The sequence below is a fragment of the Oceanidesulfovibrio marinus genome (assembly GCF_013085545.1).
Taxonomy (GTDB): Bacteria; Desulfobacterota; Desulfovibrionia; order Desulfovibrionales; family Desulfovibrionaceae; genus Oceanidesulfovibrio; species Oceanidesulfovibrio marinus.
This window is the reverse complement of record NZ_CP039543.1, coordinates 3,435,791-3,492,397: the sequence shown is the minus strand read 5'-3', so window position 1 is coordinate 3,492,397 and position 56,607 is coordinate 3,435,791. Positions and strand designations below refer to the sequence as shown.

General features: G+C 61.2%; 54 protein-coding genes and 1 tRNA gene (1 of these 55 running past the window's edge). 38 read left to right on the top strand and 17 right to left on the bottom strand.

Features of this window, described 5'->3' with window-relative positions; all coding sequences use genetic code 11:
* The first annotated feature begins 151 nt into the window (after positions 1-151).
* From E8L03_RS15495 to E8L03_RS15415, 17 genes are all read left to right on the top strand, one after another.
* Entirely contained in the window at positions 152-454 is a 303-nt protein-coding gene (locus E8L03_RS15495; protein ID WP_171267831.1) for a hypothetical protein, read from the top strand.
* Positions 454-1,065, top strand: a complete 612-nt coding sequence (locus E8L03_RS15490) for a phage tail protein (protein WP_171267830.1) — start codon at positions 454-456, stop codon at positions 1,063-1,065. Before E8L03_RS15495 ends, E8L03_RS15490 begins: the two co-directional genes overlap by 1 nt.
* Complete coding sequence (locus E8L03_RS15485) at positions 1,062-1,526, top strand: hypothetical protein (protein ID WP_171267829.1); 465 nt, start codon at positions 1,062-1,064, stop codon at positions 1,524-1,526. The genes E8L03_RS15490 and E8L03_RS15485 overlap by 4 nt, the downstream gene beginning before the upstream one ends.
* Positions 1,523-2,758: a phage tail sheath family protein gene (locus tag E8L03_RS15480; protein ID WP_171267828.1), complete on the top strand. Its 1,236-nt coding sequence runs from the start codon at positions 1,523-1,525 to the stop codon at positions 2,756-2,758. The genes E8L03_RS15485 and E8L03_RS15480 overlap by 4 nt, the downstream gene beginning before the upstream one ends.
* Positions 2,759-2,768: 10 nt before the next feature.
* Positions 2,769-3,302 carry a phage major tail tube protein gene (locus E8L03_RS15475; RefSeq protein ID WP_171267827.1) on the top strand — a complete coding sequence of 178 codons (534 nt, stop codon included), beginning with the start codon at positions 2,769-2,771 and terminating at the stop codon, positions 3,300-3,302.
* Between the two features lie 3 nt (positions 3,303-3,305).
* A complete protein-coding gene (locus E8L03_RS15470; RefSeq protein WP_171267826.1) occupies positions 3,306-3,614 on the top strand; it encodes a phage tail assembly protein in 309 nt (102 codons plus the stop codon).
* A gap of 152 nt (positions 3,615-3,766) precedes the next feature.
* Entirely contained in the window at positions 3,767-5,902 is a 2,136-nt protein-coding gene (locus E8L03_RS15465; protein ID WP_171267825.1) for a phage tail tape measure protein, read from the top strand.
* Positions 5,895-6,110 carry a tail protein X gene (locus E8L03_RS15460; RefSeq protein WP_171267824.1) on the top strand — a complete coding sequence of 72 codons (216 nt, stop codon included), beginning with the start codon at positions 5,895-5,897 and terminating at the stop codon, positions 6,108-6,110. Before E8L03_RS15465 ends, E8L03_RS15460 begins: the two co-directional genes overlap by 8 nt.
* The gene (locus tag E8L03_RS15455; protein ID WP_171267823.1) at positions 6,100-7,125 is read left to right on the top strand and encodes a phage late control D family protein; all 1,026 of its coding nucleotides are present in this window, start codon (positions 6,100-6,102) and stop codon (positions 7,123-7,125) included. Before E8L03_RS15460 ends, E8L03_RS15455 begins: the two co-directional genes overlap by 11 nt.
* Positions 7,119-7,880 carry a phage baseplate assembly protein V gene (locus tag E8L03_RS15450; RefSeq protein ID WP_171267822.1) on the top strand — a complete coding sequence of 254 codons (762 nt, stop codon included), beginning with the start codon at positions 7,119-7,121 and terminating at the stop codon, positions 7,878-7,880. The genes E8L03_RS15455 and E8L03_RS15450 overlap by 7 nt, the downstream gene beginning before the upstream one ends.
* On the top strand, positions 7,880-8,260 hold the full coding sequence (locus E8L03_RS15445) for a phage tail protein (protein ID WP_244963734.1): 381 nt from the start codon (positions 7,880-7,882) through the stop codon (positions 8,258-8,260). Before E8L03_RS15450 ends, E8L03_RS15445 begins: the two co-directional genes overlap by 1 nt.
* On the top strand, positions 8,261-8,590 hold the full coding sequence (locus E8L03_RS15440) for a GPW/gp25 family protein (protein WP_171267820.1): 330 nt from the start codon (positions 8,261-8,263) through the stop codon (positions 8,588-8,590).
* The gene (locus E8L03_RS15435) at positions 8,583-9,707 is read left to right on the top strand and encodes a baseplate assembly protein (protein WP_171267819.1); all 1,125 of its coding nucleotides are present in this window, start codon (positions 8,583-8,585) and stop codon (positions 9,705-9,707) included. Before E8L03_RS15440 ends, E8L03_RS15435 begins: the two co-directional genes overlap by 8 nt.
* Positions 9,704-11,029, top strand: a complete 1,326-nt coding sequence (locus tag E8L03_RS15430; protein ID WP_171267818.1) for a phage tail protein — start codon at positions 9,704-9,706, stop codon at positions 11,027-11,029. Before E8L03_RS15435 ends, E8L03_RS15430 begins: the two co-directional genes overlap by 4 nt.
* A complete protein-coding gene (locus E8L03_RS15425) occupies positions 11,029-13,314 on the top strand; it encodes a hypothetical protein (RefSeq protein ID WP_171267817.1) in 2,286 nt (761 codons plus the stop codon). Before E8L03_RS15430 ends, E8L03_RS15425 begins: the two co-directional genes overlap by 1 nt.
* Before the next feature lie 9 nt (positions 13,315-13,323).
* Positions 13,324-14,370 (top strand): phage tail protein, encoded by a 1,047-nt coding sequence (locus E8L03_RS15420; protein WP_171267816.1) that lies wholly within the window; start codon positions 13,324-13,326, stop codon positions 14,368-14,370.
* A 9-nt stretch (positions 14,371-14,379) separates the two neighbouring features.
* Complete coding sequence (locus E8L03_RS15415; protein WP_171267815.1) at positions 14,380-14,937, top strand: hypothetical protein; 558 nt, start codon at positions 14,380-14,382, stop codon at positions 14,935-14,937.
* 58 nt (positions 14,938-14,995) lie between these two features.
* On the opposite strand, the gene E8L03_RS15410 is transcribed toward E8L03_RS15415, so the two are convergent.
* Positions 14,996-15,643 carry a hypothetical protein gene (locus E8L03_RS15410; RefSeq protein WP_171267814.1) on the bottom strand — a complete coding sequence of 216 codons (648 nt, stop codon included), beginning with the start codon at positions 15,641-15,643 and terminating at the stop codon, positions 14,996-14,998.
* 175 nt (positions 15,644-15,818) lie between these two features.
* On the opposite strand from E8L03_RS15410, the gene E8L03_RS15405 reads away from it, so the two are divergent.
* From E8L03_RS15405 to E8L03_RS15380, 6 genes are all read left to right on the top strand, one after another.
* Complete coding sequence (locus E8L03_RS15405; RefSeq protein WP_216367909.1) at positions 15,819-16,610, top strand: DNA adenine methylase; 792 nt, start codon at positions 15,819-15,821, stop codon at positions 16,608-16,610.
* A 298-nt stretch (positions 16,611-16,908) separates the two neighbouring features.
* The gene (locus E8L03_RS15400) at positions 16,909-17,379 is read left to right on the top strand and encodes a nucleoside deaminase (RefSeq protein ID WP_244963540.1); all 471 of its coding nucleotides are present in this window, start codon (positions 16,909-16,911) and stop codon (positions 17,377-17,379) included.
* An 8-nt stretch (positions 17,380-17,387) separates the two neighbouring features.
* A complete protein-coding gene (locus tag E8L03_RS15395; protein ID WP_171267813.1) occupies positions 17,388-18,899 on the top strand; it encodes a hypothetical protein in 1,512 nt (503 codons plus the stop codon).
* 305 nt (positions 18,900-19,204) lie between these two features.
* The gene (locus E8L03_RS15390) at positions 19,205-19,465 is read left to right on the top strand and encodes a hypothetical protein (protein ID WP_171267812.1); all 261 of its coding nucleotides are present in this window, start codon (positions 19,205-19,207) and stop codon (positions 19,463-19,465) included.
* A complete protein-coding gene (locus E8L03_RS15385; RefSeq protein WP_171267811.1) occupies positions 19,458-20,252 on the top strand; it encodes a BRO-N domain-containing protein in 795 nt (264 codons plus the stop codon). Before E8L03_RS15390 ends, E8L03_RS15385 begins: the two co-directional genes overlap by 8 nt.
* A 366-nt stretch (positions 20,253-20,618) precedes the next feature.
* Complete coding sequence (locus E8L03_RS15380) at positions 20,619-21,479, top strand: DNA adenine methylase (RefSeq protein WP_171267810.1); 861 nt, start codon at positions 20,619-20,621, stop codon at positions 21,477-21,479.
* On the opposite strand, the gene E8L03_RS15375 is transcribed toward E8L03_RS15380, so the two are convergent.
* The 3 genes from E8L03_RS15375 to E8L03_RS15365 all read right to left on the bottom strand — a co-directional run bounded on the left by E8L03_RS15375 (position 21,465) and on the right by E8L03_RS15365 (position 24,397).
* Positions 21,465-22,532 carry a hypothetical protein gene (locus E8L03_RS15375; RefSeq protein ID WP_171267809.1) on the bottom strand — a complete coding sequence of 356 codons (1,068 nt, stop codon included), beginning with the start codon at positions 22,530-22,532 and terminating at the stop codon, positions 21,465-21,467. The genes E8L03_RS15380 and E8L03_RS15375 overlap by 15 nt on opposite strands.
* Before the next feature lie 3 nt (positions 22,533-22,535).
* Positions 22,536-23,663, bottom strand: a complete 1,128-nt coding sequence (locus tag E8L03_RS15370; RefSeq protein WP_171267808.1) for a ParB N-terminal domain-containing protein — start codon at positions 23,661-23,663, stop codon at positions 22,536-22,538.
* 221 nt (positions 23,664-23,884) lie between these two features.
* Positions 23,885-24,397, bottom strand: coding sequence for a helix-turn-helix domain-containing protein (locus E8L03_RS15365; protein ID WP_171267807.1), 513 nt, complete (start codon positions 24,395-24,397; stop codon positions 23,885-23,887).
* A 139-nt stretch (positions 24,398-24,536) separates the two neighbouring features.
* Here E8L03_RS15365 and E8L03_RS15360 point away from each other — a divergent pair, with 139 nt between their 5' ends.
* Positions 24,537-24,791, top strand: coding sequence for a hypothetical protein (locus E8L03_RS15360; protein ID WP_171267806.1), 255 nt, complete (start codon positions 24,537-24,539; stop codon positions 24,789-24,791).
* Positions 24,792-24,864: 73 nt separating this feature from the next.
* Positions 24,865-25,335 carry a phage regulatory CII family protein gene (locus tag E8L03_RS15355; protein WP_171267805.1) on the top strand — a complete coding sequence of 157 codons (471 nt, stop codon included), beginning with the start codon at positions 24,865-24,867 and terminating at the stop codon, positions 25,333-25,335.
* A 270-nt stretch (positions 25,336-25,605) separates the two neighbouring features.
* Here the strand turns inward: E8L03_RS15355 and E8L03_RS15350 are convergent, their stop codons facing one another.
* Positions 25,606-26,727, bottom strand: coding sequence for a tyrosine-type recombinase/integrase (locus E8L03_RS15350; protein WP_171267804.1), 1,122 nt, complete (start codon positions 26,725-26,727; stop codon positions 25,606-25,608).
* A 426-nt stretch (positions 26,728-27,153) separates the two neighbouring features.
* Here E8L03_RS15350 and E8L03_RS15345 point away from each other — a divergent pair, with 426 nt between their 5' ends.
* The 4 genes from E8L03_RS15345 to E8L03_RS15330 all read left to right on the top strand — a co-directional run bounded on the left by E8L03_RS15345 (position 27,154) and on the right by E8L03_RS15330 (position 32,822).
* Entirely contained in the window at positions 27,154-29,553 is a 2,400-nt protein-coding gene (locus tag E8L03_RS15345; RefSeq protein WP_171267803.1) for a sensor histidine kinase, read from the top strand.
* A 130-nt stretch (positions 29,554-29,683) separates the two neighbouring features.
* Positions 29,684-31,867, top strand: coding sequence for a SpoIIE family protein phosphatase (locus E8L03_RS15340; protein WP_144234007.1), 2,184 nt, complete (start codon positions 29,684-29,686; stop codon positions 31,865-31,867).
* A 109-nt stretch (positions 31,868-31,976) separates the two neighbouring features.
* Complete coding sequence (locus tag E8L03_RS15335; RefSeq protein ID WP_144234008.1) at positions 31,977-32,342, top strand: sulfite exporter TauE/SafE family protein; 366 nt, start codon at positions 31,977-31,979, stop codon at positions 32,340-32,342.
* A 9-nt stretch (positions 32,343-32,351) separates the two neighbouring features.
* A complete protein-coding gene (locus E8L03_RS15330) occupies positions 32,352-32,822 on the top strand; it encodes an acyl-CoA thioesterase (protein WP_144234009.1) in 471 nt (156 codons plus the stop codon).
* 332 nt (positions 32,823-33,154) lie between these two features.
* Here E8L03_RS15330 and E8L03_RS15325 read toward each other — a convergent pair whose 3' ends face one another.
* Positions 33,155-33,373: a hypothetical protein gene (locus tag E8L03_RS15325; protein ID WP_144234010.1), complete on the bottom strand. Its 219-nt coding sequence runs from the start codon at positions 33,371-33,373 to the stop codon at positions 33,155-33,157.
* A gap of 306 nt (positions 33,374-33,679) precedes the next feature.
* Here E8L03_RS15325 and E8L03_RS15320 point away from each other — a divergent pair, with 306 nt between their 5' ends.
* Positions 33,680-36,634: a DUF2339 domain-containing protein gene (locus tag E8L03_RS15320; protein ID WP_171267802.1), complete on the top strand. Its 2,955-nt coding sequence runs from the start codon at positions 33,680-33,682 to the stop codon at positions 36,632-36,634.
* 43 nt (positions 36,635-36,677) lie between these two features.
* Here the strand turns inward: E8L03_RS15320 and E8L03_RS15315 are convergent.
* A tRNA-Leu gene (locus E8L03_RS15315) sits at positions 36,678-36,764 on the bottom strand.
* Between the two features lie 140 nt (positions 36,765-36,904).
* Between E8L03_RS15315 and E8L03_RS15310 the strand changes: the two genes are divergently transcribed.
* Genes E8L03_RS15310 through E8L03_RS15300 form a run of 3 tightly spaced genes read left to right on the top strand, consistent with a single transcriptional unit; the run spans position 36,905 to position 40,058 of the window.
* Positions 36,905-37,846: a bifunctional riboflavin kinase/FAD synthetase gene (locus E8L03_RS15310; protein WP_144234012.1), complete on the top strand. Its 942-nt coding sequence runs from the start codon at positions 36,905-36,907 to the stop codon at positions 37,844-37,846.
* 16 nt (positions 37,847-37,862) lie between these two features.
* A complete protein-coding gene (locus tag E8L03_RS15305) occupies positions 37,863-39,671 on the top strand; it encodes a chloride channel protein (RefSeq protein WP_144234013.1) in 1,809 nt (602 codons plus the stop codon).
* A gap of 42 nt (positions 39,672-39,713) precedes the next feature.
* Positions 39,714-40,058 (top strand): hypothetical protein, encoded by a 345-nt coding sequence (locus E8L03_RS15300; protein WP_171267801.1) that lies wholly within the window; start codon positions 39,714-39,716, stop codon positions 40,056-40,058.
* A 176-nt stretch (positions 40,059-40,234) separates the two neighbouring features.
* Here E8L03_RS15300 and E8L03_RS15295 read toward each other — a convergent pair whose 3' ends face one another.
* Complete coding sequence (locus E8L03_RS15295; protein ID WP_171267800.1) at positions 40,235-40,996, bottom strand: class I fructose-bisphosphate aldolase; 762 nt, start codon at positions 40,994-40,996, stop codon at positions 40,235-40,237.
* Between the two features lie 58 nt (positions 40,997-41,054).
* Complete coding sequence (locus tag E8L03_RS15290) at positions 41,055-42,347, bottom strand: RsmB/NOP family class I SAM-dependent RNA methyltransferase (protein ID WP_171267799.1); 1,293 nt, start codon at positions 42,345-42,347, stop codon at positions 41,055-41,057.
* 196 nt (positions 42,348-42,543) lie between these two features.
* Here E8L03_RS15290 and E8L03_RS15285 point away from each other — a divergent pair, with 196 nt between their 5' ends.
* From E8L03_RS15285 to E8L03_RS15265, 5 genes are all read left to right on the top strand, one after another.
* A complete protein-coding gene (locus E8L03_RS15285; RefSeq protein ID WP_171267798.1) occupies positions 42,544-44,256 on the top strand; it encodes an FG-GAP-like repeat-containing protein in 1,713 nt (570 codons plus the stop codon).
* Between the two features lie 84 nt (positions 44,257-44,340).
* A complete protein-coding gene (locus E8L03_RS15280; RefSeq protein ID WP_144234018.1) occupies positions 44,341-45,213 on the top strand; it encodes a branched-chain amino acid ABC transporter permease in 873 nt (290 codons plus the stop codon).
* Entirely contained in the window at positions 45,206-46,204 is a 999-nt protein-coding gene (locus E8L03_RS15275) for a branched-chain amino acid ABC transporter permease (protein ID WP_244963539.1), read from the top strand. Before E8L03_RS15280 ends, E8L03_RS15275 begins: the two co-directional genes overlap by 8 nt.
* Before the next feature lie 61 nt (positions 46,205-46,265).
* Positions 46,266-47,435, top strand: a complete 1,170-nt coding sequence (locus tag E8L03_RS15270; protein ID WP_171267797.1) for an ABC transporter substrate-binding protein — start codon at positions 46,266-46,268, stop codon at positions 47,433-47,435.
* Between the two features lie 60 nt (positions 47,436-47,495).
* Positions 47,496-48,506, top strand: coding sequence for an RluA family pseudouridine synthase (locus E8L03_RS15265; RefSeq protein WP_171267796.1), 1,011 nt, complete (start codon positions 47,496-47,498; stop codon positions 48,504-48,506).
* Here E8L03_RS15265 and E8L03_RS15260 read toward each other — a convergent pair.
* The 8 genes from E8L03_RS15260 to E8L03_RS15225 form a co-directional block, all read right to left on the bottom strand.
* Positions 48,484-49,425, bottom strand: coding sequence for a sugar phosphate isomerase/epimerase family protein (locus E8L03_RS15260; RefSeq protein WP_171267795.1), 942 nt, complete (start codon positions 49,423-49,425; stop codon positions 48,484-48,486). The genes E8L03_RS15265 and E8L03_RS15260 overlap by 23 nt on opposite strands.
* Before the next feature lie 72 nt (positions 49,426-49,497).
* A complete protein-coding gene (locus E8L03_RS15255) occupies positions 49,498-50,310 on the bottom strand; it encodes a RodZ family helix-turn-helix domain-containing protein (protein WP_171267794.1) in 813 nt (270 codons plus the stop codon).
* A 1-nt stretch (position 50,311) separates the two neighbouring features.
* On the bottom strand, positions 50,312-51,580 hold the full coding sequence (locus E8L03_RS15250; protein ID WP_244963733.1) for a L,D-transpeptidase family protein: 1,269 nt from the start codon (positions 51,578-51,580) through the stop codon (positions 50,312-50,314).
* 471 nt (positions 51,581-52,051) lie between these two features.
* Positions 52,052-52,657 carry an orotate phosphoribosyltransferase gene (gene pyrE, locus E8L03_RS15245; protein WP_144234024.1) on the bottom strand — a complete coding sequence of 202 codons (606 nt, stop codon included), beginning with the start codon at positions 52,655-52,657 and terminating at the stop codon, positions 52,052-52,054.
* Between the two features lie 42 nt (positions 52,658-52,699).
* A complete protein-coding gene (purB, locus tag E8L03_RS15240; protein ID WP_144234025.1) occupies positions 52,700-53,998 on the bottom strand; it encodes an adenylosuccinate lyase in 1,299 nt (432 codons plus the stop codon).
* Positions 53,999-54,082: 84 nt separating this feature from the next.
* On the bottom strand, positions 54,083-54,454 hold the full coding sequence (locus E8L03_RS15235) for an FmdB family zinc ribbon protein (RefSeq protein ID WP_144234026.1): 372 nt from the start codon (positions 54,452-54,454) through the stop codon (positions 54,083-54,085).
* Positions 54,455-54,999: 545 nt separating this feature from the next.
* Positions 55,000-55,809, bottom strand: a complete 810-nt coding sequence (larE, locus tag E8L03_RS15230; protein ID WP_144234027.1) for an ATP-dependent sacrificial sulfur transferase LarE — start codon at positions 55,807-55,809, stop codon at positions 55,000-55,002.
* Positions 55,809-56,607, bottom strand: partial view of a homocysteine biosynthesis protein gene (locus E8L03_RS15225; RefSeq protein WP_144234028.1) — the 3' portion only. 410 nt of this gene lie beyond the right edge of the window; the window shows 799 of its 1,209 coding nt (coding positions 411-1,209); the start codon falls outside the window, past its right edge; it ends in the stop codon at positions 55,809-55,811. Before E8L03_RS15225 ends, larE begins: the two co-directional genes overlap by 1 nt.

The window sequence follows — 56,607 nt, the reverse complement described above, 5'->3', positions numbered from 1 at the left end:
CGAGTGGGTGCGCCGTTTCAAAGGAGACAAGTCCGAAGCCACCCCGTCCGACTCTGGAGAGCCTGGTGGCGACTCCTGACGGCGGCATCTGCATGGGCCGCGAAGACGCAAAAGAGCTGCTCCTCTACATAGACACGCTGGAGAACAGGCCGTGACAACTCTCATGGACGCCATCCAGGGCGGGGATCTGGAGATCTACCTGCAGGACTTCGGGCAGCCGGTGGTCATTGACGGCCGGCCTTTGACGGCCCTGGTCGATGACGAAGGCCAAGGGCCTGACGAAGCCAGGGAGAACGTCAACGTCCAGGTCAGGAAGCTGGTGGTCAAGGAAGCGGAGCTGGCCAGGCCGAAGTCCGGCCGCCCCATGATTTTGGACGGCGTGCCGTGGATCGTCTCCAACACCAAAGGGGCCGGGGGCTTTCTCGAAATCCAGCTCTACAAGGAGGTGTCCTGATGGCGAAAAACGATCTGATCCGGATCGATACCTTCCATGCGGAGAAGGCGCTGGAAGAGCTCAACGACGTGTTGTCGCTGGTTCCGGGCGGAATGCAAAAGGCCACCTGCAGGGCCTTGTCCAAAACGATCAAGGGCATGCGCACCGACGTGGTGCGGAAGATCCGCGAAGACTACAACGTGCCGGCCAAAGACGTGCGCAGCAAGATGACCATCGTCAACCCGAGGCCTGCGGACAAGTACCCCCGCGCCCTGCTCCGGGCGGAAGGACGGATGTCCGTGCCGCTGTTCCGCTACGGCGCCCGGCCCCGCGTTCCTGTGGCCGCTGGCGGCCGTCGCCCCAAGCAAGGCGTGTCCGTCCAGGTGAAGAAGACGTCCGGCCGCAAGGTCGTGGGCGGCTCCTTTGTCCAGGCCTCCGGAAGCGGAGCGCAGGTCTACAAGCGGGTGGGCTCTGACCAGTATCCCTTGCGCGTACTTTTCGGGCCGAGCCACCTGCAGGCCCTCAAAGACGAGGGCAATCAGTTCGAGCTGCAGGAGCTCGCCGAAGAGCGTCTGCAAAAGAACGTCATCCACGAGGCTGAATATGTGCTGCAGCAGGCGGGGCTCCGATGATTGCCCGCCTGATCGAAGCGCTTGGCCGCCGGATCCGGGAGGACCTGGCCGGCTTCCTGTTGGAGCACCCGGAGGCGGAGGTTCTGACCGAGCCCCCGGTGTATGTCGGCGGCCTGCCTGAAGGCCTTGGCGGCGAGGAAGCTTTCCCTTGCGTCGTGGTCTCCTGGGAAGAGGCGGAGGACAGCGAGAAAGAGAGCGTGGTCTCTGTGGAAATCACGCTCTGCATGAGTTCGCACCGCGGGCCGCAAGGGCTGGAGCAATGGACCGCGGCGTTCACCGACCGGCTTCGGACCATTCTGCGCAAAGCCCGGGTGCTCGACGATGAATTTGAACGACAATGGCCGGTCCGCACCAGGCGTCCGGACCCCAGAAGAGAACAGCATCGATACGCGGTCGTAGTCCTGGCCACCACCTGGCGCAGGCCTGCCCCGCGGCAAATTGTGGAGGGTTTTGAAATATGAGCGCGTATCAACACGGCGTCTACGCCCTCGAGGTGCCCACGTCGATACTGCCCCCGCGCAGGATCTCGGCATCGATACCCGTAGTATTCGGCACCGCCCCGATCGAGGACAAGGATCCTGCCGAGCGCAAGATCAACGAGCCAGTGCTTTGTTACACCTACACCGAGTTCGTTGCAGCATTTGGCGAGAGCGACGACTGGCAGAGCTACTCGCTCTGCGAGTTCGCCCGCTCACAGTTCGGGCTGTACGGCGTGGCCCCGGTGGTCTTCGTCAACGTCTACGACCCCGCGAAGCATACTACCGACGAAGAGCCGGATCCCCTGCAGGTGACCTCCGCGGACATCATCGGCGGCATCGACGCGAACACCGGCAAGCTGACGGGCCTGGAACTCATCAACGAAGTGTTCACGCGGTTCCGGGTCGTTCCCGGCCTGATCTGCGCCCCCGGCTGGTCCCATGATCCGGCCGTGGCTATTGCCATGGCCGCGAAGGCCACGGACATCAACGGCTTGTTCAAGGCCGTCGCCCTGGTCGATATCCCTGACGACACCGTGCCGTACTACCCCGACGTCGCCGGGTACAAGAACGACAACAACCTGACCGACCCGAATATGATCGTGTGTTGGCCCAAGGTGAAACTCGGCGATGAGGTTTTCCACATGTCCACCCAGCTGGCCGGGCTGATCGGGGACGTGGACGAACAGAGTGGAGACGTGCCGTACCGCTCGCCTTCCAACAACCGCTTGTATGCGGACTCTGCAGTGGCCGGCGGCGAGGAAGTCTGGCTCGGTCTTGACCAGGCCAACTACCTGAACAGCCAGGGCGTGGTCACCGCGCTGAACTTTGTCGGCGGGTGGAAGCTGTGGGGCAACCGGACTGCATGCTACCCCAGCGTCACCGATCCCAAGGACGCCTTTATTCCGATCCGCCGGTTCTTCAGCTGGCACGCGAACACCTTCATTCTGACCTACTTCCAGAAGGTCGACTGGCCTGTTACCCGCCGCCTGATCCAGACGATCATCGACAGCGAGAACATCCGGCTGAACGGCTTCCGCGCCATGGAGATCATCCTGGGCGGGCGCATCGTGTTTGTGGAAGACGAAAACCCGGTAACCGACCTGATGGACGGCATCATCCGCTTCCACACCTACCTGACCCCGCCTTCGCCGGCGCGGGAGATCGTCAACACCCTGGAGTACGACCCCGAGTATCTCCAAAACCTGTTTTCGTAAGAGGTGAGAGATGGCCAATGTGAACAAGATCCCCGAGAAAACCATCACCTTCAACGTCTACAAGGACGGGGCCGTGCTGATGGGCGTGGCCACGGTCGAGCTGCCACAACTGCAGGCCATGACCGAGCCCCTGTCCGGCGCAGGAATCGCCGGCGAAATAGACAGCCCCACTCTGGGGCAGTTCCAGTCCATGAGCGCGAAGCTGGCCTTCCGGACCAAGACGGCGAACTTCATCCAGCTCCAGGCCCCCGAGTACCACCACCTCGATCTGCGCGCCGCTGTGCAGCACCACGACGGCGGCACCGGTAAAATCGAAGTCATTTCCGAGCGGGTCATCCTGCGCGGCATGCCCAAGAGCGCATCCCTCGGCAAGTTCGAGACGGCCAAGCCGCAGGACTCGGAGCTCGAGCTCGAGATTTCCTACCTGAAGTACGTCCAGGACGGGCAGGAGATCCTCGAACTCGACAAGCTGAACTACATCTTCATGGTCGACGGCACGGACCATCTGGCCGCTGTGCGTGCCGCGGTCGGCGAGGAGGCATAACCCATGGCGAAGAAACAAATCACCAAGACCATCACGCTGTCGGAGCCCATCACCGTGGGCGACAACGAAGTGACTGAGCTGACCATGCGCCGCTGCCTGGTGCGGGACCGTCTCGAAGCACAGCGGGCGGCCGGCCCGGACGCAACCTCCGGAGAAATCGAGGTCACCCTGTTCGGGCTGCTTTGCGACGTGCCTTCCGAGGAAATCATGGACATGCCCGATGGCGATTACGAGCTGCTGATGGAGGCCTACCGTTTTTTGAAAGTGAGCCGCCCCCAGGTTCCCAAGCTGGAGGCGGAATCGGAAATCTGAGGCGGGCAGTGCTTTTGCTGAGTCGCTTATCGGGCTGGCCGCTGTCCGAGATCGAACGACTTGAGCAAACGGAAATGCTGGATTGGCTGGCGGAGGCCGCAGAGGTTGAGAAGCAACTGGGTCCCAGGATCTGACGGTGTGATGGAGCAACAATGGCAGAGCGCAAACTCGGCATAAGCATGGAGATCGGAGCCTCCCTGGGGTCGACGTTCAAGTCGACCTTCGGGGGTGCCGAGTCCCGGATCAAGGAGCTTGGCTCGTCTATCCGGGGGCTGAAATCCGAGCCTACGCACAAGCTCATGAAGGGCTTCTATGAGCTCCGGGACAAGGTCCGTTCCTCCAGGCGCGAGCTTGCCGCTGCTGAAAAGGACCTGGCCGACCTGAAAGGCCAGGCAGAAGCCGCCGGCGGGGCCTCGGGGATGATGGCGCGTCGCATTGAGAACGCCGAAGGCAAGGTGAAGAGCCTGAGGTCCTCTGTAGATTCGGCGTCCAAGCAGTTTATCAGGCACAAGGTCAGGATCGACGAGACCGGGCAGGGGCTGGGCGCGCTCTCCAAGGACTATCGCAAGCTGACATCCCAGATCGACAAGGCGCAGTCCAGAATGGACCGGCTGAACAAGGGGATGGAGGCCGCCGGGAAGATCCGTGGGCAGATCGGCTCCGCCGCCAAGATGGGCGCTGGCGTTGCTGCAGGCGTTGCGGCCGGAGTGGGCGCTGTCGGGGCGGCCATGACCGTGGCCAACAAGGCCACGGGGGAGCAGGTCGCCCTGGCCAGGGCGCTCGGGGTGTCCGCCGGAACCTTCCAGGCCTGGGGCGGTGTGGCCAAGGAGGCCGGGTTCGAGATCGATAACGTCGGGGACCTGATCGAGGAGATGAACAACAAGCTCGGGGAGTCCGCCGGGCTGGAAGAGACAACCCCGGTCAAGGAGTCGTTGCAGATCATCGGCCTTTCTTTTGAAGAGCTGCAGGATCTGAAGCCGGAAGAGCAGTTCCGGCGCATCGCCAAGGCCATCAAGGAAATGCCCGACGGGCAGCAAGCGTCTTCCGCGGCGGACATACTCATGGGCGGCGAGGCCAACAAGTTTTTCGGCTACCTGCGATCCAGAAAGGAAGGCGTTGACGAGATCCTTGCGCAGCAGCGCCAGCTGAACGTTCTGTCCGACGAGGGCCGGGAAGGCGCTCTGGCCTACAACACCGCCTTCGGCCAGCTGACCACGGTCATCGGTTCTGTGACCTCCGAGGTCTTCGGCTTGATCGGCGGCGCGCTTGCTCCCCTGCTGCAGGATATCGCCCCCAGGCTGTCCGATTGGGTCAGGTCCCACCGGGCCGATCTGGTCGGCATCGGCGAGTCCGTCAAAGCGGCTGTTCCGGGGATCATGTCTTTCGGGCGCGGTCTGTACTCGGTCTTTTCCACCACATGGGGCGTGGTCGAAGGCGTGGTCGGGTTGCTTGGCGGCTGGGAAAACGCGGCCATCGCCCTGGGTGTGGTCATGGGCGGGCGCGTGGCCTTCGGCGTCGGGCGTTTCACCATGAACGTGGTCACCATGGGAAGGGCTGTCGGGCCGATGGTGTCCGGCATGTTGCCGGCTTTGGCTTCGGGGCTGCGGGCCGTCGGTCTTTCGTCCGCCTGGTCGGCCGCAAAGGTCGCAGTGCTGGGGGCCGCGCAAAAGGCGTGGGCCATCGGACAGGCCATCGTCACCGGGGCGTGCACCGCCATCGGCACGGCGTTCCGGGTCATGGGCCTGGCTGTCATGGCCAACCCTATCGGCCTGATCGTGGGTGGCATCGCAATAGGCGCAACCCTGCTGATCGCCAACTGGAGCAAGGTCAAGACGTTCTTCGTGGGCGTCTGGAACGCCGTCGTCAAGGCGTTTACCTGGGCCTGGGACAAGATCAAGGGGCTGCCGCTTATCGGGATGATCTCCAAAGGCGCCTCCGTTGTGGGCGGTCTCTTGAAGTCCGTCGGCGGCGCTGTGGGCAGCATCTTCGGCGGCGGTGACGACGCGAAGCAGTCCAACCCTGGAGACGCGGCGCAGGCCGCTCCGGTAGCGGCCGCCAAGCCAAACACACCGTCCCGCGCGCTTCCGGCCGGCGTCAACAGCCTTGTCCAGTCGAGGCAGGCCACCAGCCAGACCATCACCATCAACCAGACGGTGAATGTATCCGGGGGAACGGACAGCGGAACGGTCCGGGCCGCCGTATCTCAGGCCAACGAAGGGCTGGAGGAGCGGATAAAGCGGGTGGTCGCTGAAATGTTCAGAGAGCGGGAGCGAACGGCGTATGCCTAGCACCTACACGACTTCCCAGGGTGAGGCCTGGGACTCCATCGCGCGGGCCGTTCTGGGCAGCGAGCATCTGCTGCACCTCCTGCTCGACGCCAACCCCGCGCACCGGGGCACCCTGGTTTTTTCCGCCGGGGTTGTCCTGCAGATCCCGGACGTCAACTCCGCCAACGTCGAAACCGTAACCCCACCCTGGAGGCGCGATGCAATCTAGAGCCGCCACGATCCAGCTCCGTTATCTCGGCAGGGACATCTCGGGGGACATTGCGCCATTCGTGAAGAGCTTTGCCTACACGGACAACGCCCACGGCCAGGCCGATGACCTGCGCATCGACATGGATGATCGGGACCACCTCTGGAAAGGCGACTGGCTGCCCCGCAAGGGCGATACGGTCTCCGCTTCCATCATCTGCCTGGAGGGCTGGGACGGTCCGGGATCGAGCCCGGTGTCGATACCCTGTGGCTCCTTCCAGGTCGACGAGGTGGAAATCTCGGTGGGGAGCGGCGACACCATTTCTTTGAAAGCGGTCAGCTCCATGACCCAGAACACCATCCGCAAAGAGGTCAAGACCAGGGCGTGGGAGAACGGCAGCCTCCGCCAGGTGTTTCTGGACATCTCGGAGCAGGCTGGATTCGAGCTTTCCTGGCAGGCGGACGACGTGCAGTTCTCCCGGCTCGACCAGCGGGCAGAGACCGACATCGCCTTCATGAAGCGCGTTGCGGATGAATTCGGGCTGAACCTCAAGATCAACGACGCAACGATCATCGTTTTTGCCGGCGAAAGGTACGACGCCAAGCCCGCTTCCTTCTCCATTTCGCGGGGGCAGAGCAATCTCAGGACGTTGAACCTGCGGACCAAGGCCACGGACGTCTACAAGGCCTGCGAGGTCTCCTACCACGATCCCAAAGACAAGCAGCTCAAGACGTACACGTTCACCCCGCCGGACTCCCCAGCGGGGAGCCGTGTTCTGCGGGTGAACCAGATCGCCGAAGACGTGGCCATGGCCGAGAAAAAGGCCAAGGCCGCGCTCCGCAAGAAGAACCAGCAGGAGGTCGAGGGAGACGTCGCGTTGATGGGAGAGCCCAGGCTCCTTGCCGGCATGAATCTCAGCCTGTCCGGGTTCCGGCGGTTCGATGGAATTTACGCAGTGGAGCAGGTGCGCCACGGATTCGACAGAAGCGCGGGCTACACCACGTCCGCAAAAATACGGAAGACCCTCACATGGTAAACGACATAGTACGCCGCCTTGAAGCCCTGGAGGCCGTGGTCATGCGCATGATCCGCGTCGGCGTCGTGACCTCCATACTGCCGGAAAAAGGCACGGTCCGCGTGCAGCTGCCCGACGTGCATGCAGGCGGCACGCCTCTGGTGACTCGCGAGCTGCCCGTCCGCTTCGACAAAACCTGCCAGGACAAACAGTACCAGATGCCCGACGTGGGCGAGCACGTGCTGTGCCTGTTCCTGCCCAACGGCCAGGAGCAGGGCTGCGTCATCGGCGCCATCTACTCGGAAGCGGACACGGTGCCCGTGGCGGATCCGGACAAGCGCCACATCCGCTTCAGGGATGGGACCTGGCTCGAGTACGACCGCAAGCGGCATGAACTGACCGGCCACATCGTGGACGGCAGCGCTGAATTGACCATCGATCGCGATCTGACGGCGGATGTGGGCGGCACGGCTGTGGCCAGGATCGGCGAGGACCTCTTCGTGGACGTCGAGGGCAACGCGATAGTCACGGCCGGGGGCGAGCTGACAGCCGAGTCAGCTACAACCATCCAGGTTGTGGCTCCGCTGATCCGCCTGGTCGGCAACGTGACCACTACCGGAGCCGATGGCGACCTGGTCACGGTGGAACGGCGCGCCGACGAGCTGCACATAGGCGACGTGGAGCAGCGCGGCGACTACCTGCTGAAAGGGAAGCTGCACGTCACCGACCTGATCGTGGACAACCCCATCGACGGAACACTTGGCGGGGGCGCGTGATGCAGGTCGGCAGCTTTGGTCCGCTCGTGTTCCGGGTCAGCGATTCCGAAGTCTTCACGCCGCAGGATTTTCGCCGGCGGCGGACGGCGCAGTTTGCCGAGCACGCCGTGGTCGACGGCCTGGCCAGGCTGCAACACCTCGGGACTTCGCTTGCGGAGATCGGCTTCAAGGTCCAGCTCGACCACACCTTTACCGACGTGCAGGCCCGCCTGGGCGAAGTGGACGCCTTGATTGACGCCGGAGATCACCACGCCCTCGCCATTGCCGGCCGGCGGCTCGGCCGCTTCGTGCTGACGGAAAGCGCGGAGAAGGCCAAGAGCATGGCCCCTGGCAGAGTCCTCTGGGTCGAGCTGGAGCTCAAGTTCAAGGAGTACAACTAGATGGATTTCATTGTGGACACAGGGCAGCCAGCGGCCGTTGTTGTCGGCGCGTCCGGGGTGGAGGAGATCCTGCAGAACGTGCGCACGATCCTGACCACGATCCGCGGCACGGTCCCCCTGGACCGCACGTTCGGCGTGCCCATCACCTTCCTGGACAGGCCGCTGCCCGAGGCCATGGCCGAGTACACCGGGGCCGCCATTGACGAGATCGAAATGCGTGAGCCCCGCTGCACCGTGGTCAGTGTGGACTTCCAGCCGCGCCAGGCTGAGGCCATGGACGGCCGCCTGTATCCGGTGGTGCGGATCGCCATCAGGGGGGACTATGAGTAGTCCCACGCCCTCCACGGCATTGGACAAAATCCAGTTTTGCGAGACCGACGCCAGCGCGGTCGAAGCCGAGATCATCACGGCCTATGAAGCCATCGCAGAGCAGAAGCTCTACCCGGGCGATCCGGTCCGGCTGTTCCTGGAGTCCCTGGCCTACATCATCGTGCAGCAACGCTTTTTGATCGATTGGTCCGCCAAGCAAAATCTGGTTCGTTTCTCCATCGGCCCCTACCTCGACGAGCTGGGCGCGCTCCTGCGGACAACGCGGCTGGGTGATCAGTGCGCCAGGACCACACTGCGCTTCACCTTGGCTGCGCCCCTGGATTGGGCCGTGCCCATTCCGGCCGGCACCCGCGCCACGGCGGACGGGCAACTGATGTGGGCGCTGGACGAAACCGCCGTGATCAATGCGGGCGAGACCAGCATCGATGCCCTGGCCACGTGCTCCGTTGCCGGGACCATCGGCAACGGTCTGGTCGCCGGCCAGATCAACCAGTTGGTGGACCCGGTGGCCTATATCTCCAAGGTGGCCAATGTGGCGGTCTCCCTGGGCGGCACGGACGTGGAAGGCGACGAACGATACCGCCAGCGGGTGCAGCTCGCTCCGGAGCGGTTGGCCGTGTGCGGCCCGGCCGGCGCGTACCGGTATCACGCTCTCACTGCGCACCAGGATGTATCCGACGTGGCTGTGGTCTCTCCGGAGCCCGGCCGCGTGGATGTCTACCCGCTCTGCAACGGCGCGCCGCCGTCAACCGAGATCCTTACGGCGGTGCGCGCCGCCCTGACGCACGAGGAAGTGCGGCCCCTGACCGACGTGGTCCGGGTGCTGCCGCCGGAGCCCGTGGCCTACGATGTGGATTGCACCTGGTGGATCGATCCTGGCGACGCGGCGCAGGTGGCCGTGATTCAGAACCGGGTGGCCACGGCGGCCAAGAATTATGTTGCCTGGCAGGCGTCCCGGTTGGGCCGGGACCTCAATCCGTCGCGCTTGACGGCCATGCTGGTGGAGGCCGGCGCGTCCCAGGTGGACGTGGCCCTGCCCGTGGCCATCGGCCTGGCTGCCCATGAGCTGGCCACGGTGGGCTCTGTGCGGTGCGTCTTTGGAGGGATTAAGGGATGAGCACCCTCCAGGACATCACGCTGCAGGAGCTGCTGCCTTCGTCTATTGCCGGCGATGAGACCATCCAGGACATTGCCGCGGCCGTTGAAGCCGAGATCGCGGCCGTCACCGGAGCCATCGACCAGACCATCATCTATCCGGATCTGGACCGCCACACGGACGCGGTCCTGGACGCCGTTGCCTGGGGCTTTCACGTGGACGGCTATGATCTGGCCACGTCCCGCGCCGAACGGCTGGACTACATCCGCCAGTTCTTCCGCGATCACCAGCTCAAGGGCACGGTGGCCGGATACCGCCGCTTCTTCCGTTCCCGCCTGCATCGCGAGCTGTTGGGCGCAAGCCCGCCGCACAAGAGCTTTGCCGGCGCGGGGTTGACCGAGGCGGAGCGGGTGGCCTGGGAAGCGCCGCACCCAGAGATCCGCATCCGGCCGTATGTCCATACCGGCGCTGGTGGCCGGCGTCTGTTCACCGGCCGATTCACCCACGACAGCGCCGGGCCTGTCGCGTTTCCCGCGCAAGCGGACGCCATTCTGCGCATTGGCGACCAGGTCTCGCTGTACGATCCGCAGCAGGATACGGAAACGCCCCTGCACACCCTGGAGATCACGCGCGCCACGGAGCAGCGGACCGTGTCCGAGACAGTCCAGGTGCGGCTGCCCGGCACGGCGCACGGCCTCTATGCCGGCCGGCCGCTCGCCGGCTGCGCCGTCGCATCCACGGCCGCGTCCCGCGTCTACACGCTGAAGCTGGCCAGGCCGTACGCCAACCCCGTGGAGCGCCGCCAGGCCCTGGCCATCACGCCGTCCCTGAGCCCGATCCGCGCCGGCTACGACGTGCTCAAGCTGCCGGGAACGGCGCGCGGGCTCTTTGCCGGTAACAAGTACACGGATGTCTGGCCGGATCGCGGCGGCAGCTATGTCGGCGTCGGGCAGATTGTTGGATCGACGGCCGGGTTGCGGTTGGGCCGCACGCTCAAGCTCTTTGATCCGGACCGGGCCGTGTGGCCGTCACGCGAGCGCAGCGCCTATGCCGGCGCCATGCGTCTGGGCGCGCTGCCGCCTCATACAGGTGAGCTGGCCGTGGACATGACCAGGCGCGCGAATCGCCTCAAGGCGTTCGTTGGCCAGGCCGCCGGCCGCTACGCCGCTTCGTCCACGGCCGGGGAGTGGATTGCCCTCATGTGCCGGGTGGGCCGCATGGCCTCCCGATTCTCCGACAAAGTCCTTGTGCATACACGCAATCACCGCGTCATACGCGCATCGTCAAGCATACTCGCCGGGACGGCTGTCTGCGGCGAATACACCCTGGAGGTCATTATCTGATGGAACGTCAAGTTATTTACCGGGACCGCCAAGAGCTGCTCACGGTCGATCTCAACAACGTCCAGGCGTTCACCAGCGACTCGCTGGCGCACATGGTCATGGACGCCATCACCAACGAGCGGATGTACGTCGGCTTCAACGCGACCATGCACAGCGCCACCGAGCTGGACATCGCCGCGGGCCGGCTCTGGGACGGCCAGACGGGCAAGGTCTATGCCGGCGGCGCTCAGACGCAGAGCCTGTTCAGCAATCTGCCGGTGCAGGATGAAAAGTGGGTCGCGGTCAGTCTGCGCGGGCAGGAAGAGGAGCTGGACCTGCAGCCGCGCGACTTCCTGATCAACATTGAAAGCGCCCAGACCGAGCCGTCCATGGTGGCCATGGAACGGGCCCGCACCGTGGCCACGCACATCACGGCCGGCCTGGAAAGCCCCGGTCCCCAGAAGCCTGAGATCCCCACGGGCAACACCCTGGTGGCGTATGTGCGCCTGTCCACCGACGGTATCCAGGAGATCGTGGCCAACGAGAATGGCCGCCTGATGCAGCTCTTCGAAGTCTGGCAGGGCAGCCTGGCCAACGCGCGCTGGATCACGTCCATGACGCCGCGGCTCATGACCCTGTTCAGCGACCTGGCGGCCCTGGCCAGCCGGCTGGACAACATCGCCAGCACCGGCCTGATCACCCAGCTCGCTGCCGACGTGGCGCTGTTGCGGGACAAGGTGCAGCTCCCTGACAACACCACGGCCTACGACGCCGACAACTTCCTGAACTCCGACGCTTCGGCCCCGGACGGTACGGGCTACTATGCCCGCGTCCTGGAGGGGGTACGGTTCCCCTACGCGGGCCTGACCGAGCAGCAGCTTGCCCTGTTCAACCCGTACGAGACAGCCGTGGTGCAGCGAGCCTCGGGCATGATCCTTCCCGCGTATACGCCCATCAAGCGGCTCTCCACCGGCTCGGTGCGCGCCGATGGGCTCCAGCTCTCGCAGTACCAGTACACGGAGCGCACCTTCCACGAAGGCGTGCGCACCTACGTCCGCACCATCTACTCGCCCACGGAAACGATCTGCACCAACGGCAGCCACTGGAAGACCGGTCAATACGAGGTGGTGCAGGAGGTCTTTGAAGGCCCGTACACGCCGCCTCCAAAAACGTCCGGCAAGATCGTCGAAGATGTGAGCAACCAGTACTTCCACTGGCCGTGGGATCAACACCGCGTAACCCGTGAACAGTACTGGTGGAAGGACTGGTTCAGCGTTCCCTACACCTGGGTTGAGTCCGTGGAGCACACCATCTCCGGCAGCCAGGTCGCGCAGACGTTCCTGGTGGCTCAGAACGGTTGGCTCACGCACATCAGCCTCAACTTCGAGAAGGTGGCCGCGGACGGCGCGGTGCACATGCTGCTTTGCGAGACCGACCACGGCCTGCCGGACCCCGAGCGCGTTCTCGGCCGGACCACGGTGGAGGCCGCCAACCTTGCGGTCGGCGCGGTGGACTTCGAGTTCCCGGACCCGCTCTATCTGCAGGCCGGCGCGCGGTACGCCATTATCCTGGTCACGGCCGGTGACCACACCGTTTCCCTGGTCGAGGGCACCGAGTACACCCAGGGCACGCTGTTTTACTCCACGGATGGCGACTGGTTCCAGGGCGACCTGGAAAAGGACCTGATGATGTCCACCTGGTTCGCGCAATTCGCGAACCCCCGCACGGTGGTCGAGCTTTCGTCCCTCTCGCTGTCCGAGGGTATTGCCGGGCTGCACACCCTGGCGCAGATCACCACGCCGCCGGCCACCGAGTACTGGATGGAGTATCGCGCCGATGGCCAAGGCGATTGGAAGCGCGTGGATCAGACAAACGAAGCGGGCCTGCTCGGCCTGCCGGCCATGCTCAACCTGCGGGCCGTGTTCGTGGGATCGAGCGACGTCATGCCGGCCGTGGGCCTGGCCGGCTCCAAGCTGCGGGCCTTCCGCTGCGGGGACACGTTCAAGCACATCTCCACAATGCGGGAGCTGGCCGCGCCTTCGGCGCAGATCCAGGTGATCCTGCTTCTGGAAGGCTGGGATGAGACCAAGCACGCCTGCACGGCGTCGCTGCGTTCCGGCGAGACGGTCTACGCCGCAACCGCCGTGACCGACGAGCCCGTTGCCGACGGCTCCATCCGCCGGACCGCGACCTTCGAGCCCAACGCGCCGGACGGTATCTCGGAGTACCAGATCGTCATCGAGGGCACGACCTCGACGGCGCTAAAGTGCTTCCACGTGGCGCAACGCATGGACGTGGCGCTGTAGGGGGTAGCCATGACGCTCGATTACGAGAACTTCAAGATCGAGGACGGCAAGACGCCGTTGAACGCTGAGACGTTCAATGATCGCTTCTACCAACTTGTGCGCCGGCTGCACGCCCTGGAGCAGCTCAAGGTCACGTGGGATAAAGTCGTTGCCGAAACCACGAACTACGGCCTGACGCGCATCAATGAGGCGGTTCAGCCGCTGGTGGATGGCCTGGCCGCGGACATGCAGGCGCTGCTCGACGAAGGGCAGGCCGTGATTGACGCCGTGAGCGTGCACGCGGACCGGCAGGACAACCCGCACCAGGTTATGGCGGGACAGGTCCCGTACGACAACGACGCGTCGGCCCTGGATGCGGCAACCATCCAGGCGGCGGTCGATGCCTTGGCTGACCAGCTGCTGGCGCACGCGGCGCAGCAGGACAACCCGCACGGGGTTTCGGCCGGCCAAGTGCCATATGACAACTCCATGTCGGATCTGCAGGCGGCAACTCTTCAGGCGGCGGTCGATACATTGGCCGCCGCTTCGACATCACTGGCCGCTGCGCTGAATGGCTTGACGCCAGCCGATATCGGCGCGCTGGCGGCAACCGACGCGGTAGGAACGGTCCGCTTTGTTCCGGGGCGCAACGCATTGCCGGGCACGCTCAAGCTCAACGGTGGTGCGTACTCTCGCACGGTGTATGCGGATTTATGGGCCTATGCTCAGGGTTCCGGCAACCTGGCGGCCAGCGAAGGAGCCAAACAGGCCGGCCAGTTCGGGCCAGGCAATGGATCCACAACATTCACTTTGCCGGATGCACGGGGCATGCACATCCGCGTGTGGGACGATGGCCGCGGCGTTGATTCAGGCCGCGCTATTGGATCGTATCAAGCCGACGCGATCTTGACCCACAGACACGTCGTTACGGTTCGGGGATACACCGCGTCCAATGGAAGCAATGCGATGGCTGTCTCGGGCGGGAGTTCGTATGCATCGAGTACAGCCACAACGAACACGGGCGGCTCTGAAAACCGCGTGAAGACTATCGCGTGGCTGGCATGCATCAAATATTAGGAGACCTCTATGCAGATATACCACTATGACCGTGATACTGGCGCATACCTTGGCCCCTCCCTGGCGGACGAAAGCCCGTTGGAGCCGGGTGTGTTCATCCTTCCAGCTCACGCGACCAAGATCGAGCCCCCCGAAACGGATTCAGGCGACACTGCAGTGTGGAACGGCGCGGCATGGGAGCAGGTCGAAGATCACCGCGGCGAGACTGTATACGACACCGCCACGCTTCAGGAGCTGCAGGTTATGGAGCTCGGGCCACTGTCCGATGATGTGACCACGCTGCAACCGGCCACGGTTCGCGACGAGTGGGACGGCGCGCAATGGGTGACGCCGCCGCCCGAGCCTGTGCTGCTCAGCGCGTTCGAGTTCAAAGAACGTTTTACGCCGACTGAGCAGGCGGCAATTATGACTTCGCGGGAGCTCGCGCCCCTGGCGCTCCACGTCCTGACCGCGCCACGCGGCGTGGACGTGACCGACGCCAAGGCGCAGGAAGCCCGCGCGGCCCTGGAGGCCGCAGGCTGGAGTGTCGAACGGCTCAACGAGATCTTCGCCGTGCCGGGAGGATAGACGACTGGTCTCTACACCAAGAGTGGCTAGCACCTGGCCTGTGCTGGATAATCGAAATCTAACACGCAGGCTGGTCGCCATTGACAAGCTGAAGTCGACCTTCAATCAGGGTTTCCCAGATTGGCTCTCGCTCTGGGGGCGGCTCGTTGACTTGGAATCTATGGAAGATATCTCCGAAGCCTGATTGGCCAGACCAGTAGCGATGTGCAGCAGTCTCGAACAACTCGAATGGAGTACCGTAAGGCTGAAAAGCACGCATGATTGTTACAATTTCCATGTCGCAACGTGCATATTTATTCAGAGGCGATGGTACGAGATTGAATATTTTAACTTCGTTCAAGTTCCATCCATATATGGCGGATGCCTTATGGCAAAAGTCCATATCATCGAAAGCAAAGAAACATGTAACGCGAGATGGATATGTCTTAAAATGTCCACTCCGTACATATTCTAGGGCATATTCAACGTAATATTCTGAGAGAACTGAAAGATGAAAGTAGGATGGAATGATATTTTCGCGGCCATGGATTGGACCAAATCCTATGTATGGCATGTCTCCTGAAAGGTATGAAGCTGTAGCTTCGGGGCTAACTGTCGCTGTGGCAATTCCGTTGGAAGTAATACCTCCAGTGTATTGGAGGTTATTCACCATCAGGTGATTTCTTTGGCAAAACATGTAGAAAGTAGAGGGGATGGATGTCGGCATAACATCTCCAGGAGTTTGTAATCGGAGGCGCAGGCGGGGCGGTGCAACGCCCCACCGGCCCGGTGTTCGCGCACCGGACCACGGCCGAAGCCGCTACGCCGTAGGGCTCTCGGGTTGGCCAAGAGCGGAGCCCTACGTAGCAGGCGGCAGGCCCAACCGTAAAGGACAACTGACTGTGAAATCGCCACTCGCTGGCTGGATGGGCGGTAAAAGCCGCCTGTGTAAAGAGATTGTTTCCCGGTTCCCGGACCACACCTGCTACTGCGAACCCTTCTGCGGCGGTGCCTGGACGCTGTTCCGCAAAGGACCCTCGAAAGTCGAGGTGCTGAACGACATCAACGAAGACGTCGTGAACCTGTTTCGCGTGTTGCAGAACCATCTCGAAGAGTTTCTGCGCCACTTCAAATACGTGCTCTGCAGCCGCGCGGAGTTCGAGCGCGAAACCAGGCTGCCCGCCGAACTGCTCACGGACATCCAGAGGGCGGCGCGTTTCTACTACGTGCAGAAGATGTGCTTCGGCGGCCGGATCACAAGCCCGACATTCGGCACGTCGGCAGTGCAGCCGCCGCGGCTCAACCTGCTGCGCATGGAGGAAGAGCTGTCCGCCGCGCACTTGCGGCTCTCCAGAGTGCTGATCGAACGGCTGCCGTTTGACGAAGTGATACGCAAGTACGACCGGCCCACCACGCTGTTCTATGTGGACCCGCCATACGTTGGCACGGAGAACGTCTACGGCAAGGGCCTGTTCTCCAAAGACGACCACGCCAGGCTTGCCGAAACATTGCGCGCCATCGAAGGCCGCTTCATCCTGAGCCAGGCCGATACGCCCCTGATCCGTGAACTGTACGCCGGTATGACGATCGAGCCGGTCACGGTGCGCTACTCCTGCAGCAACGGCACGCGGCCAAAGGCCAAGGAAGTGCTGGTGAGCAACTTCGAGCCGCGCCGGTCCTTGGTTTTCAATTAGCGGAGTGGCGCAAGCCCCACTTGGGGCGCTTCTTCACGGTGGCAATGCGAGCCATGAGTAAGGGCGTTGGTTCGCATTGCCTGGGCTTCCGGCGGGCAGGGAACCTGCCAAAGTTTCGCCAAAAGTAGATTCACGGTGGAAAATATTCATACGGCCACGTTGAAGGAGGGGGAGTCGGCCACAAAGGATATAGCTTGTGGTATGAATAGAGTCCTCATGGCGCATTCAAATGAATAAGTAAAAAGGACAACTTGACGAAAAGCTATATGTAGATAATCCTAACGGAAAGGAGTGGATTGTGGCAAATGAAATAAATTATATGCAGCGGGCTATAGACCTATCAAAAAAAAGCCTCGCTTGTGGGGGGGGGCCCTTCGGAGCTGTAATCGTGAAAAATGATGAGATAGTTGGGGAGGGCATGAATTGTGTCGTGAGCAAAAATGATCCAACAGCACATGCTGAGATAGTTGCAATACGCATGGCCTGTGAACGTCTTGCAACGTTTAATCTTTCAGGAAGTATTATTTTTACAAGCTGTGAACCTTGTCCAATGTGTCTTTCTGCCATTTGGTGGGCAAGGATTGATAAAATATATTATGGAAACACACGGCATGATGCTGCTGGTATCGGATTTGACGATGCAGATATTTATAATGAAATTGCTGTGGAAAATGTTAAACGTAGATTGCCACTCCTACAGCTAATGCATTCTGAATCGATTAAGGTATTCCAAGAGTGGGCTGAAATTGAAAAGAAACATATGTATTAGGTTGTAAAATGAAAGAAAATAATGATTCTGGAGTTGACTTTAGTTTAATGGCCCTCAGCCTGACAATTGTTGTATTTTATGCTCCATTTACAATAGCTGCACTGGTCTCAGGGCCTCTGGGTATCAATTTTGGTGTCATTGTATGTGTATCGTTCGCTTTAATGGCGTTTGGAACCTTCCTTAGTTCTATCTTGACGAAGTCTGGCTTGGTCGTTGCCCCAGGAATAGGTCTAGCTACATTTTTTTCATATGGGTATGCTGGAGGGAAGCTTGGTAATAACCTCCCTATAGCGGCCTTGGCTACGTCTGTAGTGACGCTGTTTCTTTCAATAGTAATTTGTAAAAATGGTAAATCTATACGACAGAATTTGCTTGATTCGTTCAAGGGCCCTCTAAGGATTGGTATTCGTGCGAGTGTGGGGACGCTTCTTGCGAGTGTTGCGTTGGGTGCTGTTATAGGATCAAAAGTTTCATTAGGCACGCGTATTTTTAGTATTAAGTGGGACGGGGACTATAGTGTCCACCTGTATTCACTGTTGTGTTTTATGATAGCTGTAGTCGTGATCATTGGATCAGAAAGAGCTGTTGCGGTATGGTCAAAAAGTAGTTGCAGGTGGAGAGGACAGAGTATCGTTCTATTAGCCTTGAGATCTGTTAATATCGTATCGCCAGCGTTGATTTTTTATTTAGCTGTGTCTAATTCTTATTCGAAAGTATCAGTCGATTTATCATTTAATAACTTTTGGATAAACATAGATTGTATAAGAAATATGTTGTTTTCGCACAGTACTTTTTTTTCCGGCGTTAGTTATCCAAATGGTACTGAAGCCGATCTCGGTAGCTTAATATACTTGAGTATGGTTTTGGTGGTGGTCGTTATCGTTGATATACCCGGAAGTCCATATGAGATGTTCATGTGCTCCAAAAAGTTATCAGATAAAGAGAAGTATAAACGTATTGATACAGCATTCGTAACTACTTCTGTTACTTCTATGGTAAATGCAGCATTTCTAATTTCTCCGTCTGTTTATTATGCCGAGAACAATATAATGACACAAACAGGTGATTTGTCAAAGGAGCCAGAACTTGTAGAGAAATATGTCACAAACCCACGTACGGCCCGTTATTGCTTTTTTTTCTTTGTTATTTGTGCTGTATTTTTTTTATTTGTTAGAACAGATACTGTTTACTTGCGTGATATTGTTAAGTTTGCAATTGCTCCTAATTTGTTTTGTTTAGGACTTCATTTAACAGCAAAATCTTTCTTTTCGGATGAGGTAACAGATGAAGACAGGCAAGAACTTCACACTTTAGCGCCTGCAGCTCTTGCTGTTTTATTAGTACCTACATTTGGTTTTGATTTTGCAATAATGTCAAGCATGTTGTATTACTCGCTGGTAAAGATTAACTATAAAAAATTAAAAACATTGAAATTGATAAATTTCTTAAAAATTGAAATTTTGTTATTTTTTATGTCTATAATTGCTTTTGTGGGACTTTTTATTTCTTCAACTAAATGAGGCTATTGACTCTGCAGACCCCCCCACGCGTTGACATTTCGAAAACAGATGTGGCAATGCTTGGAACACGGAGCGTCAGAACTCCTTCCAGAGGCGGATACCGTCTCCCGTCAGCAGCGGTTTTTTTGCGTCCAGCGCAGCCGTATTTGCCTTTCCGTGGGCGCCATACTACCGACTACATCGCCGGGAGTGGTGAAATGTCCAGGGCGTCAAGCCTAAAATAGCCAGCCCTGCCTCTGGAGGGTCTGAACTCCCGGCTTTTTTCATCAGGGAAGCCAACTTCAGAAAACCAGAGGAGTCCCTTCATGATCACGCCATCCCCTTCCGGCTGGTCGGCGCAGCGATTGCGCCAGCGGCAGGAACAACTGGCATCGGTCAGCGTCCGTTTCACGGCCCTGCATTGGGCCATGTCCGCGTACTTCGAAGAGCACAGCGACGCAGTTCTGGACGGCCTCGCCGCATTCATGGGCGAGCTCGACCGGGATCTGCACCGTCTGAGCGAGGCTGTGGCCGCTGAAGCGTCCGCGGCCGGCTGCGACCCCCAGCAGGGGGGCGGCCATGTCTGACATCATGCCCTTCGACTTTGACGGCAACGCCGTGCGCGTCGTTATGCACGGGGCTGCGCCCTGGTTTGTGGCCAAGGACGTGTGCAATTGCTTAGAGGTTATCTGGAAGGGGTCCGATACTACCGGACCCCTTGATGATGACGAGAAGGGGGTACGTGTTGTGTACACCCCTGGCGGCAGACAGGACATGCTCTGTATCTCCGAGTCCGGCCTGTACGCGCTGATCTTCGCCAGTCGCAAGCCCGAGGCGAAGCGCTTCCGCAAGTGGGTGACGTCGGAGGTGCTGCCGGCGATCCGGACCACCGGGCGGTATGACGCGCCGGGCCTGCGGATTCCGGATGACCAGCGCCCCTCGCTGCGGCTCAAGCCGATTCTGCGCAGCCAGGCCATGCGCGCGGCCGTGCAGACGGCCAAGCTCTCCGGCGGCGCGGAAGAGGACGTGAAGCGGCTGTTCGAGGAGTTCTGCGGCCTGTTCGCGGCCCGGCCCGGCCGCCCCGAGCTGGGGAGCGGGTACCCGCTGCCGGGCAGCTTCGACCTGGTGGAGGAGTTCGCGGCGGAAGAGCTGACCGTGGTGGAGATCGATCCGGACCGGCCCACGCCGCGCGAAGCCAAGACCCAGGCCAAGGACCTCTACGCGATGTTCTGCGCCTGGTGCCAGGACCGTGGCGTCCCGAAACACGACGTCCCAACCCACAACGCCTTCGGCCGGGCGCTCAAGCACATGCCCGGTGTCGAACGGGCCACGCCGAAGAATAAGGTGTTCTACAACCTGGTTGCACGTGCGTAGGGATAGGAGGGGGCGTTTCGGCGTGGGTGCGAGACCGAAGCGCCCCCTCTGGTTCCTGAGCTGCGTGATAGGTGGGATAGCGCTTTACGCGATTATCCCGCGGTAGAGAATGCATCCATAGTGTGGACGTTGGCGACAACCTTCCGCGCAACGCACTGCGCACATATAAGGTGCGTTGACATTGTAAAAACAGTTAGGGCAAAGACGGGAGATACGGAACGTCAGAACTCGCGGACTGGTCCGCTAGTCAGGGCAAGGCGGTAGACCTCTGCTGATGATCAACTTGGCGGATTAAGTATGTTATGGTCATTTAGGAGCTGTGATTTTTTCATGGCCATGGCAATTTATCTGTGGTAAATAATAAATATGGCAACTATCTTTAGTCCGTTACGCTACCCAGGGGGTAAAAGCGCTATCGCTCCATACCTTGCGGCTCTGTTGCGCGCTAACAATTATTCTGGTCGAGTCTTTGCAGAACCATTCGCTGGAGGCGCAGGAGCAGCAGTCAAGCTATTGTATGCAGCTGAGGCAGAGCACTTAGCGCTCAATGATGTAGATCAAGCTATTTGTGATTTGTGGTTGGCAATACTTGGAGAGACAGAAGAGTTTCTTAAGTTATTGCGGGATACACCTGTTACAGTGGAGGAATGGAGCAAGCAACGGGCTATATGGGAAAAGCCAGAGCATCATGAATTAGCAGCCAGAGGTTTTGCTACGTTCTTTCTTAACAGGACAAATCGTTCTGGAATATTGCGTGGCCGACCTATCGGCGGACTTGATCAAAGTGGTGCGTATCCAATCACTGCACGTTACAACAAGGCAAATTTAGAAAAGCGCATATTGCGTCTGGCAAAATGGAAGAGCCGTATTAGTATAAGCTGTTTGGATGCACTTGACTTTATCGAAGCTCTTGCGGCGCTTCCCCGCCCCCCTTTTTTATTCTTAGATCCCCCATATGTGGGCCAAGGCAGGCATTTGTATATGAACGCATTCGGTCATGAGCAACATGAGTCCTTGGCCACATGGCTGCGTGCGCATTCGCGTATACCCTGGGTGTTAACTTACGATGACCACCCAATTATCCACGAACTTTACAGTTGGGCGCACATAACGCAAATTCCGATCCGCTATAGTGCTCAAACTAAACGTAAGGCGACAGAATTGTTGATCTTGCCCCCATGGGTGACTGTGCCAACAGAAGAAGCTAGGCCATTATGTTACAGTTGATGTGTGGTTCAAAGAAGCAAAGAAATCTTCCCACCAGTTTTGTAATTGACTAGCGACCTCATGCTTGGGCAAAGACCGCATTACGGAGACCTCGTCGCCTCGATCGAAGGCCTTTTGAACGCAAAGCGGAATGCGATAGCGATGGAAAATGATACCATATTCTCTGGTATGGTCGAATAGTGCCGCAAGATAGTGGCTGGGATCTTGGTCATATACGTCATCAAACAAGCTAAACGGGACAAACATAGCTCGGATAGGTTTTAGGCAAGGTGCTTCTTTATACCAGCGACCGCGGAAGCGTTCTATTCTATCTGTGCTTAATGGCTTCTCTTCCCAGTCTAGACCACTAGCCACTTGCCCCCATAAAGTAAGCGCACAACCTGGGCCATCATGGTGAGGAATCCAGGCAACTACATCTACTTGGTCATCTTTGGGGCGTGTAGGGGCACCCTTCGGTGCCATATGGCGAACCACTCCCTCACTTCCCATTTCTTTTTCTAAAGCTCGAAGGGCATCAAGTAATCCAGTTTTGTCAGGCCGGGGCCAACCAAAGGCATAGGTTTTTCCCCCTAGATAGCCAGCGGCTGCAAGGTTGGCACAATGTTGAAAGAGATTTCGTTCAAGACTATTTTTAATTGCAGGAACCTGATCTGTATCGAGGACATTAGACATTGCAAGGCTTAGTCGTAAGCAAAGCAAATAAGATAGTTGTCCTGGGATTGTACTATTCAATTCGAATTGGAGTGCACTATCTTCAAGCTTAAATGGATAAGCTGAATGAGTGCTATCTATACGTAATGCTTCTACTCGGCGATCAATTTCTCTTTCAATTCTGCCTAATACTTGTTCTCGTTCCGTATCTTCATTGCATATGGCCGTGACATCATCAGGGTCAAGGTTTTCTAAGGCATCCTGATATGTGTCTTCAGCAATTCCCATTGATTCCCAAAGCTCATCAAGGGCACACTCGTTGTAGTGATGCAAAATTGCTCTAAATTCCATCCAATCAACGAGTCGGGCTGCTGGAGTCTCAACAAAAAGAGGCTGAAACATAAATCAATCTTCCTGAACAGGATCGTCATGTTTAAATTTCATGTTCGTACAAATTGAGGTTGCTATATTTCTTAGATTTAGTGCAGTGTCGTATAATGATTGAGTTCCATCGTATGTATGAACATGGGCACTGGCTTTTTTCGCCTCTGATTCAGCTTTATACAACGCCTTCATAAAAAGAACATCATCAGGGGTTAAAACGCTGATGGCAAGAGATAAATCTCTTTCTGTCTCCAGTAGAGATAGGGCTTTTTTGTCAGCAAGTACATTGGCTAAATTTTTAACATCTGGGTTTTGGGATACTACAAGTGGTTTGAGGTTGTCTTTTTTGCTTCCATAAAGCCAATTACAAAGATTCCCAAGCTCTGTTTTTTTGTCATCAGGGATTGGGTTATCTTTGATTTCTGCTTGGGTAAAACTCGGGGACAAGCCAAGGTATTCTCGGACTTGGCTTCGAGTAAGTGCCACATAAAGGTGAGAGAAATGAAATTTTCTAGTAGGGTGACGGTCCTCCATTTCAAAGACACCCAAAATCTTAGCCTGCTGGAGAACCTTCCAGCCATAAAGCAATTTTCTTACTGTATCGAAAGAGTCACCAATACGATTGGATATTTCTTCCACACTGATATTGCCCTGATCAAACCAATCCGCAGCATACTTGGCTTTGGCTACTGCATCCCATTTGTGTGGACCATTGATATGCTTGAAGCCAATAAAGGCTCTGGCTTCATCTTCCGTGGTTACGCGAAAAACAAGAACCTCGTCTAATCCGAGGTCCTTATGCGCAGGAATTTCTGGAAGTTGAATACGACACTCTTCAGCAAGAGCTGGATTACGGAGAAGTTTGATTGCGGCCAATCGACGATTGCCCTCTAAAACCTTGTAGTTTGGGCCTTTACCCATAACTACCATTGGCTCAATGGCTAAATAACCATTCGCAGCAATTGAAAGAACTAGCTCGCTTGGGTCAGCAGATTTCTTCAAAGCTAAGATAAAATCTTTTTCAGAAGCCCCAGGACTTACCTCATATTGAAGTGACAGTCTGGGGTTATCCAAATCAAATATGAGTTTGTCAGGATCTATGAGGCAAGCTTGGTGAGGAGGAATTGGGTCAACGCATTGGGCGCACATATTTGGTCCCGCCTGAGTTTGTCATAAATTTTGGTTGAAAACAGTTCATCATGTATACTCGCCAAGGCTTTACTGTCAAAGATGCTTGCATTGCCCCGGCTTAGTTAAGATTACGAAAATTTTTCCGTTTAGTCCCACACACAACAGGGTGAGGCTTCCCGCGCACTATGTCCGTGCCCAGAAAAGCCCCCAGTAGTATCCCTCTGCTGTTCTGCCGAGTATCAGGAACCCAAGCCCTTGGCCCGGCGCGGCCCCCGGACATCCTTCCCTGTGCCTGACGACCTGTCAGCCAGGTCGCCAGCCGGATTCTCTTCTTGGGGTGCGGATCTCGACTTGATGGTCTCCAGCATGGCCTGTTGCACCACCTCGGGCGGCGCGGCCACCCGTTCAAACTCCTTGCGCACGTCGTCCAGCTCCCGCCCCAGGTCCGTCTGGGGCTGCTGGCCTTCTGCCTGAGCTCCGGCGCCTGGCGTCGTTCCAGCTCCGTGGGCAGCGTCCTCCTGCGCCCACATTTCGCCCTCGCCTGTCAGCAGCCAATACGAACAAACGCCGATGTTTAGCACCATGGTGGCCACGGTTTCCACGTTGGGCAGCGCGCGGCCTTCCAGGTAGTTGCGCAGGGTCTGGGGCTTTCTGAGGCCGGCTTTGGCCGCCATATCCTTCAGGGACAGGCCTTGATCCTCTTTGATCGCGCGGAGCCGGTGCGCAAACGCTTCCTCGCTAAAAATAGACATTTTAGTTCCGTTTCTGGTTGACCATGGCTAAATTTCGGACTACATGAAGGGCAACACGCTTTTATTAACCGTTAAACCAAGGGAAATCGTTATGGAATCCAGTGTTCCTCGTCAAGGGCGGATTGTCGGCTGGTTGCGAATGCAAGGTGCTGTTCTGAATGATCTGGCGGAGCATCTGGGCGTTTCGCTGGGTCATACGAGCAAATTATGCAACTCGGAAACCGTGCCCACGGCCATCCGCGCCAAGCTGGAGACCTACGAGGCTCCGACAGGCGAGCACATTCCGGACTTTCTGCTGCCTGACGGTGTGGACCGGAAGCGGGGCCCGGAGAAAGGCTGGTTGGACGAATTACGCGCCAAGGCAGCCCAGGCCGAGCGGTTCATAAGCGCCTAGCCGTTTTTTAGCTTCCCTTTTTCGTGCAGCATCATTGCGCACATATCCACGCAAATATTGGAGAAAAATTACCATGCCAATCGATCCGTCCATCTACAGGAGCCTTGTGGAGCTCTTGTACGACATCGCGCACCGCGCACCGTCCGGCAAGTCGTTCGCGCAGATCGCGGAGCTGATGAACAAGCCCTACTCGACCCTGGCCAGCGAGCTGAACAGCGCAGTCGAAACACATAAACTCGGTGCAGGGGACTTGCTGCTGCTGATGGAGCTGGCGGACAGCAACGCCCCGGTGGACTTCCTGGCGCAGAAGCGGGGCGGCGTGTTTGTGAAGCTACCGCGTGTGACGGCCACAGGCCCCATAGACAAGGCCTCCATCAAGGCCGTCAAGGAGTTCGGCGAGCTGATGGGCGTGTACGGCCAGGCACTGGAAGACGGCAAGCTGAGCCTGCGGGAACGCAAAGAGATCCTCAAGGAGGGCTACGAGGCTATCGAGGCGGTTATGGCCTTACTGCGCCACGTTGAGGAAATGGAGATTGCGGCATGAGCACGTGGGTCCAGACTTGTAGCGGCGGGCAGCAACTGAGGGCCGGAAACCTGAAAGAGAGAGAGGAAATGGAAGAACAGGCAATTGCACAGAGCGCCGTCACGGCCGGCATGGTCAAGGAAACGCTGGAAGCGCTGTTTACGGACGCCGCGCAGATCGCGAGGTTGAGACAGAAGGAATTGCTGACCGGTAAGGAGGTCGAGCAGCTGTACAGCTACCCCACGTCGACACAGGAGAAAGACAGGTGGGCCGGCGTGGGGCCTTCGTACGTCAAGCGGGGAAAGCGAGTTCTGTACCGCCGTCGGGATCTGGATTCGTATTTTGGCGCTCTCCGAGTGAAAACCAGAGACCAGGCGTAATGCCATGATGAAGCGCTGTATCAATACAATCAACCGCGTGCCGCTGCATGCCAGGGCAAAGGTGACTGTACCGTTCGGTAATATCCTGATTGGAATGTCCCATCAATTTGGAGATCCAGTACAGCGGGACGCCGGAGATGGCCAACCAGCTACCGAACGTGTGGCGCAGGGTGTGGAAGACAACCTTATGTTTCCGGTCGTCCACACCGTCGTTCAATCCAAGGGCGTTGACGGCCCTTGGAAAGATGCCCGGAACTACTGTATGGACGCCTCCACTGCGCCTGGGGAAGACCAGGTGGCCGGGGTGCAGCGGAATATCCCGAAGCACCTGGTCCAGTTCACCGGTAATGAACACTGTACGGTCCCGGCCCGATTTCGTGTTCTGGGCGCGTATGGTGCCTGCCGCCAGATTCATCTGTTCGCCCTTGAGGTTGGCGATTTCACTGAAGCGCAGGCCGGTATACAGGGCGATCATGCACATGCGCCAAAACATTTTTTGCGGATCCCAGCCGCGTCTGCTGATTTCCTCCAGCAAGGCCCGCGCCTCGTCAGGCGTCAGCCAGCGTTCGCGGGCGTTGTCGTAGCGCGGCCACTCGATGCGGTCTGTCGGGATATTTCCCTGGTAGAGATCCCACCGCGCCACCTTGCGGTAAATGCTGCGGATCAGGGCCAGGGTGAGTTCAATCGTTTTCGGGCTCTTGCCGCGCTCCTGCAGGGTTGCCTTGAAGACTTCCAGGTCCAGGGGGGATATTTCGCTCAGCATCTTGTCGCCCAGTTCGTCTTTGACATGGTTTCTCCAGCGCGACAAAAGCTTTTCAGGCCTCTTGGTGTTGGTGCGGCAGTGGTTCTCGTAGTACACCGTCCACGCCTCCTGCAGCGTCAGGCTCTCTTTAGGACGCACGCGTGGCTGTTCACCCAGGCGGGCCTGGTTCTGGAGCTCTGTGCGTTTCTGCGAGGCGTATGCGGCGTCGATGCCTTCGGATCGCCAGCCGATTTTGTGGCGTTCTTTCTTGCCATTGTTCTTGATCGTCACGTAAAAACAGACGTCCGGACGGCCCTGGTGTCGTTTTGTGGTCGACGTGTATACATAGACCCCTGTATACTTCTTGACGCGCTCCAATTTTTTGCCTCTCTTTTGTCCCCATGCAGCGGATTTGCCCCTGTTTTGCACCCACATGCGGCAACATGTAAAGGCAACAGGAAAAAGAGATGTCCTGTAATATCAGCTAGTGGGGGCGTCAAGAAACCCAGCGCAAGGTATGAAGATGGGCAGACGTTCGAGCTATTCACTCCCGGTGCAAAAAAGGATATCCGTATCAGTGGTCTGTGCTGGACAGCTCGTTGGCGGCCCGCTCTTGAACCTGCGCTACCAGATGACCTATTGCTTCTTCTCTATTTGCACGTTACACCGCGTCATGATTATTAATCTTAGTTGCACTCCGAAAGGATGGCGCGCTGCATGAAGCGCTTCCGCCTGGGAGTGGGGAGAAAGCTGCTGCTGACCAACGCAGCCGCCGGCCTGCTCTTCATCGCCTTTTCCGTGGTGGTGCTGGTCAAGCTCTCCACCATCGAGGGCATCTCGTCCTCGCTCATTTCCGACAGCCTCCACCAGATCATCGACAACAGCAGCACCGCCCGCAAGCTCTCCATGGCCTTTGCCCGGGCCGCCTCGCTGATGGGCAACTTCTACGAGAACGAGCAGCTTCTGGAGGAGGAGTCGCGGCGGCTGCTTACCGACATCGACGTTCTGGCCAGCAATGCGCATGGCCGCAGCCTGCGCACCTCGCTCGAAGACTACCGCCGCAGCCTGGTCATGGTTTTCGAGAGCTGCCGCGTGGTCAACCTGGTCCTCGCCCGGCTGCGACGCCTGGAAAACTCCGGATTGAGGAACATGGACCAGGCCGAGTTCCTCTACACCTCGGACGCCGATGCGTCGGATACGCCACGCCTGCAGGAGCAGCTGTCCCTGCTGAAATCGCTCAAGGAGGACATGCTCCGCGTGGCCGTATTGCGCACCGAGTACTGGCCCAAGCATTTTGCACGCGATGTGAGGGGAGGGGACGTTCTGGCCATGGCCGTGAACGAGCTGCGCATCCAGATGCAGGCGTACACAGCCGTCGGCAACGGCGACGCCGCCACAGTCCGAGCCTTCAAGCTCGCGGCCGGCAAGTACCTCGACGCGCTCGGCGACCTGCACCGCGTCACGCGGAATCTCAAAGTGGCGACGCAACGTGTGAACACCCATCAGGACGCCATCCTCGCGGAGATGGCCAGCCTGGACAAAGAGGCCGCAAACACATCCCTGGCGGCGCGCGGGCAGATCGTCTCCATCACCAACTCCGCCAGGAGTCAGCTGATACTGCTGGCCGTGGGCGTGCTGCTGGGCCTTGTCTCGCTGACCCAGTTCTTCCGGCTGCACAACTTCCAGCTGCCGCTGGAAAACCTGCGCCGGGGCATCGAAAGCCTGCGCGCCGGCAACCTGGAGCGGCGCATCGATCTGAGTCGCGACGACGAGTGGAGCATCATGGAAGAAGCCATCAACCACATGGCTTCGGAGCTGTCACGCTCCTACCAGAGCATCGAGGAGAGCGCCTCGTTCTACCGCAGCCTTTTCGAGCTGGGGCTCATCGGCATGGCGGTGATGGACGAAACCGGCTCCGGCTGGCTGGAGATCAACGACCGCTTCTGCGAGGTCTTGCGCTACTCCCGCGACGAGATCATGACCAGGCAGTGGAGCGACCTCATCCACCAGAAGGACTACGTCACCGAGAGCATCCGGTTCGCTTCCCTGCGCAACGGCGAAATCGACGGCTACGCCCTGGACGTCCGCTTCACCCGCGGCGACGGCTCCATAGCCTACACCATGCTCTCCGTGAAGTGCACGCGCACCGAGAGCGGCCGCATCAAGGCGGTCTACATTCTGCTCAACGACATCTCCAAACGGGTGCAGACACAGCAGCAGCTGGATGCGGTCAACAAGAACCTGGAGCAGCTGGTGGAGGAACGCTCCCAATCGCTGCTGGAGAAGACCCGCGAGCTGGAGGAGGCCAACCGCAGGCTGCGGGAGCTGGATCAGCTCAAGTCGGACTTCCTCTCGTCCATCTCCCACGAGTTGCGCACGCCTCTGACCTCCATCCTGGGGTTCGCCAAGCTCGTGAACCGCGAGCTGACCCGTTTCGGGGCGCAGAACAACCGCGATTCCGAGGACATCACAGCGCGACTGGAGCGCATGCAGGCAAACCTGGACATCATCGCGCGCGAGGGCGAGCGGCTCACCCGGCTCATCAACGAAATCCTCGACCTCTCCAAGATCGAATCCGGCCAGGTGGAGTGGCGCGACATCATCTGCTCCTCCCGCGCCCTTGCCCTGCAGGCCATGGAGGCCGTGGAACCACAGTTCCAGCAGAAACCAGGCGTGGAGCTGCGCCTGGACGTCAGCAAGGCGGACACCCTGGTGCGTGTCGACCCGGACCGCTATCTCCAGGTCTGCATCAACCTGCTCAACAACGCCCTCAAGTTCACACCGTCCGGCAGCATCACCATCACCGCACAGCCCACGGACGAGGGGTACTACCGTTTCAGCGTGCAGGACACGGGCGTGGGCATTGCGCCGGACGACATGGAGCGCATCTTCGACAAGTTCCACCAGGCCCCCACCAACGACACCCTGCGCGACAAGCCCATGGGCACGGGCCTTGGCCTCTCCATCTCCAGCCAGATCGTAGACCACTACGGCGGTCGCATCTGGGTCCAGTCCGCACCCGGCAAGGGCAGCACCTTCACGTTCGAGATCCCCTCGGTCACGGGCCATCTGGCCGACGACCAGCCGGAAAACGGCGCCGCCGCGTCCCCTGAATAAACGCTGGCGCGCACGCCTCAACATTTACAAAGCCCCCTCCTCACGTATACTTGGGATCATGTTTTCAGCCCAAAACACTACTTCCTTTCTCGCTTGCTGCGGCCCCGGCTTGTTCTACCCGAGGTGATGCATGTCCCTGCGCTGGAAAATTCTGATCGTTCTGCTCGTTGTCGGCCTGCTGCCCATGAGCGCCATGCAGTTTTTCAGCCAGCGGATCACCGAGCACATGGGGCAGGACCTGGCCGCCCACGGCAAGACCGCCATGCTCCACACGGTGGCGTTCGAGTTCGAGCGCACCGCCAAGGACCAGGCCCGGGCCATGAACAGGGAGCGCGCCCTGCTCTCCTTTGCTCTGCGGATACAGGCCGCGGAGCTGACCCGGCGGCTGATCAGCGACAATGACGCCGACGACAACCTGCCCCTCTATGCCGAGGGCGTGAGCACCGCGTCCTTTCCGCAGTCGCGTTGCATCATGCGCGGTCCGCGCGAATGCACGCCTCTGCCCGTGGACTTTGATGACCAGACCGTGGTGGTGCTTTCCGGCATGGACGCCTCCGGGGAACTCTTCTCCGAGGATGGCTGGTCCAACGCGACCCTGGCCGACCGCATCCCTTCGTTCCTGCCGGTCTACCGTTCCCTGGCGGTATCGCAGCAGGACGCCATTCTCTGGCAGTGGACCGTGCTCGAATCGGGCGTACTCTCCCTCTACCCCAGGGTGGACAAGCCCAAACGCGCCCTGACCGATCGCTTCATCGCCTGGTTCCGGGGGGTGCGCGACCTCCAGAGCCCCATGTGGAAGCTCTCCGGCCCGGACCCCTTCACCATGGAGCCGGCGTTCACCCTGGCGGCCCCGCTGCGCGATGCAGAGGGCACGCTCCTCGGCGTGACGGCCATTGCCGCGCCGGTCTCGGCCTTCGTGGCCGGTGAAGAGGATCTCAAGGTGCTCTCGCCCAATCTGGCCGCCTTTCTGGTAGAGCCGGAGCCCGAATCGCCCGGGACCTTGCGCGTGCTGGCCGGCAAGGAGACCGACACCCACGGCCAACGCCGCTGGCGCTCCTACCTGGGCCGGCGCGCCCTGTGCGACGAGGCGTCCTGCAGTGTGGACATCGCTCCCCTGGCCAGGGATCTGGCCGCGAACCACTCCGGCGTACGCACCATGCCCTTCCGCGGCGAGCCCTGCATCTGGGCCTACACACCCCTGGACGAGTTCGGCGCCGGCCTGGTGCTCATCGCGCCGGAAAAGGATCTGGCCTCGGAAGCGCACATGATGGAGGAGTACGTCCTGGGCAGCGTGCGGCAGCAGGTCCGCTTCATCGGCTATGTCCTGCTCGGCATGTTCGCCCTGCTCTGCATCGTCGCTTTCCTGCTCTCACGGCCGCTCATCCGCCGCGCCAGGGAGCTGGCCACGGCCTCCCAGCAGCTTGCCGCCGGCGACTTCTCGGTGCGGGTGCCGGAACGCGGCGACGATGAGCTGACCATGGTCGCGCAGAGCTTCAACACGACCGTGCCGGCCCTGGCCGAGAGCATCCGCCTCAAGCAGTCGCTGAGCATTGCCCGCGAGGTGCAGCACACCCTGCTGCCGGACACCCTGCCCAGCCGCGAGAACATCCAGACCGCTGCGATCATCTCCTACAGCGAGGAGACCGGCGGCGACTTTTACGACATCATCGAGCCCTGCGGGCCGGACCGTCAGTGCATCGGCGCTCTGGTGGCCGACGTCTCGGGCCACGGCATGCCGGCCGCGCTGCTCATGGCCTCCACCCGCGCCTTTCTCCGCGCCCGCTTTCTGGACAAAGGCCGCGGCGAGGACATAGCCGAGGCAGTGAGCGACGCCAACCGCCTGCTCCACATGGACGAGGAGGGCAGCGGCCGCTTTGTGACGCTGTTCTACCTGGAGGTGGATCTGGAGACGAGCCAGATGTACTGGGTGCGTGCCGGCCACGAACCGGCCCTGCTCTACGACATCGCCAGCGACACCTTCGAGCAGCTCAAGGGCGTGCCGGGCCTGGCCCTGGGCGTGGACCCCGACACCACCTACACGGCCTTCTCCGCCGGCTGCCTCTGCTCCGGACAGATCGCCCTCCTGTACACGGACGGGCTCATCGAAACCGAAAACCCGGACGGCGAGCTCTATGGCCGCGAACGGCTGCAGCAGAGCCTGCGGCGCGCCGCTGCCCTGCCTGCCCGCAAGATCGCCCGCAAGCTGCTGGACGACGCCGCCCGTTTCCGCGGCGGCGCCACTCAGGAAGACGACATCACCATCGTGGTGCTCAAGATCCTGGCCCTTGCCGAAGAGGACAATGGCGAGAGCTGACCCGTTCTCCCTCTTGGCACCCGCCTCGCAATCGCGCATACTCCTTTTTTTCGAAGCCCCTGGCGCGCCGCCCCACGGCACCGCGTCCGGACACAGGAGAACGACAGCAATGACTTCCGTGACAGCATACCCCGTATATCTCCTCCTGGGCGCGATGGTCGGCGTTGCCGCGTCCTTCACGGGCCTGGGCGGAGGGTTCCTCATGGTGCCCATCCTGCTCTTTATGGGGTACACCGCGCAGAAGACCGTGGGCACGTCCCTGATGGCCACCATCATCATCGCCCTTTCGGCGGTGGTGGCCCACGGCAGGCTGGGCAATGTGGACTACAGGGTGGGCCTTCTCCTCGGCGTGGGCGGCCTTGTCGGCGCCCAGCTGGGAGCGCGCCTCGTGGAGCACGTGGACACCGCCATGTTCCAGAAAATTTTCGCCATGGTCCTCATCGTCCTGGCCATCTACATGTTCTTCAAAAAATAGGAGCCGGCCATGCAAGGAAAGCCGCCCAGCGCAAGCCGCATAACAATGTCCCATTTCATTCTGCCGGAGGACGCCAACCCCCTGGGGCATGGCCACGGCGGTGTGATACTCAAACATATCGACACCGCGGCCGGCATGGTGGCCATGCGCCACATGCGCGGCGTGGCCGTCACAGCCTCCATCGACCGCGTGGACTTCATCCGCCCCGTGTTCGTGGGCGAGCTGGTGCACCTGAAGGCCAACCTCAACGGCGTGGGCAAGACCTCCATGGAGGTGGGCGTGCGCGTGGAGGCGGAGAACCTCTACACCGGGGAGATCCGCTACACCAACTCGGCCTACCTGACCTTTGTGGCGCTCACCAGTGACGGCAAGCCGTGCGACGTGCCGCCGCTCATCCCCGAGACCCCGGATGACGAGCGCCGCCAGCTCGAAGCCATGGAGCGCCGCCAGATGCGCCTGACCCTGCGCAGCAGGGAGTAACGCGTGGAGCGCCGAGCTCAGGCGCGAATGCCTGTGGCCTGATCGTCAGCCCTTTGCATCACGCAGAAAGCCCCCGGTCCTCACGAGGAGGAGCGGGGGCTTTTGATTCGAAAGGAATGCGCTGCGCCGATTCTGATGCGCGTCATGCAAGGAAAGACGCTTTCTCTGGCGCGCGATAGGAAAGAGCCACTTCCGACAGACTGTTCAAAAACCACGGTGGCAAGGCGCAAGAAAAGTTCAAGGCCGACGCGTATGTTGAACTACGCGAGGATTTAAACTTTTTGAAGCAACGCAGCCAGCGTGGGAGTTGGGGCAGCCTGTCAAAACCCGTTCTACGCCTTGCCGGTCAGCCACCGCCACGCCTCGCGCAGCCTGGCCACCAGGCCGAAACGGCGGCCCAGGGAGGTGTAAATGAGCCGGGAGATCTCCAGGTACTCATCCATGCCCGGCACCTGAACCTCGTGTACCGCTACCGGCAGAACCTCCACCCGTACGGCAGGCGGCGCGTAATCGTAACGGCATGCGGGTATGACTTCCTGAAAGCCTTCCATGGCTCTTCCTCCTTGCATCCTGTGCTGACCGCGTCCATGCGCGGCAGGTTTTTCCTGGACGGCTCGCCGTGAGCCGTTGTCGGAACATTAAGCAAGGACGGTGCCAACTGCGAGCGGCACTGATTTCCGGTGCGGTGCATGGAATTGCAAACGAATGCACCGATCCTCCGAGACGGTGCGTTGACACCCGACCGCAGCAGCCGCCAATACCCCTCGCGTTTCAGCGTTATACAGCAGCATGCGATTGTGATAGAGCGTATCCAGGGAGATCATTGACGAAATACAACCTCAATCGTGCGAGGTCTCATGGATATCTGGGCATTCATCGCCACCTGCGTCGCCCTCCTGCTGCTGGCGTGCCTGATCGTCCCCTGGGTGAACTGGTACCGGATCAACAAAATGACCCGGCAACTCCAGAGCTTGACCGAACGCCTGGAGCGCCTGGCCGGGCGGATCGAGCAGGGCGCGGATATTGCGTCGGCAACGCCCGAAGCAGAGGTGACTGCGGTCCATGAAATCTCAGGCCCTGCTGCTAAGACGCCGGAGCCCGAACCGGACGCCATGCCCGATGCCGAGGCAGAGCCATCATTCTTCGAGGAGGCGACCGAACCGACCGCGCCCAGTATCCCTGGCGAGCCCCGCGAAGCAGAGCCCCTGACAGACGCCGAACCGGAGACAGCAGAGCCGGTGACAGCAGAACCGGCACCCTCGGAATCCGCATCCCCCAGTGCCCCCATTACAAAGGACGCGCCGGAGCCGCCCAGCGAGCGCATCTCCCAACCTGCCGCATCCGTGGACGACGTGCTCGACAAGCTCATCGTTTCCAAGTCCACGCCCTCATCCCAGCCTGGATCGCCCGAACACAAACCGCCGCAGGCAACAGCGCCAAAGCCCGAGCGCAAGCGCAAGGACATCGAGCAGCAGTTCGGCTCCCGCCTGTTCGTCTGGCTCGGCGGCATTGCCCTGGCTCTGGCCGGTTTCTTCCTGGTCAAGTACTCCATCGAGCAGGGACTGCTCAGCCCCACGGTGCGCGTCGTGCTCGGCGGTGTCTTCGGCCTCTGCCTGCTCTATGCGGCGGACATGGTACGCGGCAAACCCAACCTCGCTGACGGCGTGCGCATCTCCCAGGCATTGTCCGGCGCGGGCATCGCCGTGCTGTACGTCAGCCTGTTCGCGGCAACCACGCTGTACGACCTGCTGCCGTCCTACGTGGGCCTGGTGGGCATGGCCGCTGTCACGGCCGGCGCTGTGCTGCTCTCGCTGCGCTTCGGCCTGCCAATCGCCCTGCTCGGCCTGGTGGGCGGCTTTGTCACGCCGCTGCTGATCGGCTCCAGGCATCCGCAGGCCTCGGTACTGTTCATCTACCTCTTTCTGGTGGTGCTCGGGATGATGGCCGTGGTCCGCCGGCAGCGCTGGTGGGTGCTCTCCATCCCCACGGTGATCGGCGCGCTCGTCTGGGTCCTTGCCTGGCTGGTGAGCGAATTCACGCCGAGCGACTCCATCTGGCTCGGCCTGTTTCTCATCGCCGTAAGCGCCACCGTAGTCATCTCCTCGCACCGCCAGTACCTGGAGGGGGATACGGACCACCCGAACTGGTTCCGCATCACCTCCATCCTCAACTACCTGACCATGGCCGGAGCCCTGGGGCTGATGAGCCTCGTGGCCGACCAGGCCGACTACGGCCTGATGGAGTGGGGGTTGTACGGGCTCATTGCCATCGGCGGCATTGTCCTGGCCTTCCTCAACCAGCGGCTCTACGGGCTGGTGCCATGGATCGCCATGGCCGTGAACGCGGCAATGCTCGCCAGCTGGGGTGCGGCCGACGGTGTGGCCTTTGCCCAGACCCTGGGCCTGTTCGGCGCGCTCTACGTGGCCAGCGGGTATATATTGCAGTCTCGCAGCGAACGGCCGCTCATCTGGACCGGCCTCGTGGTGGCGTCGAGCATCGGCTACTACCTGCTGGCCTACTTCGAGCTGCGTAACACCTGGCTGTTCACGGATATTCCGCTGTTCTGGGGCGGGCTTGCCCTGGTTCTCTTCTGCCTGGCGGTATACGCGTTGCGGAACATCATTGTGGAGGTGCCGCGGGAGCATCCGCAGAAGCCGCACCTGCTGGCGCTGTACGCGGCCACGTGCACGGCTTTCCTCTCCATTGCGCTGTCCATCGAGCTGCCGCGGGAGTTCCTTTCCGTGGCCTTCTCGGCCGAGCTCTGCGCCATTGCCTGGCTCTACACCAGGCTGGAGATCAAGGCGCTGCGGCCCATCGCTGGCATCCTCGCCGGCGTGTTCGGCTTTTTGCTGCTGCCGCAGATTTTGCTGCTGGTGCAGCTCAGCGCGTACAGCCTGGTGGAGGTCAAGCTGGCCCTGCAGGAGGGTATTCCCATCGTGGACTGGCCGGCCTTCCAGCTCGGCGTGCCGGCCGTGTTCTTTGTGCTGTCCGCGTACCTGCTCCGCCGGCGCAAGGACGGCGTCCTGGTGCGCATCTTCGAGCTCTCCGCCATCGCGCTCATCGGGGTGATGGGCTACTACCTCACCCGCCACGTCTTCCACGTGGCCTCGGACGTGCTCTTTGTCAAAGCCGGATTCTTCGAGCGCGGCGTCATCACCAACATCCTCTTTGCCTACGGCATCGCCTGCCTGTGGATTGCAGAGCGGTACACGCGCCCGGCCGTCACCGTGGGCGGCATCGTGCTCTGCTGCGTGGCCGTGTTCCGGATCTGCTACTTCGACTGCATCACCTACAACCCGCTGTGGGCGTCGCAGAACGTGGGCGCCTACCCCATCGTTAACGCCCTGTTGCTGACGTACGGCCTGCCCATCCTCTGGACTTGGCGGGCCATGCAGTACGTACCGCGTGGCCGGTGGGACACGGCCCTCTACGGCTTCATGCTGCTGCTGGCGTTTCTGCTGATCTCCCTGGAGGTGCGGCAGGCGTACCAGGGCGAGCTCCTGAACGGCGGGCCAACCGGCAACGCCGAGGTCTACGCGTACTCCGTGGCCTGGCTGGTCTTCGGCATAGGGCTCCTGCTCTTCGGCGCGCTGCGCAAGGCGCGGGTGCTGCGTTTCGCTTCGCTGGTGGTGATGATCCTGGCCGTTGCCAAGGTCTTCCTCTACGACGCCTCGGAGCTGGAAGGGCTGTTCCGGGTGTTCTCGTTCTTCGGCCTGGGCCTCAGCCTGCTGGGCCTGAGCTGGTTCTACTCGAAGTACGTGTTTGGTGAGCGGGACTTGCTGGAGGGGCTGCGAAAAAAGGGCGATGAATAAAAAGAAAAGGCCTGCTCGAAATGAGCAGGCCTTCTCGGAAATTTGGTGCCGAAGGGGAGAGTCGAACTCCCACGCGGAAACCCGCACTAGACCCTGAACCTAGCGTGTCTACCAATTCCACCACTTCGGCAGCAGCGAAGGAGTGGTATCTAACGAGTCCGCTCAAAAATTGCAACCCCTTTTTTGAGGATTGCGTATTTTTCTCTCTTGAATGGTTCCGCGTATTGCGTTAACTTGCTTCGCTCGCCTACTCCCGCCAGGTTCCTATCTATGGAAATTGCTCGTCTCAAGCAGGAAATAACCCTCGACCTCACCAGAGGCACCGCTGCAACCATCGGCAATTTCGATGGCGTGCACAAGGGGCATGCCCGGCTCATCGAGCGCGTGCTGGCCAAAGCCCGCGCCCAGAACCTGGCCAGCGCGGTCATCACCTTCTGCCCTCATCCGCTGCAGGTGCTCATCGGCCCACACACCCCGCCGTTCATCACCATCCGCGAACAGAAGCTCGACCTCATCGAAGCCCTGGGCGTGGACCTGACCATGATGCTGGACTTCAACCGCGAGATGGCGGCCCTGTCCCCGCGCGAGTTCGTCCAGAAGTACCTCGTGGACTGGCTCAACGTGAAGGAGCTGGTGGTGGGCTACGACTACACCTTCGGCAAGGGGCGCCAGGGCAACTTTGCCATGCTCTCGGAGCTGGGCCGGGAGTTCGGCTTCAATGTCGAGCGCCTCGACCCCGTGATCATCAACGGCGCCATCGTGTCGTCAACGCGCATTCGCGACCTTATCAAAGCCGGCGACGTATTTGCCGTCCGGCCCTTGCTCGGCCGCTTCTATGTGGTGCGCGGCAACGTGGTCAGCGGCGAAAGCCGCGGCCGCCTGCTGGGCTTTCCCACGGCCAACCTCCAGCTGGAGAACGAAGTCACGCCCAAGAACGGCGTCTACGCCGTCTGGGCCCAGCTTGGAGACCGCATGCTGCCTGGCGTTGCAAATATCGGCTACAAACCGACCTTCGAGGGACGGCAGTTTTCCTTCGAGGTCCATATCCTCGATTTCGGGGAGGACATTTACGGCCAAGAGTTACGCGTCCATTTCGTGCAGTTCATCCGCCCGGAGCAGAAGTTCTCCGGCCCAGACGAGCTTATAGCGCGCATAAAGGAGGACGCAGCCTTGGCACGGCGCATTCTCGAATCGCCGGAAGCACAGTTGTGAAGGATAGGCTATTACGATGTTACCTGCCCAATTGAGGAGCCCCTGGCGCACCATTCTCCATTCCTACAAGAATGTTGACTACGTGCGATGGCTCACGCTGGGCATTCTGGTCGGCGTGTTTTCCGGCGTAGCCGCTGTTCTCTTCTTCATCAGCATCGAGTTCATCAAAACCTTCCTGCTGCACCACCTGGCCGGCATCGAGATGCCGGCGCTCGTCAACGAAGAAGTCTTCCATCTGCCAGCCGGCTCGTTCCGGCCCTGGCTCGTGCCCATCTTCACCACGGCCACCGGCCTCATCACCGGCCTGCTCGTCAGCAAGTTCATTCCCGAAACCGTGGACTCCGGCACCGACGGCACGGACGCGATGATCAAGTCCTTCCATCGCAACGAAGGCTATCTGCGTCCCATCGTGCCCATCATCAAGGGCGCCACGGCCGTGCTGACCATCGCCTCGGGCGGCTCGGCCGGCCGCGAGGGACCGATCTCCCAGATCGGCGCCGGCATCGGCTCGTTCCTCGCCAACAAGCTGAAGCTCTCGGTCAAGGAGCGGCGCATCCTGCTGCTGGCCGGCGCGGCCGGCGGCCTGGGCGCCATCTTCCGCGCGCCTCTGGGCGGCGCCATCACGGCCGTGGAGGTCATCTACATGGAGGACTTCGAGTCCGAGGCCATCCTGCCCTCGGTCCTTTCCTCTGTGGTGGCCTACACCATCTTCAGCTTCACCTTCGGCAACAAGCCCATCTTCGACATCCCGACATTCCACTTCAGAGACGGCCGCGAACTCATATTCTACGCTATCCTCGCCCTGTTCTGCACGGCCACGGGCTGGTTCTACATCAAGACCTTCCGCTTCCTGAAGTTCTCCATCTTCGGCAAGATCCGCGAGAAGGCCGGCATCACCGCAGCCATGACCATGGGTGGTCTGTGCATGGGCATGCTGGGCATGGCCGTGCCCCAGGTGCTCACCGGCGGCTACGGCTGGCTGCAGGAGGCCATCCTCGGCAACCTGCCCATCGCCATCATGCTGCTGGTCATTCTTACCAAGACCGTGGCCACATCCTTCACTCTGGGCTCCGGCATGAGCGGCGGCATGTTCGCCCCGGCCCTGTTCGTGGGCGGCGTCAGCGGCGGCGTTATCGGCAAGCTCGCGCACACCTACTTCCCGGACATCGCCACCCAGCCAGGCGGCTACGTGCTGGTGGGCATGGCCGCATTCTTCGCCTGCGTGGCGCACGCCCCCGTGGGTCCGCTGCTCATGGTCTGCGAGATCACCCAGGGCTACGGCCTGCTCGCGCCGCTCATGCTCGCCTCGGCGCTGTGCCTGGTCATGGGTCGCAAGCTCTTCCTCTACGACAACCAGGTGGACAACAAGTTCGAGTCGCCGGCGCACATCAAGGACGCCACCATCAACATCCTGGAGCAGCTCCAGGTGCGCGACTTCTTCCGCCCAGGCCGCGTGACCACCCTGGAAGAGGGCACCACGCTCAAGGCCCTGGTGGACATCATCGCCGGCACCAACGAGTTCTGCTTCCCGGTGAAAAACGAGGCCGGCGAGCTTACCGGCATCCTCACCATCCAGGACGTGCGCGAGGTCCTGTTCGAGGACTCGCTCTACGACGTCATCCTGGTCAAGGAGCTGGCGAGAAAGCCTATCGTCCTGTATCCTCATGACGACCTCTATCAGGCCCTGCTCTCGTTTGTGGATACGGACCTGGGCCAGCTGCCCGTGGTGGATCACCAGAAAGGCCACAAGGTCCTCGGCATGATCAACCGTGAGGACGTCTTCAAGGCTTACTCCCACACCATCAAGACACTCGAAGAAGAGTAGGTCTCCACCCCCGGGGCCTCGCTCTTCCGCAGGAGGCCCAGGATGCAGACCGGTTCAACCCCGTACAGAAAGGCCATCCGCAACGCCACGCTGGTGCTGGTCGCACTGGGCGTGGTGCTCTCCCTGTTCGTCTCGGGTATTTTTCAGGCAGGGGATTTTGCCAGCGCGTACTTCGCAGCCGGCGACTTCGCCTATGGCGTCTTTACCGCCGGCCACTTTGCTCTGGGAATCTACGCCATCGGCACCTTTGCCGTGGGCGTATTTTCGGTGGGAATCTTCTCCGTGGGCGTGTTCTCCACGGGCATCTTCTCGGTGGGTGTGTGGACCATGGGCTTCTTCCTGTACGGCCGCTACAAGAAGATGGGAGCCTTTCCGCCGCAACGCTGAGGATCAGACGGGGATCGCCTGACGCGACGAATAAGGAACGAGCGTCAGCTCACGCAGAGCGCACACGACACAGGCCATCCTGAGCGATACCAGGAAATCGCGATGCGCCGGGTACAACACATCGCCGGCCCATTACCGCCCCGATTTCTGAACCGGCAGCCTGAGCTCCCCCGGTGCTACTTCGCGCCGTGCACCCGCTCCGTGACCTTGGCCAGGGCCGCAATGGGGTCCGGGTGCTGAAAGATGTTGCGGCCCACGCACACGCCCGACGCGCCGGCCTCCAAGGCCTGCGAGATATCGTCCAGAACAATGTCCAGGCTCGCCTTGCGCGGTCCGCCCGTGACCAGCACCGGCACCGGGCAGGAGCGCGCCGCGCGGCCGAAGCTCTCGGACTCGCCGGAAAAGGGCACCGCCACCAGGTCCGCGCCCAGCTCGCCGCCCAGGCGGATGGAGTGGCCGATGAGCGCGGGGTCCAGCTCGTTCACTATCTGCCCGCCGCGGGCGTAGATCACGGCCATCACCGGCAGGCCCAGCTGATGCGCCTCGTCCGTCACCACACCGAGGTCGCCCAGCATGCGGTCTTCCAGATCGTTGCCCAGGTTCACGTGCACGCACACCGCGTCCGCCCCGGCGCGCAACGCCTCCGGCACGGAGCAAACCAGGCTCTTGTTGTACGTGGGCAGCCCATGCTTGGTGCCGCCGGAAAGCTGTATGACCAGGCCGACCCGCTGATCCACGTTGCCGCCCCAGGAGCGGGCCAGGCCTTTGTTCAGCACCACGCCCTGCGCCCGGCTGGAGCCGACCGCCCCCAGCATTTCCTGTATTTTCTCGATCCCGGGGATCATGCCGTCCGATGCACCGTGGTCCAGGCTCAGAATCACGCTCTTCCCGGATTCCGGGTCGAAGAGTCTGGCCCGCCGCCGTGTGGTTCCGATCATAGTCAGCTTTTTCCCGTAGAAGTGTTGGTTGTGTGAGTGAATGCGCCGCGGTGTCTGATTACTTTTCCGTCCAGAGCACGCGCCGGCCGTCGCCCTTGACCGCCAGCCAGCCAAGCGCCAACCCTCTGTAATACAGCGGCAGGGGTTTTGTCCGCGCCGGCGCATCCAGAAAATGGCCGCGGCCGGCCAGAAGATCTTCCAGCGGCTCTGTCTCCGTCACATTGAGGGCCTCCGCCCCTGGCGACGGCGACATGAGCGCACGGCAGCGAGATTGCACCCGAAAACCGCCGGCGGTCAAGCGGCCCAGGGCCATGCCCTGCCAACGCGTGCCCGGCCGCAGCATGGCCAGCACGGCGCGCGGCAAAAAGCGGACCTGGCCCTTGAAAGCCACCAGCTCCCCGGCCGGCAGGTGCTCGGCTCCGGGAACTTCGTCCACGTCCACGACTACGCCGCCCTTGCGCTCAAGGGCCTCCAGGGACGCGTTCACCGCGTCATCATCGTGCTCCGGAGCAGCCGCCGACCCGTTGCCCGGCTTGACCATCCGCGCCACAAAGTGGCCCTGCGCGGCCGAGAGCTCCCCGGCCACGCGCAGCACACCCGGCGTCTCGTCCAGCTCTGGCTCGTCAAAGGCGTATCCCGGCGGCGGCGCGATGGGATCGATGCGCATGCCGTACGTCTCCACGGCATGCAGCACCTGGGCCTCGTTCTCCTCCACGTTGGTGGTGCAGGTGGAGTAGACGAGCCGGCCACCCGGCGCGAGCACCCGGATCGCCTCCTTCAGCAGCTTGCGCTGCAAGGTCTTGAGCGGCTCCACCTTGTCGCCCTGCCACAGCTCGCGCACGCGGGGATGCTTCTCCGCCGTGCCCCAGCCGCTGCACGGCGGGTCCAGCAGTATGGCGTTCAGGCTGCCGTCCGGTATGGGCAGCTTCTCACCCGGCGAATCGAGGCTGGCCACGTTGGCCATGGAGAGGCGCAGGATATTTTGCCGCAGGGTGGCCAGGCGCTGGGGATTGGGCTCGTTGGCCATGACCACGCCGTCCGGTCCGGCGAGCTGCGCCAGAAAGGTGGACTTGCCGCCCGGGCTGGCGCACATGTCCAGCACGGTCTCGCCCGGCCGGGGGTCCAGAGCCAGCGGCGCAATGAACGATGCCGCGTCCTGGATGTAGAGCCGGCCGAACCGCGCTGCCAGGCTGGAGCCCAGGGCCGCCTCCCCGCCGGAAGCGCGCATCAGCAACGGGTGCGCCGGCAGCGGTTCCAACGTATACCCTTCGGCGGCCAGCAGCTCCAGCAGCATGGGCCGCTCCCATTCCTGACAGATGAGCCGGAAGCTCCGACCCTGATCTTCCAACATACGGAAATTCTTCCTTAAATTTTGTAAAGCTTCTGCCTGTTCAAGGCTTTGCGACTTTACCCGTTTGTTGTTATGGGATACACCTTCCCAGCGAGAACTCATCCATGCCGGACCAAGCGTACTCCCGGTCTCTCGACTTGGGAACCGCGCCTTTTTTTGAACACTCTCCCTGGCGCGCCAAATTCAAGGAGAACATATGCAATCGCATCGGACCTTCAGGGTCGCACTATTCGTATGCAGCTTCCTCATGCTGCTCAGCAGCCCGGCCTGGGCAAAGCAGGACACCTTCGCCGTGCTGCCGTTCGCGGTAAACGGCCCTTCCGAATACGCGTACCTGAGCGAAGGCATTCAGGACATGCTGACCACCCGCCTGCACTGGCAGGACAAGTTTGTCTCCGTGGACCGATCCAAGCTGGCGAACCTGCCCAGCCTCAAGGGTCTGGCCGAGGACAAGGCCGCACAGCTCAAGTCGCAGCTCGGCGTGGACTACCTCTTCTGGGGCAGCGCCACCATCATGGGCGACAGCATGAGCATCGACCTCAAGTCCATGGGACCCGAAGGGGCCATACAGACGCGCAGTGCTTCTGTAAAGAACGACCAGCTCATGCAGACGCTTGAGAACTTCTCCAAGCAGATCAACTCCGCCCTCTTCCAGACGGGCGGCCAGAACGTGGCGCAGGCGCCCCAGGGCGGCGGCCAGCAGCAGAACCAGGTCAACGCCATGAACCCCGGCCTGGTGCACAACGAGATCAACCAGAACACGCAGTTCTACCTGAACCCGCAGTTCCGCTACGCCGGCGACTCCTCCGGTTCGGGCCGCATCCGCTCCAGCACCCTGCCCTACTCCGCCAACAGCATGGTCATTGCGGATGGCGACGGCGACGGCCAGCAGGAGATCTTCATCATCAACGACGACGAGGTGCACGCCCTGCGCTTCGACGTCGAGAACAAGCTCCAGCCCCTGGCCTCCTACAAGCGCTCGCCCTCATTCCGCAACATCCACATCAACGCCTATGATGTGGACGGCGACGGCCAGCAGGAGATCATCGTGGCGGCCGTCCGCGTGAGCACCAAGGGCAAGGACAACACCTACGAGGTGTACGACGCCTCCTCCTACATCCTCAAGTACAGGGACAACAAGTTCACCGTACTGTTCGACAAGATCCCGTTCTTCATCAACGTGGTGACGAGGCCGCCCAGCTACGAGCCCGTGCTCATCGGCCAGAAGGAAGGCTCCCGCGAGCTCTTCGACACCGGCGTGTACGAAATGATCGAGGCCGGCGGCTCCTTCCAGCTTGGACCGCGGCTCCTTCTGCCCAAGGAAGCCAACGTCTTCAACTTCGTCTACCTGCCGCAGGAAGAGCGCTACAAGATCGTGGTCGTGGACAAGGATGACAAGCTGCGCGTGTACACCAACACCGGCGAGCAGCAGTCCCGTTCCGACAAGGTCTACTCCGGTTCCGGCATCGGCCTGACCGACCAGTTCGAGCCCATCGGCATCGAGGACGACCTGCTCCTGCGCGACCACTACTATGTCCCGCTGCGGATGATTCCCTTCAACCTGGATGGCGACGACCGCTCCGAGCTGCTCGTGAACCATCCCGTGTCGGTTGCCTCCATGTTCTTCGAGCGCTACCGCCACTTCCCCGAAGGCGAGATCCACGCCCTGTACTGGGACGGCGTGGGCATGAACCTGGTCTGGAAGACCCGCCGGATCAAGGGCTCCGTGGCCGACCTGGGCCTGAGCGACGTCAACAACGACGGCATCATCGACCTCGCCGTGCTGGTGAACAAGCACCCGGGCACCCTGGGTATGAACAAACGCCGCTCCCTGCTGCTCTTCTATCCCCTGGATACAAGCTCGCAGAACGGCTTGATAGACCAAGGATTCCGTACGGATTCCGAGTAGCTCGCAACAAGGCCGCTCTGGGGAACCGGGGCGGCCTTTCTCTCTGCACTCTTCCGGGCCGAGCCCGCGCTTGTTTCGGCACTCATGCTCCTTCTCTACCTCGCACAGACTATAAACTCGGGCCTGGCACTCGGCGCCGTGTACGGCCTCATGGCCCTGGGCTTCTCCCTGGTCTACAACTCGTCGCGCCTCATCAACTTCGCCCAGGGCGAGCTGCTGCTCCTTTCCGGTCTCGGTCTGTACAGCATGACCCAGGCCTTCTCCCTGAACCCGTTGCTGGCCATTGCCGCGGCCGGGCTCTGGGGGCTGATGCTGGGCGTGGTGCTCTACGCCACCACCCTCGGCTTCTCCCTGCGCAAGCATCCGCTCAAGCAGCTCATGCTCACCGTGGCCGCCAGCCTTACCTGGCAGGGCGCCGCCATCCTCGTGTGGGGCAAGAAACCCCTGATGCTGCCGCAGCTTTTGCCGCTCTCCTCGGTGCGGCTCGGCCCGCTCTTCTTCTCGCAGGACACCCTCACGGCGCTTATCCTGGCCATGGGCAGCGGAGCGCTGCTCTCGCTTTTCCTGCGCTACACCCGCTGGGGCCGCGCCATCCGCGCCGTGTCCATGAACCCGCTGGCCGCGACGCTGCAGGGCGTGAACCCCAAGAAGGCCTACGCCATGACCTTTGCCCTGGCCGGTCTGCTGGCCGCCCTGGCCGGCATGGCCGTAGGACCGCAGACCATGCTGCGCTACGACATGGGCCTGGGCATCGGGCTCAAGGGATTCGTGGCAGCCACCCTGGGCGGCTACTCGTCGTTGGGAAGAGTCTTCCTGGGCGGCATCGGCCTCGGCTTGCTGGAGGCGCTTTTGATCCTCACCCTTGGCGCAGAGATCAAGGAGGCCGTGACCTACTCCATCCTCATCGTCATTCTGATCCTCATGCCGCACAAAGAACGGGAGGCTGTCCGTGCCTGAGCTCGACATGACGCAGACGGCGCGCCTGCCCAACCCGGACGCCCTTTCCAGAGAGGCGGCCCCGGCCGCCGCATTCTTCGTCCCCCTGGCGGTGCTGGGCCTGCTGCTGCCGTCCTACTCCCTGCTGGCCGTGAACCAGCACCTCCTGCTGGCGGTCAATGTGCTGGCGCTCAACTTCTGCCTGGGCTTGGGCGGCCAGGCGTCCCTGGCGCAGGGCGCATTCTGCGGCATGGGTGCCTACCTCTCCACCCTCACCGTAAGCGCCTGGCCCGAGGGCGCAGCGATCCTTCTGCCCATCATCGTAGCCGTGGTCTTCGTGACCGGCGCGCTCATCTCCTACCCTATGGAGGCCTTGGGCGAGGGCTTTCTGGCCATGGCCACCCTCGGCATCAGCCTGATCTTCACCAATGTGGTGCACAGCCTGCCGGAGCTTACCGGCGGCGGCGAGGGCATGGTGCTCCACGAGCCCATCGCGCTGCCCATTATCGGCGCGCTGCAGGGAGACCGGTTGCACTACTTCCTGCTGCTGGCCCTGCTGGCTGTAGGCGTCTATCTCTATGTTTGCATGCGCGGCAGCCGACTGGGCCGCGCTTTGATGGCCTGCCGCGAGGATTCTCTGGCCGCCGCGGCCTGCGGCGTGAGCCGTCCGCGCGTTCGGGCCATGGCCTTCGGGCTGGGCGCCGCGCTCTCGGCCGTGGCCGGTGCGCTGTACGCCCACTATGCCGGCTTCATCAGCCCCAACCAGTTCGACCTGCACCTCTCGCTCAAGGCGCTGCTCTTCCTGGTCATCGGCGGCCCGGGCAGGCTGTACCCGCCGCTCCTCGCCGTGCTTCTGCTGGAGACGGCCCTGTCCGAGGCGCAGATTCTGGGTGAGGCGCGGACCCTGGCCCACGGCCTGCTACTGGCCGCCGCCCTGCTTTTCGATCCGGAACGCCGCCTGCCCGGACTGGAGTCCCTTGTTCCCCGGACCCTGCGGCGCAGGATCTCCTGACAACCCGACACTTTCCCTTCGCTTGCCAGTGTGTTACGTAGCCGCCACGGAGGTACGATCAATGCTGTTCAAGAAAATACTCATCACCTGCATGCTATGCCTGCTCACCGCGGGCACCGTAGATTCTGCGGATATTCAACCTATCAAGATCGGTGGCCTTTTTGCAGAATCCGGCAAGGTCGCCTTTGTCGGCACAGCCAGCCGGCTCGTCGCCGAGATGACGCTCAAGGAAATCAACGACAACGGCGGCATCCTCGGCCGGCCCGTCAAGATGGTGGTCTACGACACCGAGTCCGATCCCAACGTGGCGCTGCGCATGGCGCGCGAGCTGGTGGAAAAAGACGACGTGCTCGCCATTATCGGCCCTACCTCCACCGGGTCCGGCATGGCCATCAAGAAATATACGGAAGAGCAGGGCATCCCCACCATCATGACCGTGGGCGGCGACCCGGTTATCGCCGGCGGCAAGTTCGGCCCGTACACGTGGACCTTCAAGGTGCCGCAGCGTTCCTCCGTAGCGGTCCGCAAGATCTACCAGTACCTCCAGTCCAAGGGCGTCAGCTCCGTCGCGTTGCTGACCGCCACTGACGGCTTCGGCCAGGACGGCCTGCGCCATCTCAAGTCCCTGGCCGGCGAGTACGGCATGACCGTGACGGCCGAAGAGACCATGGACCCGCAGGCCATGGACTTTTCCGCCCAGGCCTTCAAGCTTTCCATGGCCCAGCCCCAGGCCGTGATCATCTGGACCATCGGCCCGGCAGGCGCCGTGGCCACCAAGAACTTCTCCAACCTGCCCGGCGAGAAACCGCTGCTGGTGCAGTGCCACGGCCAGCCCGGTCCCAAGTTCCTGGAGCTTGCCGGCCAGGCCGCCGAAGGCGTGGTCATGCCCGGCACCAAGATCATGGCACCCGGCTACCTTGCTGACGACGATCCGCAGAAGCCCGTCATCCTGAAGTTTATCGACGACTACACCGCCCAGGGCTACGACAAGGAGTTCCCGCTGAACACGCACTCCGGCTACGCCTTTGACGCCATCACGCTGCTCAAGGCTGGCCTGGAGAAGGCTGGCACGCCTGAGCGCGCGGCCCTGCGCGATTCGCTGGAGCAGCTCCAGGGCGTTGTGGGCGTCTCCGGCGTCTTCTCCCTGACCCCCGAAGACCACAACGGTCTGGGCACCGATTCCATGATGGTGCTTGAAGTAAAGGACGGCGCCTACCGCCCCGCCGAGTAGGCAACGCGAAACAATATGGTACCGAGCCCCGGTCCCAGTCGCTGGGGCCGGGGTTTTTCTATGGATGCACCCGAGGAAAGACAGCCGCACAAGCCGCTGCTGGAAGTAAGCGCCGACGAGGCCGGCCAGAAGCTCTTCCAGTTTCTGATCCGCCGCACCGATCTGCCCGGCGGCGCCGTGATGAAGCTCGTCCGCACGGGCCAGGTGCGCGTGGACGGCAAGCGGTCCAAGCCCTACGACCGTCTGGCCCAGGGCAGCATGGTGCGCATTCCGCCCAGGTTGGCGGAAGAGCTCCAGAACGCCAGCGCTCAGGCCCCAGATACCGCTGATACCGCTGCTGCCCCCGATAGCGTTGGCGCGTCGCATTCTCCGCCCCTCGTCATCATTGCCAAGGGCGAAGACGGTATTCTCGCCATAGACAAGCCTGCCGGTCTGCCCACCCACGGCGGCACCGGCCACACGGACAGCATCGCCTCCCGACTATCCGCCATGCTGCCAGAGGCGTCCTTTGCTCCCACGCCGGCGCACAGGCTGGACAAGGACACCTCGGGCGTCCTGCTGGCCGCAACCTCGTATACCGCGCTCACGGCCCTGCAGCAGGCCTTTCAGACGCGAACCGTGGAGAAGCGCTATCTGGCGTGGGTGTCCGGGAAGTTCCCGTCCGGCGGGCCGTACAGCCTGGAGGACTCCCTGGCCAAGTCCGGCCGCCCGGGATCGCAGAAGATGCACACCGACGCTTCGGACGGCAAACGCGCCGTCAGCCACGTACGGCTTGTCCGCAGTACGAAAAACGCCAGCCTGGTGGAGGTCCGCCTGCTCACGGGCAGGACCCATCAAATCCGCTTGCAGCTCGCCTCGCGCGGCTTTCCGCTGATCGGGGATGTGAAGTACGGCGGACCCGGCGGCAGCCCTCTGCTGCTCCACGCCTGGCGCATCGCCTTTCCTGCTGACGTCCTGCCCGGCCACGGTGCGCAGGAGTACGTCTCCCTGCCGTGCTGGCCGGAGCCCTACGCCGTCATGTCCCGACCCGACGAATGGCCGCGGACGCCTACGGCTCCATGGAGCTTCTGAGGTCATCGCCCTGCCGCCGGCCGGCCGGAACGCACCTGCTGTACATCAGAGAACCGAAGATGTCCTGGCGCGAACGTAGGTAGGACAGGCTGGCGCGCAGAGCCGCCTCACCGCGGGGCTCCAGCGTGCAGCCCGGCATGATGCCGAGCCGCCGGAGGCAGCCGGTGAGCTGATGCCAGGGGATGTTGCCCGTGCCCACCCCGAGGTGGAGATCGCCCGTGCCGTCGTTGTCATGGAGATGGAGGTGGCGGATGTACGGGGCGAGCACCTTGAGCCAGCGGTCCATGTCCCGGCGGCCGCTGCCCCGCGAAAAGCTGTTCCAGTGTCCGGCGTCGAAGCAGATGCCCACCTTCTTGCTGTGCAGGATGGTCACGAGGTCGCGCAAGGGCTCCGGGTCCAGCTCGTATGTGTTCTCGATGTGCAGGGGTGGATGGTTGTGCCACTGCCGCAAGAGCTCAAGCCAGGTCTCCTTGGATCGCCCCAGGTACTCCTCGTACTCGTCTTCCTTGTGCTGCCCCGGGTCGAACCCGGAGTGGGCGATGAGGTGCGAGGGCGAGAGCAGTGAGGCGAACTCGATGGCGCGCTCCAGGCTCTGCCTGGTTCCAAGAAGGATATTGTTGTCGAGGCTGGCGGGATGGAGATCAAGGAAGGGAAGATGGACCGCGCATTCAAGCCCGTTGTCCTCCAGCCGCGCGGCGAGGCCGCGGCACCAGGCCAGCCCCAAGCGCTGGCCCGTGTGCGCATCAATGCCTATCTCGGGCATCAGCGTGGGCGGCGCCACCGTGGAGTCGCCATCGATATCGTCGCTGCAATCCGGTGCAGACGAGTCGCGGGAGGCGAGCATCGGCTCGGACATGACCTTGTCGAACAAAATCCTGGCTTCGAGAAATCCTTCGAGCCAGTTCGGATCGACGGCCATCCGCCTGAGGGGCAATGCGAGGAAGCAATACATACCCGGCAATATACAGCAAGAGCCGGCCGGGCGAAACGTCTATGAGGAGAGAATGTCCGGGAGGTGGTAGACCTTGCTGAAGACAAGCTCGCCGGCTTTGTTGGTTACCTTGACCAACAGCCCGTATGTCTTGTCTTTTTCCAACCCATCCGGCGTCTTGAACGTCACATTGATGGTCTTGAAGCGCTGGATGGTGAAGTCGAGCGCCTCCTTGGGCGCATCGATGGGACGGATCGCGCCCTCCTGGTCCACGAGCGCCAGGGAGACCATGCCGGAAAGGACGCCGCGGTCTTTCTCGTTCCGGATCAGGAAATGGATAGCGTAGCCGTCGCCGGTCTCCTTCAGGTTCAGCTCGTTGATGGCGGTCTCGCCCTTATCCAGGCCCTGCATGAGCTCGACCGGCGTGACGTGCTCGTATGGGGATACCGCCGCCGTGGGCGTTGCATTGGCTTCGGGCGTGGCGTTGGCCTCCGTCGCAACGGTCTCGGTGGGCGTGGCGTTGGCCTGCTCGGTTGCGCGCACAGCCGCAGTGGCGTTCACGCCGGTTGCGTTGTCCTCCGCCGTGGCGTTGTCAGGCAGCGTCTGGTGCTCCATGACCATACGCTCCATGTTGCGCAGCCTCTCCAGCTCCACATCCTGAGTCTGGATCTCCTCCTGCAGCGCCTGGTTGGTGGCGCTTACATCGAGGTACTTGTTCCAGTACTTCAGCCCGAGATAGATGCCCCCGGCCGAAACAAGGATCAGGAAAATAAATGAATAGATCGCGAACCTGAACCAGATGGAGCTCATCCGGTAACGACGTACGTGATCGTCATCCCGCATCAGGATGACGCTGTATTTCTTCCCACCCATTCTACAGGACTCTCCAGTCCTCGCTGAGAATGCGCCAGCCCTTCTTGGTAGGGGCGACGACCAAAGTCTTCAATCCCAGGTCGGAATAATTTCCCGCAGCTTCGTACTTCTGCCTGAACCTGATCTGAACCCCCCGCGGATCCAGAGACACGTTCATATCCTTGATGGAAATGCGCTGCGGAGGCTGGTCACGCCAGACGACCTGCTTGTGCTCGCGGATCGCTTCGATGCCGCGGCGTCCCCCCTGATTGGCGTTCTTGTCGTAATACTGCGCGTAGGCATCGAGATCGCCGCGCTCCCACGAGGAGCGCCAGGCATCCACAAACCCGTTCATTTCCGTTGTCACCCGCTGCAGGTACTCTTTCTCCAGCTTTTGGGCCAAGGCGGCGTCCCCTTCAAGGAACTCCTTGCCCACAATGCGTAGCGCGCCATCGGCCTCCTTTTGCCAATACAGCCGTTTGACGCCCGCGCTCGTCAGATTCGGGGACCGGTAGTACTGTGAAAACACCGTCACCCAGTAATCGGGTCCGGGCAGGACGATCACGTCGTTGGCGGCGACCTGAATCCAGTCCAGATGGTGAAACAGGGACTCCTTGTGCTGGCGGAACGCCGCGAAGGTGGTTCCCTGCGCCTTGGTGAACTTCTCCGAATCGTAGAAATCAAAAAACTTGTCGGACTGCGCCTGCCAGGCCAGAGCCCACTGCTTGACCAGGACCTCCAGGTTCTCCGGAGCCGGGGCATTTGAATCACCGGGATTCCATTCCAGATCCTCGGCAATGATGACGGGCAGACCGATGTCGAGGTCGTTTTCCAGCCTGGACATGTCCGGGTTGTACAAAGCAACGCACCCCTTGGTCTCGCGCGGGGTCACGGCATGGCCGCGGCCATGAATCCAGATGCCGGAGCCAGTCTTGCCCTTGAGCCTGTCCACGGGGTTGGGAAAATTGAGCGTGTAGGCGAGCTTGCCATACAGATCAGGGTCCAGACCGCTGTCCAGCCGGCGCTCGGTAAAGTAGACGCCCTCTGGAGTGCGCAAGTCACCCTCGATGAACTTGTCGCCGGTCATCTCGCCCGTGGTACAGACAAAGCTCTGCTTGACGGCGAGCGGACTTCTCTGCTGGAAAAGATACAGTTGCTGATTTTTTTTGCTGACGCCAATGAGAAGCGGCGGGCCAGCGGAATGACCGCTGATGTGGGCATCCCATCCCACTTTGGCCGCCTGAACGCCCGAATCGCCTGCAGCAGCAATTCCGGGGGCGGACAGGATCATCAAAAGAGCCAGAAGAACTGCGAAAACGCGCACAGTCTCCTCCTTACGGCGATTCCGCTACGTTGCTCGGCAGCGGACGGCCCAACCCCGGAAGCCGAAGTCCGGGCCTGGTCCTTTTCATAGTGTTACTCAATCGCAGGCTCCCCATTCCAGCACGAACCGTGCCAAAGGCTCTGTTCGACTGACATCAAATCCGAGCGCTGTCCCCCCGGTCAGCTGTTTCGGTTCTGCTTACCTCTCGGAAAATTTGCTATTTTCTTAACACCACAAAAATTCGTGCTCCTGCGCCCGCACTGGAGCTTCCGGCTCATTCCTGGTTATACTAAATTCAATTATATCAGATTAATACTTCCAGGGTCAAGAGTTCTCGGCACTTTCTCTACATTTTCTGTAAAAAATACGGATGTTACATCCAGGGCGTTGTGTAGACTCTCACGTATCCCACACCCCGAATATTGTCCATAGAGTAGATTAGCCGCGGCCTGCGGCCTTCAGCAGCGAGGATCGGGTGAACAAGCTGACCAAATGATACCCGGCCTGGGCAATGGCCTCGGCGCCGCCTTCTTGACGGTCCAGCACGCTGACAATGCCTGCAACCCGGAGCCCGGCCGCGGCGACGCGTTCGCACGCTGTAAGCAGGGTTCCGCCCGTGGTCACCACGTCCTCCAGCATCACCACCGGCGCGCCAGTCGGGAAGTTGGCAAGCCCCTCCAGATATTGATCCGTGCCATGGCCCTTGGGTTTCTTGCGCACGATGAAGGCGGGCAGCGGACGGGCGTTCACCCGGCCGGCCAGCACCTCGGCATGAGACAGCACGCTCACGGCGGAAACCAGCGGATCGGCGCCCAACGTCATGCCGCCGACGCCGTGGATCGACTCGCCCATGGCCAGCACCTCGGCCAGCAGCAGCTTGCCGAGCAGATAGCCGCCCTCGGGATGCAGGGCGGTCTGCTTGCAGTCGAAGTAGTAGTCGCTCTTGCGGCCGGAGGTGAGCGTGAAGTCGCCCTCGCGATACGATTTCTCGATCAGCAGTGCGGCCAGGCGCTCGCGTCTGGACTCTTTGGAGTCGATGTTCACGAAGGCTCCTTCGTCAGTAATTTGTTGCGGGCAGCGGCTCGATCAGGAGCGACCGAAGACGCGTTTGAAGATCAAATCCTCATGGCGGAGGAAATAGCCGGGATCAAAGGCGGCGTCCAGGGCCTCAGGCGTCAGCTTGCCGCAGATCTCCTCGTCGCCGCGCACGAACGTCTCGAAGGAGCGGCCCTCCTCCCAGGCGCGCATGGCCTGGCGCTGCACCAGCACGTACGCTTCCTGGCGGTCCATGCCCGCCTCCACCAGCGCCAGCAGCACGCGCTGGGAGTACACCAGCCCGTAAGAGCGCTCCATGTTGCGCAGCATGTTCTCCGGCTTGATCACCAGCCGGTCCAGCACGCCGCGCATGCGGGCAAGGGCGTAGTCCATGAGAATGGTGCTGTCCGGCATGATCACGCGCTCCACCGAGGAGTGGCTGATGTCGCGCTCGTGCCAGAGGGCCTGGTCCTCCATGGAGGCCAGGGAGTTGGAGCGCACCAGGCGCATAAGGCCGGTCAGGTTCTCGGCGGAAATGGGGTTCTTCTTGTGCGGCATGGCCGAGGAGCCCTTCTGCCCCTTGGCGAATCCTTCCTCGGCTTCCAGGACCTCGGTGCGCTGCAGATGGCGCAGCTCCACGGCGAGGCGCTCCAGACCGCCGGCGGCAACGCCCAGGGCCGTGAAGAAGTGGGCGTAGCGGTCGCGCTGCACAATCTGCGTGGACACGGGGTCCACGGCCAGACCCAGACGCTCGCAGGCGATGCGCTCCACCTCGGGGTCGAGGTTGGCGTACGTGCCCACGGCGCCGGAGATCTTGCCCACGCGCACGGACTCCCGCGCGCTGGCCAAGCGCTCGCGGTGGCGCGTGAACTCGGCGTAGTACCCGGCCATCTTGAGGCCGAAGCTGGTGGGCTCGGCGTGGATGCCGTGGGTGCGGCCCATGCAGAGCACGGACTTGTGCTTGAAGGCGAGCTCTTCCAGAGTCTCCAGGAGCAGGCCCATGTCCTCGTCCACCTTGGCGCCGGCCCGCATGAGCAACAGGGCGTTAGCCGTGTCCACGATGTCGGAGGAGGTGCAGCCCAGATGGATAAAGCGCGCGGCCGGGCCGACTTTTTCCTCCAGCGCGGTGAGGAATGCGATGACGTCGTGGCGGGTGGTCTCCTCGATCTCGAGGATGCGATCCACGTCGATGGCGGATTTCTCGCGGATGTCGCGCATGGCGTCCGCGGGGATGCGGCCGAGTTCGTGCCAGCCCTCGCAGATGGCGATCTCCACTTCGAGCCAGGCTTTGAACTTGTTTTCAAGGCTCCAGAGCGCAGCCATCTCGGGACGTGTGTAGCGTTCGATCATCGGTGGTCTTCCTGAAGGTATGGACCTGAAAAAAATGGGCAGCCGTGTGCGGGCTGCCCAGGGACTGCATGAAATTTCGCGGCGTTACGCCTGCGCCGATCCGGAGGACTTGGCGGCAGGCTTGCTCTCGGCCGGCTTGGACTTGGAAGCCGTGGTCTTGGCGTCGGACTTGGACGCGCCGGATGAGCCGTTGGAATCGGCCTTCTTGCCGGACGTGCCATTGCCGTTGCCGGAGGAGCCGTTACCAGACGAGCCGTTACCGGACGAGCTGGACTTGCGGTCGCAGTAGTCAGTGACGTACCAGCCGGAGCCCTTGAGGATGAACGAGGTATTGGAGATGATGCGTTCGGAGTTGTGGCCGCAGACCGGGCAGTTGACCTTCTTTTCGTCGAAGTTTTTCTGCCACTCCTCGAAAATTTGTCCGCAATCCTCGCAACGATATTCATAAATAGGCATGACGAGCCTCCACGATGGAATAGTGAAATCTCGAAATAAATCGGACGACAACACTGCAAGTAAGCAGCGAACCGGTGCTTGTCAACGCACCGGGAGGCGAGCTTTTCCTGCCGCGCGTATGCGCACGGGGCAGGTCAGCAGCAAGGCGTGGAATCCGAGCGTGCGTCCTGGAACAGGCCGTCAGCGGGAAGGCGCGCTTCCTGCGCCTGACGGCCGGGTGCGATACCCGGCCGGGAAACGACCTGCAGGGAAAAACGGGCGGAAGGCCGACTAGGATTTGGCCTGCTTGGCTTCCTTGATGCGCTCTTTGAGGCGCTCTTTGCGGCGATGACGCTTGCGATCGAGCTCTTTAGCGCGCTCATGCTTCTTGTGACGGGACATAGTCAGCTCCTTCAGTATAGTGTCGCGCCGGACCCGCAAAGTGGCGCAGGGGCGGCGCATGTGTGAAAGTCCGTAGGTATCGGCAGGACTGCCGAGATCAGCGGAAAGAGTCCGAATAATAAAACTGGAAATAATTGTCCAGCGCGAGAATAGGCACCGCGGACTTATTTGTCCTTGTTTCTGTCGAAAAAGCCCGAGAGCCTGGTGGTGAACACCACGCCCACGTCCTCGAACCCTTCCTCCACCAACCGCGCCATGGCCCAGTCGCGGATGGCGTACCACGTGGCCGCCTCCTCCCGGGCTATGTGCAGGGCGGCGCCGGAGCGCGTTACCCGCAGCCGGAACTGGCGTAACCCCATGCGGCAAAGCGCATCCTCGGCCAGGCCCAGCCGAGCCAGGCACTCCTCGGACGGCGGGATGCCGTACTCCAGTCGGGTGAGCAGGCATGGCCGCGACGGCTGGTTGGGCCGTTCCAGCTTGGTCAGCCGCGCCGCCGCGCGGATGTCGTCCTTGGTCATGCCGGCCAGCACGAAGGGGCTCTGCACATCGAGCTCCAGCAGGGCCTGCCTGCCAGGACGGTACTCCTCCGTATCCGAGACATTGCTGCCGTCCAGCAGGTACGGAATGGAGCGCTCGTTGGCCAGGTAGCGCGCCTTGGAGAAGCACGCAGTCTTGCAGTAGTAGCAGCGCAGCCGGCAGTTGGCGTAGACCTTGGGATTGCTCACCGGATTGAACGAGAGCACGTGGTAGGGCTGGCCGCTGTCGTGGAGCCAGGCGCGCGCCCAGGACGCATCCGAGGGGCTCACATGCACGCCGCGGAAAAACACCGCCTCCACGTCGTGCTCCCACTCCCAACACAGGTGGGCGAGCAGCCTGCTGTCCAGACCGCCGGACACGGCAAGCAGCGCGGGAGTCAGATCATCCATGACGCCGCGCAGGCGGTCGAGCTTTTCGTTGAGCGCTGCCAGCTGCATCAGGATGACGGCAACAGCTCCTGCGGAGCTGTCAGGGTGAAGCCTTTTTCGAGAATCCAGCTCTTGAGCGTCTCGGCCACTTCAAGCGAGAGCATGTAGCTCGTCATGGGCACGGTCTGCACCTTCTTGCCCATCAGCTCTATCTGGCCGCTCTTGAGATCGGCGTAGCTCACCTCTGCCAGCACCCGGGGCGAACCCTTGGGGTAGTCCTCGCCGTAATCCTTCACCGGCATGATGATGTCCTCATCCGAGACGCCGGTGTACCAGGCGATCTCCTCGTTGAGCACGGGGATGGGCACGCCCAGCCCCACTGCCAGGGAGCAGCCGTAGCCCAGCATGGAGACGCCGCGCAGGAAGCGGCCGTCCATGTTCTTCATCTCCCCGCGCACCATCATGGTGCCGGCGGGCCGGGTGGGAACGCCCCGCTCCGTGCGCGGCGGGGACGGGTTGTGCTGCGTGCCAGGACCCAGCACCCAGCCCACGCCGCCGCCCAGGAATATCTTGGTGCCCAGGCCGATGGTTTTGAACAGGGGATCGTTGAAAAGCGGCGAGAGACAGCCGGCCGTGGCGAAGTTCGCATTGCGCACGCCCGGCTTGAGCGGCCCCATGTATGTGTAGATGATCTTGTCGTCCAGGTTCACGGCCACGTTGTAGTTCTGGTAGCCATTGCGCGGGTTGAGAAGCTGCGCAAAGGGCAGATCCTCCAGCGTCACGTCCAGCTCCAGAGAGCGGCGGGGGTAGCAGTCCGTGCCGTAGGACGAGGCCGTGATGTGCACCGAGCGGCCGCGGACCAGGTCC

Coding starts and splice junctions, on each gene's coding strand:
- E8L03_RS15490 (WP_171267830.1), top strand. CDS start 454: ATGGCGAAAAACGATCTGATCCGGATCGATACCTTCCATGCGGAGAAG.
- E8L03_RS15485 (WP_171267829.1), top strand. CDS start 1,062: ATGATTGCCCGCCTGATCGAAGCGCTTGGCCGCCGGATCCGGGAGGAC.
- E8L03_RS15480 (WP_171267828.1), top strand. CDS start 1,523: ATGAGCGCGTATCAACACGGCGTCTACGCCCTCGAGGTGCCCACGTCG.
- E8L03_RS15475 (WP_171267827.1), top strand. CDS start 2,769: ATGGCCAATGTGAACAAGATCCCCGAGAAAACCATCACCTTCAACGTC.
- E8L03_RS15470 (WP_171267826.1), top strand. CDS start 3,306: ATGGCGAAGAAACAAATCACCAAGACCATCACGCTGTCGGAGCCCATC.
- E8L03_RS15465 (WP_171267825.1), top strand. CDS start 3,767: ATGGCAGAGCGCAAACTCGGCATAAGCATGGAGATCGGAGCCTCCCTG.
- E8L03_RS15460 (WP_171267824.1), top strand. CDS start 5,895: ATGCCTAGCACCTACACGACTTCCCAGGGTGAGGCCTGGGACTCCATC.
- E8L03_RS15455 (WP_171267823.1), top strand. CDS start 6,100: ATGCAATCTAGAGCCGCCACGATCCAGCTCCGTTATCTCGGCAGGGAC.
- E8L03_RS15450 (WP_171267822.1), top strand. CDS start 7,119: ATGGTAAACGACATAGTACGCCGCCTTGAAGCCCTGGAGGCCGTGGTC.
- E8L03_RS15445 (WP_244963734.1), top strand. CDS start 7,880: ATGCAGGTCGGCAGCTTTGGTCCGCTCGTGTTCCGGGTCAGCGATTCC.
- E8L03_RS15440 (WP_171267820.1), top strand. CDS start 8,261: ATGGATTTCATTGTGGACACAGGGCAGCCAGCGGCCGTTGTTGTCGGC.
- E8L03_RS15435 (WP_171267819.1), top strand. CDS start 8,583: ATGAGTAGTCCCACGCCCTCCACGGCATTGGACAAAATCCAGTTTTGC.
- E8L03_RS15430 (WP_171267818.1), top strand. CDS start 9,704: ATGAGCACCCTCCAGGACATCACGCTGCAGGAGCTGCTGCCTTCGTCT.
- E8L03_RS15425 (WP_171267817.1), top strand. CDS start 11,029: ATGGAACGTCAAGTTATTTACCGGGACCGCCAAGAGCTGCTCACGGTC.
- E8L03_RS15420 (WP_171267816.1), top strand. CDS start 13,324: ATGACGCTCGATTACGAGAACTTCAAGATCGAGGACGGCAAGACGCCG.
- E8L03_RS15415 (WP_171267815.1), top strand. CDS start 14,380: ATGCAGATATACCACTATGACCGTGATACTGGCGCATACCTTGGCCCC.
- E8L03_RS15410 (WP_171267814.1), bottom strand. CDS start 15,643: ATGCCGACATCCATCCCCTCTACTTTCTACATGTTTTGCCAAAGAAAT.
- E8L03_RS15395 (WP_171267813.1), top strand. CDS start 17,388: ATGAAAGAAAATAATGATTCTGGAGTTGACTTTAGTTTAATGGCCCTC.
- E8L03_RS15390 (WP_171267812.1), top strand. CDS start 19,205: ATGATCACGCCATCCCCTTCCGGCTGGTCGGCGCAGCGATTGCGCCAG.
- E8L03_RS15385 (WP_171267811.1), top strand. CDS start 19,458: ATGTCTGACATCATGCCCTTCGACTTTGACGGCAACGCCGTGCGCGTC.
- E8L03_RS15380 (WP_171267810.1), top strand. CDS start 20,619: ATGGCAACTATCTTTAGTCCGTTACGCTACCCAGGGGGTAAAAGCGCT.
- E8L03_RS15375 (WP_171267809.1), bottom strand. CDS start 22,532: ATGTTTCAGCCTCTTTTTGTTGAGACTCCAGCAGCCCGACTCGTTGAT.
- E8L03_RS15370 (WP_171267808.1), bottom strand. CDS start 23,663: ATGTGCGCCCAATGCGTTGACCCAATTCCTCCTCACCAAGCTTGCCTC.
- E8L03_RS15365 (WP_171267807.1), bottom strand. CDS start 24,397: ATGTCTATTTTTAGCGAGGAAGCGTTTGCGCACCGGCTCCGCGCGATC.
- E8L03_RS15360 (WP_171267806.1), top strand. CDS start 24,537: ATGCAAGGTGCTGTTCTGAATGATCTGGCGGAGCATCTGGGCGTTTCG.
- E8L03_RS15355 (WP_171267805.1), top strand. CDS start 24,865: ATGCCAATCGATCCGTCCATCTACAGGAGCCTTGTGGAGCTCTTGTAC.
- E8L03_RS15345 (WP_171267803.1), top strand. CDS start 27,154: ATGAAGCGCTTCCGCCTGGGAGTGGGGAGAAAGCTGCTGCTGACCAAC.
- E8L03_RS15340 (WP_144234007.1), top strand. CDS start 29,684: ATGTCCCTGCGCTGGAAAATTCTGATCGTTCTGCTCGTTGTCGGCCTG.
- E8L03_RS15335 (WP_144234008.1), top strand. CDS start 31,977: ATGACTTCCGTGACAGCATACCCCGTATATCTCCTCCTGGGCGCGATG.
- E8L03_RS15330 (WP_144234009.1), top strand. CDS start 32,352: ATGCAAGGAAAGCCGCCCAGCGCAAGCCGCATAACAATGTCCCATTTC.
- E8L03_RS15325 (WP_144234010.1), bottom strand. CDS start 33,373: ATGGAAGGCTTTCAGGAAGTCATACCCGCATGCCGTTACGATTACGCG.
- E8L03_RS15320 (WP_171267802.1), top strand. CDS start 33,680: ATGGATATCTGGGCATTCATCGCCACCTGCGTCGCCCTCCTGCTGCTG.
- E8L03_RS15310 (WP_144234012.1), top strand. CDS start 36,905: ATGGAAATTGCTCGTCTCAAGCAGGAAATAACCCTCGACCTCACCAGA.
- E8L03_RS15305 (WP_144234013.1), top strand. CDS start 37,863: ATGTTACCTGCCCAATTGAGGAGCCCCTGGCGCACCATTCTCCATTCC.
- E8L03_RS15300 (WP_171267801.1), top strand. CDS start 39,714: ATGCAGACCGGTTCAACCCCGTACAGAAAGGCCATCCGCAACGCCACG.
- E8L03_RS15295 (WP_171267800.1), bottom strand. CDS start 40,996: ATGATCGGAACCACACGGCGGCGGGCCAGACTCTTCGACCCGGAATCC.
- E8L03_RS15290 (WP_171267799.1), bottom strand. CDS start 42,347: ATGTTGGAAGATCAGGGTCGGAGCTTCCGGCTCATCTGTCAGGAATGG.
- E8L03_RS15285 (WP_171267798.1), top strand. CDS start 42,544: ATGCAATCGCATCGGACCTTCAGGGTCGCACTATTCGTATGCAGCTTC.
- E8L03_RS15280 (WP_144234018.1), top strand. CDS start 44,341: ATGCTCCTTCTCTACCTCGCACAGACTATAAACTCGGGCCTGGCACTC.
- E8L03_RS15270 (WP_171267797.1), top strand. CDS start 46,266: ATGCTGTTCAAGAAAATACTCATCACCTGCATGCTATGCCTGCTCACC.
- E8L03_RS15265 (WP_171267796.1), top strand. CDS start 47,496: ATGGATGCACCCGAGGAAAGACAGCCGCACAAGCCGCTGCTGGAAGTA.
- E8L03_RS15260 (WP_171267795.1), bottom strand. CDS start 49,425: ATGGCCGTCGATCCGAACTGGCTCGAAGGATTTCTCGAAGCCAGGATT.
- E8L03_RS15255 (WP_171267794.1), bottom strand. CDS start 50,310: ATGGGTGGGAAGAAATACAGCGTCATCCTGATGCGGGATGACGATCAC.
- E8L03_RS15250 (WP_244963733.1), bottom strand. CDS start 51,580: ATGATCCTGTCCGCCCCCGGAATTGCTGCTGCAGGCGATTCGGGCGTT.
- purB (WP_144234025.1), bottom strand. CDS start 53,998: ATGATCGAACGCTACACACGTCCCGAGATGGCTGCGCTCTGGAGCCTT.
- E8L03_RS15235 (WP_144234026.1), bottom strand. CDS start 54,454: ATGCCTATTTATGAATATCGTTGCGAGGATTGCGGACAAATTTTCGAG.
- larE (WP_144234027.1), bottom strand. CDS start 55,809: ATGCAGCTGGCAGCGCTCAACGAAAAGCTCGACCGCCTGCGCGGCGTC.